Annotated in this window: 46 protein-coding genes, 4 pseudogenes and 1 riboswitch; of the genes and pseudogenes, 32 read left to right on the top strand and 18 right to left on the bottom strand. The window is 69.7% G+C overall.

Annotation, left to right across the window (positions count from 1 at the left end):
- The first annotated feature begins 95 nt into the window (after positions 1–95).
- The 3 genes from BLU84_RS21105 to plsB all read left to right on the top strand — a co-directional run bounded on the left by BLU84_RS21105 (position 96) and on the right by plsB (position 4,596).
- Complete coding sequence (locus BLU84_RS21105; RefSeq protein ID WP_074871792.1) at positions 96–1,271, top strand: hypothetical protein; 1,176 nt, start codon at positions 96–98, stop codon at positions 1,269–1,271.
- Between the two features lie 33 nt (positions 1,272–1,304).
- Positions 1,305–1,517: a DUF6053 domain-containing protein gene (locus tag BLU84_RS29035; RefSeq protein WP_484502535.1), complete on the top strand. Its 213-nt coding sequence runs from the start codon at positions 1,305–1,307 to the stop codon at positions 1,515–1,517.
- Positions 1,518–2,028: 511 nt separating this feature from the next.
- Positions 2,029–4,596, top strand: a complete 2,568-nt coding sequence (plsB, locus tag BLU84_RS21100; RefSeq protein ID WP_083383004.1) for a glycerol-3-phosphate 1-O-acyltransferase PlsB — start codon at positions 2,029–2,031, stop codon at positions 4,594–4,596.
- Between the two features lie 147 nt (positions 4,597–4,743).
- On the opposite strand, the gene BLU84_RS26745 is transcribed toward plsB, so the two are convergent.
- A complete protein-coding gene (locus BLU84_RS26745; RefSeq protein WP_139175162.1) occupies positions 4,744–5,199 on the bottom strand; it encodes a hypothetical protein in 456 nt (151 codons plus the stop codon).
- A 726-nt stretch (positions 5,200–5,925) separates the two neighbouring features.
- Between BLU84_RS26745 and BLU84_RS21095 the strand changes: the two genes are divergently transcribed.
- Positions 5,926–6,768 (top strand): hypothetical protein, encoded by an 843-nt coding sequence (locus tag BLU84_RS21095; RefSeq protein ID WP_139175161.1) that lies wholly within the window; start codon positions 5,926–5,928, stop codon positions 6,766–6,768.
- 362 nt (positions 6,769–7,130) lie between these two features.
- Here the strand turns inward: BLU84_RS21095 and BLU84_RS21090 are convergent, their stop codons facing one another.
- From BLU84_RS21090 to BLU84_RS21075, 4 genes are all read right to left on the bottom strand, one after another.
- Complete coding sequence (locus BLU84_RS21090; protein ID WP_139175160.1) at positions 7,131–7,751, bottom strand: hypothetical protein; 621 nt, start codon at positions 7,749–7,751, stop codon at positions 7,131–7,133.
- Between the two features lie 11 nt (positions 7,752–7,762).
- On the bottom strand, positions 7,763–8,395 hold the full coding sequence (locus BLU84_RS21085; protein ID WP_074871786.1) for a hypothetical protein: 633 nt from the start codon (positions 8,393–8,395) through the stop codon (positions 7,763–7,765).
- Positions 8,392–9,006: a hypothetical protein gene (locus BLU84_RS21080; RefSeq protein ID WP_074871783.1), complete on the bottom strand. Its 615-nt coding sequence runs from the start codon at positions 9,004–9,006 to the stop codon at positions 8,392–8,394. The genes BLU84_RS21085 and BLU84_RS21080 overlap by 4 nt, the downstream gene beginning before the upstream one ends.
- Positions 9,007–9,148: 142 nt before the next feature.
- Positions 9,149–9,358, bottom strand: a complete 210-nt coding sequence (locus BLU84_RS21075) for a YdcH family protein (RefSeq protein ID WP_074871781.1) — start codon at positions 9,356–9,358, stop codon at positions 9,149–9,151.
- A 143-nt stretch (positions 9,359–9,501) separates the two neighbouring features.
- Here BLU84_RS21075 and ttcA point away from each other — a divergent pair, with 143 nt between their 5' ends.
- The 3 genes from ttcA to BLU84_RS21060 all read left to right on the top strand — a co-directional run bounded on the left by ttcA (position 9,502) and on the right by BLU84_RS21060 (position 12,589).
- Positions 9,502–10,413, top strand: coding sequence for a tRNA 2-thiocytidine(32) synthetase TtcA (ttcA, locus tag BLU84_RS21070; protein ID WP_074871780.1), 912 nt, complete (start codon positions 9,502–9,504; stop codon positions 10,411–10,413).
- Between the two features lie 162 nt (positions 10,414–10,575).
- On the top strand, positions 10,576–11,487 hold the full coding sequence (locus BLU84_RS21065; RefSeq protein WP_074871778.1) for a recombination-associated protein RdgC: 912 nt from the start codon (positions 10,576–10,578) through the stop codon (positions 11,485–11,487).
- A gap of 307 nt (positions 11,488–11,794) precedes the next feature.
- Positions 11,795–12,589 carry a M48 family metallopeptidase gene (locus BLU84_RS21060; RefSeq protein ID WP_074871775.1) on the top strand — a complete coding sequence of 265 codons (795 nt, stop codon included), beginning with the start codon at positions 11,795–11,797 and terminating at the stop codon, positions 12,587–12,589.
- 25 nt (positions 12,590–12,614) lie between these two features.
- Here BLU84_RS21060 and BLU84_RS21055 read toward each other — a convergent pair whose 3' ends face one another.
- From BLU84_RS21055 to BLU84_RS21045, 3 genes are all read right to left on the bottom strand, one after another.
- Complete coding sequence (locus BLU84_RS21055) at positions 12,615–13,472, bottom strand: alpha/beta fold hydrolase (RefSeq protein WP_074871773.1); 858 nt, start codon at positions 13,470–13,472, stop codon at positions 12,615–12,617.
- 229 nt (positions 13,473–13,701) lie between these two features.
- Positions 13,702–14,712 carry a ferrochelatase gene (gene hemH / locus BLU84_RS21050; protein ID WP_074872098.1) on the bottom strand — a complete coding sequence of 337 codons (1,011 nt, stop codon included), beginning with the start codon at positions 14,710–14,712 and terminating at the stop codon, positions 13,702–13,704.
- Between the two features lie 133 nt (positions 14,713–14,845).
- Complete coding sequence (locus BLU84_RS21045; protein ID WP_074871770.1) at positions 14,846–15,229, bottom strand: hypothetical protein; 384 nt, start codon at positions 15,227–15,229, stop codon at positions 14,846–14,848.
- Positions 15,230–15,456: 227 nt separating this feature from the next.
- On the opposite strand from BLU84_RS21045, the gene BLU84_RS21040 reads away from it, so the two are divergent.
- The 5 genes from BLU84_RS21040 (at position 15,457) to BLU84_RS21020 (ending at position 18,914) form a co-directional block, all read left to right on the top strand.
- Positions 15,457–16,389: a lipid-binding SYLF domain-containing protein gene (locus BLU84_RS21040; protein WP_074871767.1), complete on the top strand. Its 933-nt coding sequence runs from the start codon at positions 15,457–15,459 to the stop codon at positions 16,387–16,389.
- A 243-nt stretch (positions 16,390–16,632) separates the two neighbouring features.
- On the top strand, positions 16,633–16,854 hold the full coding sequence (gene tatA / locus BLU84_RS21035) for a Sec-independent protein translocase subunit TatA (protein WP_074871763.1): 222 nt from the start codon (positions 16,633–16,635) through the stop codon (positions 16,852–16,854).
- Positions 16,855–16,910: 56 nt separating this feature from the next.
- On the top strand, positions 16,911–17,444 hold the full coding sequence (gene tatB / locus BLU84_RS25865) for a Sec-independent protein translocase protein TatB (RefSeq protein WP_083382976.1): 534 nt from the start codon (positions 16,911–16,913) through the stop codon (positions 17,442–17,444).
- Positions 17,431–18,216, top strand: a complete 786-nt coding sequence (gene tatC / locus BLU84_RS21025; protein WP_074871761.1) for a twin-arginine translocase subunit TatC — start codon at positions 17,431–17,433, stop codon at positions 18,214–18,216. Before tatB ends, tatC begins: the two co-directional genes overlap by 14 nt.
- Positions 18,213–18,914, top strand: a complete 702-nt coding sequence (locus tag BLU84_RS21020; protein WP_074871759.1) for an RDD family protein — start codon at positions 18,213–18,215, stop codon at positions 18,912–18,914. The genes tatC and BLU84_RS21020 overlap by 4 nt, the downstream gene beginning before the upstream one ends.
- 12 nt (positions 18,915–18,926) lie before the next feature.
- Here the strand turns inward: BLU84_RS21020 and BLU84_RS21015 are convergent, their stop codons facing one another.
- Positions 18,927–19,844 (bottom strand): hypothetical protein, encoded by a 918-nt coding sequence (locus tag BLU84_RS21015; RefSeq protein ID WP_074871757.1) that lies wholly within the window; start codon positions 19,842–19,844, stop codon positions 18,927–18,929.
- A gap of 87 nt (positions 19,845–19,931) precedes the next feature.
- Positions 19,932–20,657 carry a glutamine amidotransferase gene (locus BLU84_RS21010; protein ID WP_074871754.1) on the bottom strand — a complete coding sequence of 242 codons (726 nt, stop codon included), beginning with the start codon at positions 20,655–20,657 and terminating at the stop codon, positions 19,932–19,934.
- 119 nt (positions 20,658–20,776) lie between these two features.
- On the opposite strand from BLU84_RS21010, the gene glyQ reads away from it, so the two are divergent.
- Complete coding sequence (glyQ, locus tag BLU84_RS21005; protein ID WP_074871752.1) at positions 20,777–21,712, top strand: glycine--tRNA ligase subunit alpha; 936 nt, start codon at positions 20,777–20,779, stop codon at positions 21,710–21,712.
- A 117-nt stretch (positions 21,713–21,829) separates the two neighbouring features.
- Complete coding sequence (gene glyS, locus BLU84_RS21000; protein WP_074871750.1) at positions 21,830–23,917, top strand: glycine--tRNA ligase subunit beta; 2,088 nt, start codon at positions 21,830–21,832, stop codon at positions 23,915–23,917.
- 182 nt (positions 23,918–24,099) lie between these two features.
- On the opposite strand, the gene BLU84_RS20995 is transcribed toward glyS, so the two are convergent.
- Positions 24,100–26,997 (bottom strand): TonB-dependent receptor, encoded by a 2,898-nt coding sequence (locus BLU84_RS20995; protein WP_170849218.1) that lies wholly within the window; start codon positions 26,995–26,997, stop codon positions 24,100–24,102.
- 535 nt (positions 26,998–27,532) lie between these two features.
- Here BLU84_RS20995 and BLU84_RS28850 point away from each other — a divergent pair.
- The 5 genes and pseudogenes from BLU84_RS28850 to BLU84_RS20975 all read left to right on the top strand — a co-directional run.
- A pseudogene (locus BLU84_RS28850) lies at positions 27,533–27,823 on the top strand (POTRA domain-containing protein); the annotation flags it as partial.
- Positions 27,824–27,949: 126 nt separating this feature from the next.
- Positions 27,950–29,452 (top strand): annotated as a pseudogene (locus BLU84_RS20990) (autotransporter assembly complex protein TamA); the annotation flags it as partial.
- Positions 29,453–29,479: 27 nt separating this feature from the next.
- Entirely contained in the window at positions 29,480–33,376 is a 3,897-nt protein-coding gene (locus BLU84_RS20985) for a translocation/assembly module TamB domain-containing protein (RefSeq protein WP_074871741.1), read from the top strand.
- A gap of 32 nt (positions 33,377–33,408) precedes the next feature.
- Positions 33,409–33,963 carry a DinB family protein gene (locus BLU84_RS20980; RefSeq protein ID WP_074871739.1) on the top strand — a complete coding sequence of 185 codons (555 nt, stop codon included), beginning with the start codon at positions 33,409–33,411 and terminating at the stop codon, positions 33,961–33,963.
- Positions 33,964–33,974: 11 nt separating this feature from the next.
- Positions 33,975–34,451: a hypothetical protein gene (locus BLU84_RS20975; RefSeq protein WP_074871736.1), complete on the top strand. Its 477-nt coding sequence runs from the start codon at positions 33,975–33,977 to the stop codon at positions 34,449–34,451.
- Between the two features lie 15 nt (positions 34,452–34,466).
- Here the strand turns inward: BLU84_RS20975 and BLU84_RS20970 are convergent, their stop codons facing one another.
- From BLU84_RS20970 to mutM, 3 genes are all read right to left on the bottom strand, one after another.
- Positions 34,467–37,166 (bottom strand): serine/threonine-protein kinase, encoded by a 2,700-nt coding sequence (locus BLU84_RS20970; RefSeq protein WP_170849217.1) that lies wholly within the window; start codon positions 37,164–37,166, stop codon positions 34,467–34,469.
- Positions 37,167–37,413: 247 nt separating this feature from the next.
- On the bottom strand, positions 37,414–37,986 hold the full coding sequence (locus BLU84_RS20965) for an ECF-type sigma factor (RefSeq protein WP_074871731.1): 573 nt from the start codon (positions 37,984–37,986) through the stop codon (positions 37,414–37,416).
- Between the two features lie 250 nt (positions 37,987–38,236).
- Entirely contained in the window at positions 38,237–39,049 is an 813-nt protein-coding gene (gene mutM / locus BLU84_RS20960; RefSeq protein ID WP_074871730.1) for a bifunctional DNA-formamidopyrimidine glycosylase/DNA-(apurinic or apyrimidinic site) lyase, read from the bottom strand.
- A 266-nt stretch (positions 39,050–39,315) separates the two neighbouring features.
- Between mutM and BLU84_RS27320 the strand changes: the two genes are divergently transcribed.
- From BLU84_RS27320 to BLU84_RS20925, 8 genes are all read left to right on the top strand, one after another.
- Positions 39,316–40,092, top strand: coding sequence for a CHAD domain-containing protein (locus tag BLU84_RS27320; RefSeq protein WP_170849216.1), 777 nt, complete (start codon positions 39,316–39,318; stop codon positions 40,090–40,092).
- A 344-nt stretch (positions 40,093–40,436) separates the two neighbouring features.
- Entirely contained in the window at positions 40,437–41,642 is a 1,206-nt protein-coding gene (locus tag BLU84_RS20950) for a DesA family fatty acid desaturase (protein ID WP_074871726.1), read from the top strand.
- A gap of 381 nt (positions 41,643–42,023) precedes the next feature.
- Entirely contained in the window at positions 42,024–42,197 is a 174-nt protein-coding gene (locus BLU84_RS27315; RefSeq protein WP_170849215.1) for a hypothetical protein, read from the top strand.
- Between the two features lie 96 nt (positions 42,198–42,293).
- Positions 42,294–42,644, top strand: coding sequence for an EF-hand domain-containing protein (locus BLU84_RS20945; protein ID WP_074871724.1), 351 nt, complete (start codon positions 42,294–42,296; stop codon positions 42,642–42,644).
- A gap of 232 nt (positions 42,645–42,876) precedes the next feature.
- Positions 42,877–43,695 carry a kanamycin nucleotidyltransferase C-terminal domain-containing protein gene (locus BLU84_RS20940; protein WP_074871722.1) on the top strand — a complete coding sequence of 273 codons (819 nt, stop codon included), beginning with the start codon at positions 42,877–42,879 and terminating at the stop codon, positions 43,693–43,695.
- Between the two features lie 226 nt (positions 43,696–43,921).
- Entirely contained in the window at positions 43,922–44,908 is a 987-nt protein-coding gene (locus BLU84_RS20935; RefSeq protein ID WP_074871720.1) for a hypothetical protein, read from the top strand.
- Positions 44,905–45,636 carry an ABC transporter ATP-binding protein gene (locus BLU84_RS20930; RefSeq protein ID WP_074871718.1) on the top strand — a complete coding sequence of 244 codons (732 nt, stop codon included), beginning with the start codon at positions 44,905–44,907 and terminating at the stop codon, positions 45,634–45,636. Before BLU84_RS20935 ends, BLU84_RS20930 begins: the two co-directional genes overlap by 4 nt.
- A gap of 308 nt (positions 45,637–45,944) precedes the next feature.
- A riboswitch (glycine riboswitch) is annotated at positions 45,945–46,049 on the top strand.
- Between the two features lie 160 nt (positions 46,050–46,209).
- Positions 46,210–46,815, top strand: a complete 606-nt coding sequence (locus BLU84_RS20925) for a trimeric intracellular cation channel family protein (RefSeq protein WP_074871715.1) — start codon at positions 46,210–46,212, stop codon at positions 46,813–46,815.
- A 1-nt stretch (position 46,816) separates the two neighbouring features.
- Here the strand turns inward: BLU84_RS20925 and BLU84_RS20920 are convergent, their stop codons facing one another.
- From BLU84_RS20920 to BLU84_RS20905, 3 genes are all read right to left on the bottom strand, one after another.
- On the bottom strand, positions 46,817–47,395 hold the full coding sequence (locus BLU84_RS20920; RefSeq protein WP_074871714.1) for a uracil-DNA glycosylase family protein: 579 nt from the start codon (positions 47,393–47,395) through the stop codon (positions 46,817–46,819).
- Positions 47,396–47,824: 429 nt separating this feature from the next.
- Positions 47,825–49,489, bottom strand: a complete 1,665-nt coding sequence (locus BLU84_RS20910; RefSeq protein ID WP_074871710.1) for an MFS transporter — start codon at positions 49,487–49,489, stop codon at positions 47,825–47,827.
- Positions 49,490–49,735: 246 nt separating this feature from the next.
- Positions 49,736–51,175: a DcaP family trimeric outer membrane transporter gene (locus tag BLU84_RS20905; protein ID WP_233431195.1), complete on the bottom strand. Its 1,440-nt coding sequence runs from the start codon at positions 51,173–51,175 to the stop codon at positions 49,736–49,738.
- 282 nt (positions 51,176–51,457) lie between these two features.
- Here BLU84_RS20905 and acs point away from each other — a divergent pair, with 282 nt between their 5' ends.
- Both acs and BLU84_RS20895 read left to right on the top strand, forming a co-directional pair.
- Positions 51,458–53,410, top strand: coding sequence for an acetate--CoA ligase (acs, locus tag BLU84_RS20900; RefSeq protein WP_074871708.1), 1,953 nt, complete (start codon positions 51,458–51,460; stop codon positions 53,408–53,410).
- 821 nt (positions 53,411–54,231) lie between these two features.
- Entirely contained in the window at positions 54,232–54,657 is a 426-nt protein-coding gene (locus BLU84_RS20895) for a YciI family protein (protein ID WP_074871705.1), read from the top strand.
- A 24-nt stretch (positions 54,658–54,681) separates the two neighbouring features.
- Here the strand turns inward: BLU84_RS20895 and BLU84_RS28845 are convergent.
- Positions 54,682–54,744 (bottom strand): annotated as a pseudogene (locus tag BLU84_RS28845) (DUF6053 domain-containing protein); the annotation flags it as partial.
- Here BLU84_RS28845 and BLU84_RS28840 point away from each other — a divergent pair.
- The 3 genes and pseudogenes from BLU84_RS28840 to BLU84_RS20885 all read left to right on the top strand — a co-directional run.
- Positions 54,725–54,772: pseudogene (locus BLU84_RS28840) on the top strand (DUF6053 domain-containing protein); the annotation flags it as partial. The pseudogenes BLU84_RS28845 and BLU84_RS28840 sit on opposite strands and share 20 nt — an antisense overlap.
- Before the next feature lie 128 nt (positions 54,773–54,900).
- Positions 54,901–55,353, top strand: coding sequence for a VOC family protein (locus BLU84_RS20890; protein ID WP_074871704.1), 453 nt, complete (start codon positions 54,901–54,903; stop codon positions 55,351–55,353).
- Between the two features lie 345 nt (positions 55,354–55,698).
- A complete protein-coding gene (locus BLU84_RS20885) occupies positions 55,699–56,958 on the top strand; it encodes an RNA polymerase sigma factor (RefSeq protein ID WP_074871701.1) in 1,260 nt (419 codons plus the stop codon).
- Positions 56,959–57,020: the final 62 nt, after the last annotated feature.

Raw genomic sequence — 57,020 nt, 5'->3', positions numbered from 1 at the left:
CCGCGCCGGGGGCGAGGCCAAGATGCCGGTCCGCGGATGCGCTCCGCGCCAGAGCCTTCGTCCGCATGTCTCTTGTTCGACGCGCCAGCGCTGCCGTGCTGACGACCGCCGTGCTGTTGGCGGCGGCCGGCTGCGGCCCGGAACCGGCTCCGCCCGATGCGGTGCCGACCCTGCCGGCGCAGGCGGTGACCCAACTGGTCTCCGACCTGCGCCACAACGACCTGGCCGCCTACGCCCGCCACGCGGTGCCGCCGGAACTGCACCGGCGCCTGGAAACGGCCTGGGCGCAGGGCCGCACGGTGTGGCCGCTGACCGAGCTGCCGCTCGACGATCGCTTTCCTTCCTTCATCGCCGCGCTGGCCGAGCAGGACGCCGAACGCAAGCTGGTGGCGACCTACCGCCGCCAGTTCGCCGGCGCCGACGCCGAACTTCAATCGGCGGCCAAGACTTTGGGCCTGTTCGCCAGCCAGTACGTGCGCAGCGAGCCGGGCTACAGCGACACCGAGCGCGACCACCACGCGCAGCTGATCGAGGCGCTCAGCGGCTGGGCGCAGGCGGCGCCGCTCGGCGATTCGCGGCGCGCGCGCGAGGCGATTCCGCAGTTGGTCTCGGCCGCGCGCGCCACCGGCCTGGCCGCGCCGGACGCGTTCGCCAAGACCGGCATGGAGCGCAGCCTGCGCCGGCTCGGCCCGTTCGTGGAGCGGCTCAAGCAGGTGCTCGGCGATTACGGCCTGAACCTGGACGCAGCGCTGGACAGCGTCGACGCGACCCTGGACGTGCAGACCGGCGACACCGCCAAGGTGCGCATCCGCTATCAGGTCGGCGGCCAGCCGGTCGACGCGTATGTGCTGGTCGAACGCATCGACGGCCGCTGGTACCTCAGCGACGTGCTGCGCCACGCCCGCGCCGAGGCCGACGCGCCGGCCCAGGCGGCGCCGTCGGACACGATGGCGCAGCGGTTGGCGGCATTGGCCAAGGTGCAGGCGCGCGCGCCGGCGGCGGTGGCCAAGCCGGTGGCTGCGGCGCCCGTGGCGGCCCCGGCTGCGGCGAGCGCGGCGCCGACGACTCCGGCTGCGCCGGCAACTGCGGTCGAGCCGGCGCCCGATCTGGGTCCGCGCGGCGCGAACCCGCCCGGCCCGGACCAGAACGAACGCAAGCCGGCGCAGGCCGCGCCGAAGCCGGGCGCAGCCAAGCCCGTGGAGCCCAGGTCGGGTGCAGCCGCCCGGCCGTCGGCTCCGGCGCCGGCCACGGATACGCCCAAGCCGCGCTGAGCCGAACCCGGGGGCGAGCGGGCGAGCCCGCAGGTGGACGGCCGCCCTGACCCGATTGTGGGAGGGCCTTCAGGCCCGAGGCTTTCGTTTCCGGATCCAGTCGCGCCCGGCCGGAAAGCATCTCAAGCCAAGGCGATCGGGCAGGAAAGTGTCGGGCCTGAAGGCCCTCCCACAACAAAAGCCCTCCCACACCAAAGGCCCCGCCACCGCCAGCGCGCCGCGGCGGTCGCGGGCGTGTCGCGGTGACGCCCGCGTCACCGTCCGAGCCAGCCGGCGGTCCCGTCGCCGGCGAGCGGCATCGCGGTGCGCGGTCCCAGGCCCGGTCCCAGGCCGAATAGGCATAATGCCGGCAATGCCGAAACAGACGCCCCTGCCTTTCCCCGACGCCGCTCCGGCCGATGCCGCGCAGACGCCGGGCGACGCCGCGCCGGCTGCGACGGATCCCCGCGATCCCGCCGCCGCCACGGACCCTGGCAGGGCCGACGCAACTTCAGTCACATCGAACATGCCTCAAGCGTCCGTTCCCAATACTCCCGATCACCCCGGCCAGGGGCCTGCCCAAGGCGGCGACGCCGCTCATGAGCAAGCCGCAGGCGGCGATGCCATTGGCGCGCAGGCCGAAAGCGGCGATGCCGCTGCGAGCCAGGCCGAAGGCAGCGACCCCGCGCGCGCCGCGTCCGAGCCCGGCCCCGCCGATCGGCCGCCGACCGCCGCCGACCCGGCCGCCGAATACGACCCCGAGCAGGCCGAACTGCCGATGCCGGCGCCCGTCGCCGCGTCGGTGAGCGCCCCGGCCGCCGCGTCCGCCGCCGCGCCGCGGCCGTGGTGGGCGCGCCTGCTCGGCAAGCTGATGGCGCCGTGGGTGAGCGTGACCATCGAGCCCAAGAACCCCGAACAGCACGTCGCCGCCCCGCAGTGGCACGGCCGCCCGGTGTGCTACGTGCTAGAGGACTACGGCCTGTCCAACGCGCTGATCCTGGAGCGCGCCTGCCTGGAAAGCGGCCTGCCGTCGCCGCTGCAGCCGCTGCCGGGCGATCCGCTCGGGCGCAAGCGCGCCTACGTCGCGCTGTCGCGGCGCAACGCCGGCACCCTGGCGCCGGCCGGCCCGCCGTCGGCCAAGACCCACTCGGGCTCGCTGGCGCGCCTGCTCGACGCGCATCGCGTCGATCCGGGCCTGGACGTGCAACTGGTGCCGGTGTCGATCTTCGTCGGCCGCGCGCCGGACCGCACCAGCGGCTGGTTCTCGGTGCTGTTCTCGGAAAACTGGACCCTGGTCGGCCGCTTCCGCCGGCTGCTGGCGATCGCGCTCAACGGCCGCCACACCACGGTGCGGTTCTCCCCGCCCGTGTCGCTGCGCGGCATCGTCGACGAAGGGCTGGAACCCGAGCGCACCGTGCGCAAGCTCTCGCGCGTGCTGCGCACCCACTTCCGCCGCATCCGCGCGGCGGTGATCGGGCCCGACCTGTCGACCCGGCGCATGCTGATCGACCGCGTGCTCGCCAGCGACCCGGTCAAGGAAGCCATCGCCGACCAGGCCCGCCGCGACAGCAGCGACGTCGCCGAGGCGTGGAAGAAAGCGCATGCGATGGCCTACGAAATCGCCGCCGACTATTCCCACCCGGTGGTGCGTTCGGCCAGCTTCCTGCTCACCCCAGTGTGGAACCGCATCTACCGCGGCGTGCTGGTCCATCATCTGGACAAGCTCAAGCTCGAAGCGCCCGGCTTCGAAGTGGTCTACGTGCCCTGCCACCGCAGCCACCTCGATTACTTGCTGCTGAGCTATCTGCTCTACACCAAGGGCATCGTGCCGCCGCACATCGCCGCCGGCGTGAACCTCAATCTGCCGGTGGTCGGCACCATCCTGCGCAAGGGCGGCGCGTTCTTCCTGCGCCGCAGCATCCGCGGCAGCGCGCTGTATTCGGCGGTGTTCTCCGAGTACGTGGCGCAGCTGGTCGCCGGCGGCTATTCGATCGAATACTTCATCGAAGGCGGGCGCTCGCGCACCGGCCGGCTGCTGCCGCCCAAGGGCGGCATGATAGTGATGACCGTGCGCGGCTTCCTGCGCCAGCCGACCCGGCCGGTGCTGTTCCAGCCGGTGTACATCGGCTACGAAAAGCTGATGGAGGGCAACAGCTACCTCGACGAACTCTCCGGCAAGCCCAAGGAGAAGGAATCGATCTGGTCGCTGCTGTGGGGCATCCCCAAGGTGCTGCGCTCCAACTACGGCCAGGTGGTGGTGAACTTCGGCGAGCCGATCAAGCTCGGCGACATGCTCGCCGAGCACGCGCCGCAGTGGGACGGCCGGCCGCTGGAAGAGGACGACAAGCCGCAGTGGCTGTCCGACACGGTCGATGCGCTGGCGCAGCAGATCCAGGTCAACGTCAACCGCGCCGCCGACGTCAACCCGATCAACCTGCTGGCGCTGGCGCTGCTGTCCACGCCCAAGCACGCGATGGGCGAAGCCGACCTGCTCGCGCAGATCGCGCTGAGCAAGACCTTGCTGGCCGAACTGCCGTACTCCGACCGCGTCACCGTCACCCCGCACACGCCGCAGGAAATCGTCGCCCACGGCGAAGAGATCAACGTGCTCGAGCGCATCGCCCACCCGCTCGGCGACGTGCTCGGCGTGGACGAAGACAAGGCGGTGTTGCTGAGCTACTTCCGCAACAACGTGCTGCACCTGTTCACCGCCGCCTCGTGGATCGCCTGCTGCTTCCAGCACAACCGGCGCATGAGCCTGGCCGGCGTGCTGCGCCTGGGCCGCAGCGTGTACCCGTTCCTGCAGGCCGAGCTGTTCCTGCCGTGGGGCGAGGAGGAATTCGCCCAGCGCCTGTCGCGCACGGTCGATGTGTTCATCCGCGAAGGCCTGCTGGAAAAGGTCAGCGACGACGACGGCGGCATCCTCGCCCGCAACGCCGGCCAGACCGACGAAGTGTTCCGTCTGCGTGCCATCGGCCACTCGCTGCAACAGGCGTTCGAGCGTTACTACATCGCCATTTCGGTGCTGGTGAAGAACGGCCCGGGCACCTTGTCGGCATCGGAACTGGAAAGCCTGTGCCAGCTCGCCGCGCAGCGTCTGTCGTTGCTGTACGCGCCGGCCGCGCCGGAGTTCTTCGACAAGACCCTGTTCCGCGGCTTCATCCAGAAACTGCGCGAACTCAAGCTGGTGTGGCCGGACAGCGAGAACAAACTGGCCTTCGATCAGCGCCTGGATACGTGGGCGAAGGATGCGAAGGTCATCCTCGGACGCGAGCTGCGGCATACGATCGAGAAGATCAGTCCGGAGATGGCGGCCAAGCCGGCGGCGCCGGAGACGGCTGGCTGAGGCGTGTGCTGCGTTCGCAAAACGAGTGGCTGTGAAGTCTGTAAGTCGATTACATCAAGTCAGAAGACGGGTAATCATTGACTGAGAGAAGTCGCGAGAGAGAAAAGCTAAGGAGGCCGTAATGCGGCCTCCTCAGTTTGTTGCGGCTTACCACCCCTGGGCCGGCGGAGGATCTTTGGGTGGTCCGAAGGACAAGTATTCATCCAGTTTCTTTATGGCCGTCTGCACTTGCGTCTTACTCGCTTGGTCCCAGTAAGATTGGCCGGCGGAATAAAGTCGCGTCAGTTCATCTTTTCTGGCCTGGATGGCAACGAAATTGCATGAAACTCCAGGGGAAGTGCAGTAGTACTCGTAATCCCAATAATCCGAAGAGGCCCCGCCTCCGCCCTCGGTCAGGTCGGGTTGCTCACCGGGTCCCCAGATTTTTCTCTGAGGAGTCCATTCCGGGTTTGAGCTATCCCATTGCATGATGCCAATCCCGCCGCCTGAGGCCTGGACGACAATGGGGTCGAGTGTGGGCGGCGGCGCAGTGTATTCCTGCGCCCGAAGGTTGGCACAGAGTCCGAAAAATCCTATGAAAAGCAGGGTCGTCTGGCGAATCATCGATTATAACGCTCCATATGGGATAGCGGTGCGCACGAGGGCGTCAATTCCCTTTTCGCCTCGTTATTTTATTGCTGACGCGCGTGCTATGTATATGCGGATATTTTGTGATTTCTTTTCAGGTGGGGTGCTTGGTATTTGTTGATTTGTAATGTCCCGGCGGGAGTCTTCAGCCTGTTGGCGGTCGCTGCAGAGATGGCCTGTTCCTCGGCTCATCTACCGAACTGATTGTTGTCACTGCTTCGTAGGCAGTCGACACTGCTATCATTTCCTGCGCTCAGGCCGGATCAATCGATGCTCGCTTCTTCCCCCGCTTCCGCGATACGTGCCGCTTCGCCGACGCATGATCACGAAGGACGAGAATGGCTGAAGACCCTTTCTCTGGCGGGGCGGCTTTTGTTTAGACACTGGCCTGCGCTTGTATTTTGGTTTTTCGCGCAGAGGTTGTGTTATAGCCTTTTGGTGGATGTAGCTGTAGTCCTCGGCGAGCGCACCGTGTTGCTGGCGTTCGCGGCGCTGTCGGTGTTGGTCGTTACTCAGTTGGTCGGCACGATATTTATGTTCCAGTCGTTGCTGCCTTCGCTTTCCCGTTATGCCAGCGCCCCAGTGGTTTCACTGGCAGGCTCTGCGCGTGATCGGTGGATTGCGCCACTGGCAGTCGCACTTCTCCCGTTCTTCGCTTATTACGCTGGCTGGGGCGCATTAGAGAATCTGCGTCGATACTTCGTGACGGAATACGTGCTCAGCGTGGTAGAGCCGGAGAGCCTTAAGCACGTGCTCAAGCTCAAGGGCCTGTGGATCGCGCTGGCGGTCGCGTGGGCGGTGCGCTGGTTCAGCAAGCGTCGCGCGACGGCGACCGGGCATGCGTCGTGGACCGCGCTGGCGACGGTGTGCGAGGCGTATTGGGTGTTCGTCGGCGTGGCCGCGATCGCCCAGGCGATCAAGGCCGGCCAGGAGTGGTGGCACGAGCGCGCGGTGTACGTGGCGGTGGGCGATTGGTGGGAGAGCCCGACCGCGCTGTTCAAGACGCTGGCGCCGACCAAGCGCGCGCTGGCGCCGGTCTGGGACTTCGTCACCACGGCTGCTGGTGCGGTCGCGCTGCCGCTGATCTGGCTGGCGATCACCGCGATCGTCTACGGCATCGACCTGCGCAAGGCCCAGCGCATCGACGCCGCCGACGCGCCGCTGGAGCGCGCGGTGGCGCGCTTCAAGGCCATGCACTTCACCTTGCGCATGCTCGCCGACAAGGCCAGCGCCGGCTGGACCAGCAAGGGCGTGCCGGTGGTCAACAGCCTGCGCCTGGTGCTGCGCGCCGGGTTGCCGGCGCTGCTGACGCTGTGCGTGTGCTGGCAGTTGCTGGCCTTCCTGGATTCGTGGTCGTGGCGCTGGATGCAGCAGGTGGTCGGGCCGAAGGATCCGGCCTGGCAGCAGGTCGAGGGGCAGATTTACGCCGCGTTCCTCAACACGCCGCTGTCGTTCCGGCCGTCGTTGTTCACCGATGTGCTGCGGGTGGCGTTGCTGGCGGCGACGTTCGACCGGGCGATCGCGCGGTTGCCGCGTTCGGCGTGAGCTTGGGTCAGGCGGCTGGCGTTGAAGCCGCGTCGCGGTGAAGCCCTGGATCCCCGCGTTCGCGGGGATGACGGCTGGAAGCGGCTCGGCAGGCGTGTATTTCGCCGTTTACGCCATTCGTAGAATCTGCGCCGTCTGCGCCGTCTGCGCCATTTGCATCATCTGCGCCATTTACGTCATCCGCGATGCCTGCGCCATGACGCACGGAAGGCGGCGCGACGAACCCACCCTTCGTCATGCCCGCGAAGGCGGGCATCCAGGGCTTTATCCAGGCGTGAGCTTGAAGCCGCCGCACCGCCGTCTTCGCGAGGAGGGCGGATACGGGTATCGCGCTCGTTTCGACTACGGCGCAGCTTCGCGAACTACAACGCGAATTCGAGATAACGCCCGTCGGCCTTACCCGAATAGCGGAACTCGATGCGCGCGCGCAGCTCGCTCAGGCGTTGCCCGCGCGGCAGCACGAAGGCGTGCTGGAACGCGAACGGCCGTCCCGGCACCGCCACCACCTGCTTGAACGCATCGTCGTAGCCGCTGCCGCAGCGATCGGGCAGGCGCGGTCCGGACAGGCGCGGCAGGCCGACCGGAGCGGATTCCCAGCGCCGCCCGCCGGCGTCGACGATGGCGCCGACGCAAGTGTCCAGGTCGCGGGTCTTGGCGCCCGAATCGAGGATCACCTCGTAACGCAGCAGCACCACCTCGGCGTCCTTGCGCAGCGGCCCGCGCAGGCGCGGATCGCGCGCGAGCAGCGATTCGGCCGCGACCAGTTTCCAGCGCGCGCCGTTGAAGGCGGTCCAGTCGTTCTTGGCCGCGGCGACCGCGACGCTGGGATTGCGCTCGCGATAGCGCTGCAAGGCGTCGCGGTACGGCAGCCACAGCGCCAGCGTGGCGACCACGGCGGTGCCGGCGAGCCAGCCGGCGTTGCGCCGCCACCAGCCGCCGGGCGGTGCGGTCGTGGAAGCGGCGGCGGTGTCGGTCGTTGTCATCGTCTCGGCGCTCACATCCGCAGGTCCAGGACCGGTTTGGCGTCGGCCACGAGCTTGCGCGCGGCGGCCTTGTCCAGGCCCAGGTCGATGTCGACCAGGCTGTCGCCGCCGACCGGCAGCCCGTTGCCCCAATACACTTGCAGATGCGCGCCTTCGATCTTGTCCGCCGGCAGTTCGAAGAACCAGGCGCCGTTCTCCGCGAGCCCCGCGGCCAGCGCGCGCTCGCTGAGGTTGACGCCCGGCAGCTTGGGCCGGTTCGGGTTCGAGGCGACGTAGACCAAGCCGTCGCGGGTGCGGATCTGCGCGGTGACGTAGCCCGGTCGCTGCAGCGCTTCGACCTTGGCCAGCACCGACAGCCACACGCCGGGGCTGCGCAGCGTGCGGTCCTCGGGATGGGAGAAATCGCCCTTGAGCAGATAGGCCTGGGCGACCTTGAGCCGGCCGACCTCGACCGCGAAATTGCGCCCGACCGCGCGCGCCGCCGGCGCGGTCTGCAGCAGCGGCGCATCGCGCTCCTCATAGCTGGACTCGCCTTTGCGCAGCGCCACCACGGCGACCAGCGCCAGCACGATCCACAGCGCATCGCGCCAACGCCAGCGCGGCAGGCGCGGGCGCGGCGCGGCGGCGGGCGAGGGCGCGCTCATGGCGCCAGCGCCTGGGCGCGCAGGTCCTGCACGGCGAGCTCGAATTTGGCCGCCGGCTTGCCCTGCAGCCACGCGCCCTCGTCGTTGAGATAGGCCTTGGCCTTGTAGTCGCGGGCGAACAGGCCGAAGGTCTGCGACGGCGCGTAGACATAGCCCGGCGGCAGTTTCCAGACCAGGTCCACGCGCTGCTTGAGCCGCGGGTGCAGATCGCCGAGCGGGCTGTGGTCGTCCGCCGACAGCGGCGTGTCGGCCTTGATCGGCTCGCGTTTGGGGCTGACCAGGATCAGATCCTCGAGCAGGTAGCCGAAGCTGTTGAAGCTGCGCGCAGTACGGTTCTCGACATCGGCCTGCAGCACCAGATACAGCTGATTCGGCTCGATCCGTCCGCCCGGACGATAGCGCGCGACCCAGGCGCGCAGCGGGGTCACCGCCATCGCCCCGGTCTGCACGCGCTTGCCGGCGGCGTATTGCGGCAGCGGCTTGGCCTTGCTCTTGGCCGGCTTGAATCCGCCCAGGGCGAACACCGCGACCAGCGCGATCGCGGCGACGGCCGCGGCGGCCTGCCACCACGGGTTGCGCGCTGCGCCGATCAGTTCGTCCTTGTTCGCCATGCCGGGGCCCGTTGCGAGTGCGCGCAACGTAGCACAGGCGATGCGCGTCGCTGCACCCGGGGATATCACCAGGGGTGGGTGACAGATGCCATGCCCGCGCCGTCGCGGGCGCCGGCGTGCGCGTCGGCGGATGCGCCGGTTTTTAGGCCGGTTCGTCGGGGATCAGCGCGCTTTCGAGCCGGGCGATGCAGTCCTTGAGCCACAGCTTGCGTTTCTTCAGCCGCTTGAGCGCGAGCTCGTCGGACTGTGGGTCCAGATTCAGGCGTTCGATGGCGGCATCGAGGTCGCGGTGCTCCAGTCGCAGGTCGGCGAGCTGGCGGGCGATTTCGGCGGCATCGAGGCTGACGGTCATGGGGTCGAGCTTAAACCGCCGCCGTGTCCGCCGTCATCGGTCTTCGCGCGGGGGCGCAAACCCTTGCGGCAGCGGGCTTCGGGCCCGCGGCGGCCGCCGTCCGGGCCGTGTTCACCGACCCTTGGCGTAGAATCGTCGGTCTGATGAGTACCGTCCTGCCCCTCGCCGAACCCGTCCGCCGCGCCCGCGCCGACGCCGCTCCCGCCGATCTCGAGCGCCTGGGCGCGCGCCTGCGCCACCAGGTCGGCCGCGCCATCGCCGACTTCGGCATGATCGAAGACGGCGACAAGGTCATGGTCTGCCTGTCCGGCGGCAAGGACAGCTACACCCTGCTCGACATCCTGCTGCAGCTGCAGAGGAAGGCGCCGGTGAAGTTCGAGCTGGTCGCGGTCAACCTCGACCAGAAGCAGCCGGACTTTCCCGAGCACGTGCTGCCGCAGTACCTCGAATCGGTCGGCGTGCCCTACAAGATCCTCGAGCAGGACACCTACTCGGTGGTCACCCGGGTCGTGCCCGAGGGCAAGACCATGTGCTCGCTGTGTTCGCGCCTGCGCCGCGGCGCGCTGTACACCTACGCGGCCGAGCAGGGCTTCACCAAGATCGCGCTCGGCCACCACCGCGACGATCTGGTCGCCACCTTCTTCCTGAACCTGTTCTTCCACGCCAAGCTCAGCGGCATGCCGCCCAAGCTGCTGTCCGACGACGGCCGCCACGTGGTGATCCGGCCGCTGGCCTACGTGCGCGAGGACGACATCGTCGACTACGCGGCGGCGCGGCAGTTCCCGATCATCCCGTGCAACCTGTGCGGCTCGCAGGAGAACCTGCAGCGCAAGCAGGTCAAGCGGATGATGGACGCGTGGGAACGCGAGACGCCCGGGCGGCTGGAGATCATCTCGCGCGCGCTCGGCGACATCCGGCCGTCGCAGTTGAGCGATCCCAAGCTGTTCGATTTCCTCGGCCTGGGCCACGGCGGCGCGCGCACCGCCGCGCGCACCGCCGCGCCGGTCTGGCTCGACGACGCCGCGTCCGACGATCCGGCCGCGCAGGCCGGATGATCCATTCCCCTTCGTTCCCGCGAAAGCGCGAACCCAGAGCCTTTCGTGCGAGAGCGCTTGAGGTCTGTGGATTCCCGCCTTCGCGGGAATGACGAAGCAAGGCAGGCGCGACGTCCGCGACGCCGATTCCCCACCCCCTGATTCTCTATTCCCGGTCCCCGAATGTTCTTTCGCAACCTCACGTTCTTCCGCTTCCCCACCACCCACGACCTCAGCGAACTCGATAAGGGCCTGGAGGAATGCCGGCTCAAGCCGGTCGGCCCGCTGGAGCTGTCCTCGCGCGGCTTCATCTCGCCGTTCGGCCGCGCCGATGAAGAGGCGGCGATCAGCAACCGCATCGGCAGCGCGATCTGGCTGACCGTCGGCGGCGAAGACCGCCTGCTGCCGGGCGCGGTGGTCAACGACATGCTGGCCAAGAAGCTGGCCGAGATCGAACAGAAGGAAGGGCGCAAGCCCGGCGGCCGCACCCGCAAGCGGCTCAAGGACGAACTGATCACCGACCTGATGCCGCGCGCCTTCATCAAGCCCAGCCGCACCGACGCGATCATCGACCTGGAACACGGGCTGGTGATCGTCGACAGCTCCAGCCGCAAGAGCGCGGAGAACGTGATCAGCGAGATCCGCCGCGCGGTCGGCAGCTTCCCGGCGCTGCCGCTCAACGCCGAAATCGCGCCGCGCTCGATCCTGACCGGCTGGGTCGCGGGCGAACCGCTGCCGGACGGGATCATGCTCGGCGACGAATGCGAACTGCGCGACCCGGTCGACCAGGGCGCGGTGGTCAAGTGCCAGCGCCAGGAACTGGAGAGCGACGAGATCGCCAAGCACCTGGAGACCGGCAAGCAGGTCACCCGCCTGGCGCTGAGCCTGGACGACCACGTGTCGTTCGTGATCGGCGAAGACCTGATCGTGCGCAAGTTCAAGCTGCTCGACGGCGCCGTCGACCAGCTCGAGCACAGCGACGGCGACGGCCTGCGCGCCGAGCTCGATGCGCGTTTCGCGCTGATGAGCGCGGAGGTGAAGCGCTTGTTCGTGGTGATGGAGAAGGCGTTGAAGCTGTCGAAGGTCGAGGCCTGATTTTTCGCGCGGGTCGCGTTTCGGCGCGACCGGCGAGGACGCGGCCGCGGCTCGCGCCGCTCCTGCAGGGAGCGGCCGACGCCTGCGTCTCGCCCTGTAGGAGCGGCGCAAGCCGCGACCGCGACACCGCGCCAACGGCGCAACTCGCCGTCGCCCGCGGCGCTGGACTGCGATACGGCCTGCCATCGCCTGCGTCGCTGCGCCATAGCCCGCGCCGCTGCGCCGGCCCGCCATCGCTTCCCGCCTGCGCCGTCGCAAAAACGCCGCCGCACCGCGCTATGCTTCGCCCCATGGCGGTCCCCCACCCATGACGAGCCTTCTGCGCCTGCTGACCGGCCAGCCGCAGGCCGCGCCGCGCGCGGTCTCGCGCGAGACCGTCGCCATCGCCCTGGCCGACGGCCGCAGCGTCGAGGTGTTGCGCGTGCGCGACCCGCGCGCGCGCCGGATCAAGCTCAGCGTCGATGAGCGCGGCCCGCGCCTGACCCTGCCGCTGCGCGCCAGCGACATCGCCGGCACCCGTTTCGTGATCGAGCACGGCGACTGGCTGCTGGCGCAGATCGCTCGCGCCGGCACCGACGCGCCGGGCCTGGAACCGCATCGCAGCGCATCCCTGCCGCTGCGCGGCGCCGAGGTGCCGCTGCGCTGGCAGGCCGCGCGCTACCTGCGCATCCAGCCGGGCGAGGACGGCATCGACATCGCCGCGCCCGAGGCCGTGGCGCTGAAGTCGCTGCAGCGCGCGCTGCGCGATTTCTACGAAGGCCAGGCCCGCGCCGACGTCGGCCGCTGGCTGCCCAAATACTTGCCCGAGCTGCCGCGCGCGCCCTCGCGCCTGCGCTACCGGGTGATGTCCTCGCAATGGGGTTCGCTGGCGCCCGACGGCGCGCTGTCGCTGGACCTGTCGCTGGTGCTGGCGCCGCCGGCGGCGTTCGAATACGTGCTGGTGCACGAGCTGTGTCATTTGATCCATGCCGACCATTCGCGCGCGTTCTGGCGCGAGGTCGAGCGCCGCTGCCCGGACTGGCGCGATCAGCGCGAATACTTCCGCCACTCCGGGCGCGCGCTCAAGGCGCGGCTGCGCAAACTGATCGCGGCCGACGAATAGGCCGCGGCGCTCCGACGCGCCGCGCTCAGCGCAACAGGAACTCACGGAACAACTCGCCCACCAACTGCGGCTGCTCCATATGCAGATGGTGCGTGCCCGCGTGGATGTGCAGCTCGCCGTCGCGCAGCAGCGCCGCGCGTTCGCGCCGCACCGCGTCGGGCATGTAGCTCTGCGCCGGATCGGCCCAGACCATGCAGGTCGGGCTGTCGATGGCGCGGATCAGCGCGCGCATCTGCGCCTCGTTCATGCGCAGCGCCGAGGTCAGGGTCAGGCGCGGATCGCTGCGCCAGACGAAGCCGGCGGCGCCGCCGTCGCCGCGCACCGGCGCGACGCCGCGTTCGACCAGCAGCCGCGCCGCCGGTTCGCTGAGGTCGTTGGCGATCACCCGCGCCTTGATCGCGGTGGCGATGTCGGAAAACACCCGCAGTTGCTTGCCGTCGATCGCCGCCATTCCGGCGAAGGCTTCGCGCAGGCGCGCGCCGACGCGTTCCTCCGACTCGGACAGCGAGCCCAGCGCTTCGATCAGCAGCAGCTTGTCGACCCGCTGCGGCGTCGCCGCGGCGACGAAGCTGGCGGTGGCGCCGCCGAGCGAATGGCCGAGCAGGTGGAAGTGTTGCCAGCCCAGCGCGTCGGCCACCGCCAGCGCGGCGCGCGCGGCGGCGATCAGGGTGTATTCGGCGGCGGCCGGCAGATGCGCGCTGGCGCCGTGGCCGGGCAGGTCCGGCGCGACCAGGTCGAAACCGTCCAGCCACGGCGCCAGCGGCACGAAGCTGGCGGCGTTGTCGAGCCAGCCGTGCAGCGCCAGCAGCTTCGGCGCCTGGGTGCGGCCGTTGCGCAGGCCGGCGAGGCGGCCGAAGGCGGTGTCGACGACGAATTCCTGCATTGCGGCCATACGGCATCCTGTAGCGAAAGCGGCGCCCGCTCGCGGGCGCGTGGACGAAGCGCCGCAGCGCCGGTTGCGCGGCGCCTGCGTCGCGGCGCGCGGATCCCGGGCGGGATCGACAACCGGGATCATCGGCGCGCGCCCATCAAAGCATGCCGGTCTAGAGCATGCGCGTTACAACCAGCGCAGGCCGCTGCGGCGCGCGCGTCTCAACGCAAGGCGCGTGCGCTCAGCTCGGTTCGGCCGCCCGCCACTGCGCCAGTTCGCGCTGCACGATTCCGGCCAGCGCCTGTGCGTGCGCCGGCGATTCGTTGAGGCAGGGGATGTAGCGCAGCCGGCCGCCGCGCGCGGCGAAGTCCTCGGCCAGCATCATCGCCACTTCCTCCAGCGTTTCCAGACAGTCCACGGCGAAACCCGGGGCGATCACGTCGACCTGGCGCACGCCGCGCGCGGCCAGGGCGGTCAAGGTGTCGGCGGTGGACGGCTCCAGCCAGCGCTCGCGGCCGAAGCGCGATTGGTAGCTCAGGCTCCAGGCCTGCTCGGGCAGGTCCAGCGCCTGGGCGATGGCGCGCGCGCTGGCTTCGCAGTGCTGCGGATACGGATCGCCGGCGGCGGCGAAGCGCTGCGGCAGGCCGTGGAAGGACATCAGCAGGTGTTCGCCGGCGCCGTTGGCGAAGCGGTGGCGGCGCACCGATTCGGCGACCGCGGCGACCCACTCGGGATCGGTGTGATAGTCGTTGACCAGGCGCTTGTCCAGGCCCTGCGCCGCGTCGAGCACGTCGCCGACCGAGGCGGTGGTGGAGGTCGAATACTGCGGATACAGCGGCAGCGCCAGCACCCGCTTGACGCCTTGCTCGCGCAGGCGCGGCAGCAACTGCTTCCACGACGGCTGGCCGTAGCGCATCGCGTGCAGCACGCGCAGCTGCGGCAGTTCGCGCTGCAGCGCTTCGGCCAGGCGGCGGGTGTGCACCGCCAGCGGCGAGCCTTCCGGCAGCCACACGCTGGCGTACTTGTGCGCGACCTTGCTGCTGCGCAGCGGCAGGATCGCGAAATGCAGCAGCGGGCACCAGAGCCAGCGGCTCATGTCGACCACGCGGCGGTCGTGCAGGAATTCGGACAGGTAGCGGCGCACGGCCGCGGTGTTGGCGGCCTCGGGCGTGCCGAGGTTGACCAGCACCACGGCGGTGTCGGCGCCGGCCGGCGCGGCGGCGGAATCGTCGTAGCTTGCATTGGCGGGCATGCGCATAGGATGACATCCGCGCGCCGCGACGGGGCATCGTTTGTTCGGATCGGCCGGATCGACGGCGTCGATGGGCGGCGTCGATGGATGGAGCCGGTGGATCGGGATAATCGGCGCGGCCGGTCGCCGTCGCTCAGTTCACCGCGAAACCCTGGCAGCGCTCGCAAAATTCGCAGAATCGCTCCAGCCACGGCCGGGTCGCACTGTAGTTGAGCGACAGATCGTCGCGGTGGAAACCCACCCGATCGGGCTCGTCGGTGAAGCCGCCGTCGGCGGTCAGGCGGGTGTCCGCGCCCATGCGCGGCAGGTAGCGCTCGCGGATCGCGCGGGCGATGGCGCGCGCTTCGTCGCGATCGAATTCGACGGTCACGCCGCTGTAGTGCATCAAGATCGCGCGGGTCTCGTCGCCGAAGCCCAGCGATTGGATGATCTCCAGGGTCGGCCGCCAATGCCAGGCGTTGACGTCGAGCGCGCCGGCGCCGCCGGCGGGGTCCAGGTCCCGGATCGTGAAGCCCATGCCGCGTCCTCGCTGCGAACGGCGCGAGGATGCGGCGGTGCCGCGCGCGCGTCAACGCGGCCTACAATGCCGCCGATCGCGCGCATCGGCGCGGCCGCCCCGTACAGTCCCCGTTCGCCGGTGATTCATCGCCGCCGCACTAGCCTGAACCGACCGTCGCCGTTGCGGTCTGTACGTCCGGTCGCCCACGCAGGCGCCCCTCACCCGCACAACCGCCGGAGCCGTCCATGTCCCGTCCGCAGTCCCGCGTCCTGAGTCTTTGCCTGGCCCTGAGCCTGGGTTTCGCCGCCACCGCCGCCGTGGCCGGTCCCGACGAGGACCAGCGCGCTCGCGATGCGATACGCGTGCTCGGCGACATCCAGCAGATTCCCGAGTCGGCGATTCCCGACAAACTGTTCGACGAGGCCCGCGCCATCGTCGTCGTCCCCGACACGCTCAAGGTCGGCCTGGTGTTCGGCGGCCGCCGCGGCCACGGCCTGGTGTCGGTGAAGAATCCCGACGGCACCTGGTCCAACCCCAGCTTCATCAAGCTCACCGGCGGCAGCGTCGGCTTCCAGGCCGGCGTGCAGTCCTCCGACATCGTGCTGGTGTTCCGCGGCGCGCGCGGGCTGGATTCGATCGTCAACGGCAAGCTGACCCTCGGCGGCGACGCCAGCGTCGCCGCCGGCCCGGTCGGGCGCACCGCCGCGGCCGCCACCGACGGCCAGCTCAAGGCCGAGATCTGGTCGTGGTCGCGCGCGCGCGGCCTGTTCGCCGGCATCGCCCTCGACGGCGCGGTGCTGTCGATCGACGATGCCGCCAACCAGGCCGTGTACGGTTCGGGCAGCACGCCGCGGGCGATTTTCGAAGGCCGCGCCGGCGGCCAGCCGTCCAACGCCGTGGTCGATTTCCGCGACCGCCTGGAAGAGGCCAGCGCCGCCGCGCGCGCCAAGCGCACCGCCGAGGAACAGCGCCCCGAACTGGGCACCACGGTCTATCCGGCGCCCGGCGTGACCGTCGACCCGGCGGCCGGCAACCCGCCCGCCGCGGCGCGCGCGCCGGCCTACCAGCGCCTGGCCCCGGCCCAGCCGGCGCAGCCGCAGCCGGTGCAGGGCCAGCCGGCGCCGTCGGAGCACCTGCCGGCGCCGTCCAACCCGGCCAAGGTCGAACCGCTGCCCTGAACGGCCGTACCGCGCGGGCGCGGCGGACGCAGCGTCCGTCGCGGTGCGTGACCGATGGCCTATGCCGCGGTTTTTCCCGCGTTTGCGCGGCTGCGCGCAACACCGGCCCAACGCGGTTGCGGTATCCTCGCGATCCCGGTCCCGCGCGCCCTTGGTGTGCCGGGCCGCGGGCCCGCTGATCGGACCAGCCGGCGACGCATTTCCACCCGCAGGTTCATCAACAGGTTTCTACAGGACACCGCCATGGGCAGCATGAGTTGGATTCACTGGGTCGTCGTCCTGCTGATCGTCGTGCTGGTGTTCGGCACCAAGCGTTTGGGCAACATCGGCAAAGACGTCGGCGAGGCGGTCAAGGGCTTCAAGAAGGGCATGGCCGACGAGGACAAGCCCGAGCAGCTCAACGACCAGTCGCGCAACAGCGACAGCAACGCTTCCACGCGCAACGACGAACGCAGCCAGCGCTGACCGGCCTTGACCGGCGCCGCCCGCGTTTCCCCGTCTCTTCGCACGGCCGCTCAGCCATGTTCGACATAGGCTTCTCGGAAGTCTTCGTGATCGCGATCGTGGCCCTGATCGTGCTCGGGCCCGAGCGCCTGCCCAAGGCCGCGCGCTTCGCCGGGCTGTGGGTGCGGCGCGCGCGCGCGCAGTGGTATTCGGTCAAGTCCGAGCTCGAGCGCGAACTCGCCGACGAAGACCTCAAGCGCAGCCTGCGCCAGGCCCAGGACGAGCTGCGCTCGGCGCAGCAGCAACTGCGCGACAGCGGCCAGATCCTGCGCGAGGGCGCCGAGGATCTGAACCAGCGCGTCGCCGCTGCCGGCACCACTGCCGCGGCGGCGGATGCGCAGGCCGCCGGCGCGCAGGACGAACACGCCGCGCCGGCCGACGCGCCGCAGGCCGAGCCGGCGCACGCCGCTTCGCCCGAGCCGACCGCCCTCGACCATGCCGCGCCGCCGCAAGCGTCGGCCGCCGAGCCCGCGCACCCGGATTACCACGGCGCTTCGCAACCCGATTACCGCCCCTCCACCGCGCAGACGCCGAACGATGAGCGACGCTGATTCCCGCTCCGGCGATCCCAACGATTACTCGCCCGAGCCGCGCCTGCTCGATCACCTGATCGAACTGCGCGCGCGCCTGCTGCGCGGCGTCGCCGGGCTGATGGTGGTGCTGGTCTGCCTGCTGCCGTTCGCCAATAAGCTCTACCACTTCCTGGCCACGCCGCTGCTGGCCAAGCTGCCGGCCGGCAGTCAGCTGATCGCGGTGGAAGTGGCTTCGCCGTTCGCCGCGCCGTTGAAGCTGGCGTTCTTCGCCGCGCTGATGATTTCGATGCCGTGGCTGCTGTACCAGGCCTGGGCCTTCGTCGCGCCGGGCCTGTACAAGCGCGAGAAGCGCCTGGCCCTGCCGCTGCTGGTGTCGGCGCTGGTGCTGTTCTACGCAGGCTGCGCGTTCGCGTTCTTCCTGGTGTTGCCGTCGGTGTTCGGCTTCCTGGTCAAGGTCACGCCGGTCGGCGTGTCGATGATGACCGACATCAACGCCTACCTCGACTTCGTCCTGGTCCTGTTCCTGGCCTTCGGCATCAGCTTCGAAGTGCCGGTGGCGCTGGTGATCCTGGCCCTGCTCGGCTGGGTGACGCCGGCCCAGCTCAAGGAAGCGCGCGGTTACGCCATCGTCGGCATCTTCATCATCGCCGCGGTCATCACTCCGCCCGACGTGGTCTCGCAGCTGATGCTGGCGATTCCGATGTGCGTGCTCTACGAGCTGGGCATCATCGCCGCCAAGTGGGTCGCCAGCGAGCGAGCGCGTCCGGCCGACGACGCGCACGGATCGTGAGCGCGCCCGGCGCGGCGTCGCCGCCGGCCGGGTTCTGGCCGCGTTATGCGGCGTGGTCGCTGGATGCGGCGATCGTCGCCGCGCTGGTCACCGCGCTTGGCATCGGCGTGTGGCGCGAACGCCTCGCGGCGCTCGATCAGGCCTACGCCGAATTCAACGCGCGCATGGCCGAGGCGATGTCGGCCGCGGCGCTGGACGATCTGGATTTCGGCAGCCTGGCCGGCCGCTTCGGCGCCGACCCGCAGACCCATGCCGCCGCGGTCGCGCTGCTGTCGGCGCTGACCGCGCTGACGCTGGGTTGGCTGCTGGCCTATGCCGCGTTCGGCCTGGTCTTTGAGACCGCCTTCGTCGCCTTCACGCCGTGGCGCGCCACGCCCGGCAAGCGCGCGCTGGGCCTGTACGTGATCGCGCGCGACGGCGGCGCGCTCGGCCCCGCACGTACGGTGCTGCGTTATCTCGCCGGCACGCTGTCGTGGCTGACCCTCAACATCGGCCATCTGCTGGCCGCAGCGCGGCCCGAGCACCAGGCCCTGCACGACCGCGTCGCCGGCGCCAGCGTGCGCGGCCCGGCGCGCATGCCGCTGTGGGCCTGGGCGTGGTTGGTCTTGCAGATGGCCGCGGCGCTGGCCGCGTGCGTGTGGCTGATGTGGACGCTGCAGGCGGGGCTGGAGAACGCGCTGTACGGCGGCGCGCTGTAGCGCCGCGCGGGGTCAGGCTTCGAACCGGTCGTGCTGCGCCGGCGCCGGCGTCGCCGCGGCATCGCCGTCCTCGGCGAACACATCGCTCCAGGCGTAGTAGCAGGTGCCGCACATCACCACCAGGAACACGGTGCCGTAGGCGGCGAACAGCAGCCACGCCAGCAGGTGGCCGAGCATCGGCGTCACCGCCGCGCCGAGCATCGCCACCACCAGCGCGGCGATGCTGACCATCAGCCCGGCGATCATCGCCCCGAGCATGAACAGCATGGTCGCGAACAGGTACGCGCCCAGGTTCCACAGCGACGCGCCGAAGCTGCGCTTGACCGCATCCGACAGGCCCAGCCCGGAGAACATGATCTGCGGCACCGACACCAGCACCACCGCGGTGCTGAAGTAATAGAACAGCAGCTGCGCCAGCGCGACCAGCGCCGGCTGCTCGGCGGTGGGCACGGTGGTGATGCGGCCGGTGATCGCGCCGCGCACCATCTCCTGGTACTGCGGCCAGTAGTCCGCGCCGGTGGCCCACACCAGCAGCGAGCCGCAGATCAGCGCCAAAGCGATCTGGATCATGCCCAGCAGCGCCAACGGCAGCGCCTTGTGCAGGCGCAGCGGCGCGAACAGGTCGCGCGCGCGGGTCGGCCGGCCGTTCTCGGCCTCGCGGATCACGTGCATCAGCCCGCCCAGCAGCACCGGCAGGATCAGCACCGCGGCCAACGCGGCCAGGGCTACGGTGGTGACCGCGGTTTCGAAGTCGGGCGCCTCGCCGAACTGCAGCGGCAGGGTGAACACGACCATCAGCAGGTACAGCACCGCGATCAGCAGCAGCGCCGCGCCGAAGATCGCGCGCGGGTTGCGCCGGCCCAGGTTGATCGCGCGCATCAGCCATTGCGCGCCGTGGGTCAGCGGCACTTTGCGGATCGGCAGGCTCATCGGTTCGGGCTCATCGGATCGGTGCCGGGCAGGGCGTCCCGGGCGGAAAAATGCCATGCCGGCGCGGACGCGCCGGGATCGGCGCGCTCAACGGCCGTGCAATGCGCGCGCATGGCCAACGAACCGGCGCAGCACCCGGCGCGCGTGCGGCGCGGCGCTGACCTCGCGCGCGACCGTGCGCGGGCACAGGCCCTCGCTGCGCAGCGCGTCCTGGCGCGCGCGCACGTAGCCGCGCATGTGGCCGGCGCTGAATTCGGGGTGGAACTGCACGCCCCAGGCGCGCTCGCCCCAGCGAAAGGCGTGGCAGGCGTCGTGATGCGAGCGCGCCAGCACGGTCGCGCCCTCGGGCGCGCGCAGCACCGTCTGCAAATGGGTGGCCTGGGCCGGAAAGCTGGCCGGCAGCCCGGCGAACAGCGGGTCGGCCGCGGCGGTGGGATGCAGTTCGAGATGCACGGTGCCCATCTCGCGCCCGCCCGGATGGTTGCCGACCTCGCCGCCGAGCGCATGCGCCAGCAATTGGTGGCCGTAGCAGATGCCGAACAGCGGCAGCCCGGCGTGGGCGGCGTCGCGCAGCCACTGCGCGCTGCGTTCGCTCCACTGGGCGCGGTCGGTGACCATCGCGCCGGAACCGGTGACGATGGCCCCGGCGAAACCGTCGCGGCCCGGCAGTTCGTCGCCGGCTTCGACATTGACCACCACCGCCTCGTCCCGGCCCAAGCCGGCGGCGACGCGGATCCAATGCGGAAAACCGCGGTGGCGGCGCATGGAGGGGACCGGCTGGCCGGTCTCGAGGATCAGGAAGGGCGGCTTCACGGGGCGTTGGCGGGCACGGCGGGGGGAGCGCCAATAATGGACCGACAATGGGGGCAAAGTCCTGAAATTACAGGGCTCGCCGCTATACTAACCCGCTTTGCCGCAGCGCAGACCAGACCATGAGCGCGACCGACGCACCGCCCACCGCGATCACCTTCCAGAGCATGATCCAGCGCCTGAACGCCTACTGGGCGGAGCAGGGCTGCGTGCTGATCCAGCCGCTGGACCTGGAGGTCGGCGCCGGCACCTTCCACCCGGCCACCTTCCTGCGCGCGCTCGGCCCGGAGCCGTGGAACGCCGCCTACGTCCAGCCCAGCCGCCGTCCCACCGACGGCCGCTACGGCGAGAACCCCAACCGCCTGCAGCGCTATTACCAGTACCAGGTGGCGATGAAGCCCAGCCCCGACAACATCGTCGAGCTGTACTTCGACTCGCTCAAGGCGCTGGGCGTGGACCCGCGCGTGCACGACCTGCGCCTGGTCGAGGACAACTGGGAATCGCCGACGCTCGGCGCCTGGGGCCTGGGCTGGGAAGTCTGGCTCAACGGCATGGAAGTGACCCAGTTCACCTACTTCCAGCAGGCCGGCGGCATGGAGTGCAAGCCGGTGCTCGGCGAGATCACCTACGGCCTCGAGCGCCTGTGCATGTACCTGCAGAACGTCGACAACGTCTACGACCTGATCTGGACCTACGGCCCGGACGGCACGCCGGTGACCTACGGCGACGTCTACCACCAGAACGAAGTCGAGCAGAGCAAGTACAACTTCGAACACGCCAACGTCGACGAGCTGTTCCACCGCTTCGACGCCTGCGAAGACGAGGCCAAGAAGCTGATCGAGCTCGGCCTGCCGCTGCCCGCTTACGAGCAGGTGTGCAAGGCCAGCCACAGCTTCAACCTGCTCGACGCGCGCCGCGCGATCAGCGTGACCGAGCGCCAGCGCTACATCCTGCGCGTGCGCCGCATCGCCCAGGGCGTGGCCGAGGCCTACTTCGCGCAGCGCGAGAAGCTCGGTTTCCCCGGCCTCAAGCAGGCGCGCAAAGCCGAAGCCGCCTGACGCTCCGAAGCCCCTCGCCCGCCTGCGGGAGAGGGGTTGGGGTGAGGGCAACAAGCACACCAAGAAACTCCACGGCGCCGTCCGCAGGACGCGCGGCGACACCGCAAAGGCCACCGCATGAGCACGACCCAACCCCTCCTGATCGAACTGGGCACCGAAGAACTGCCGGTCAAGGCGCTGCCGGGCCTGGCCCAGGCCTTCTTCGACGGCGTGCTCGACGGCCTGCACAAGCGCGGCATCGGTTTCGACCGCAACGGCGCCAAGCCGCTGTACACGCCGCGCCGCCTGGCCGTGCTGCTGAGCGCGGTCGACACCCAGCAGCCCGAACAGCGCAGCGAAGTGCTCGGCCCCTACCTCAACATCGCGCTCGACGCCGACGGCCAGCCGACCAAGGCGCTGCAGGGCTTCGCGGCCAAGGCCGGGGTCGAGTGGACGCAGTTGGACAAGACCAGCGACGCCAAGGGCGAGCGCTTCGTCCACCGCGCGGTCAAGCCCGGCGCCGACACCGCCAGCCTGCTGGCCGAGGTCGTGCGCGAGGCGCTGGCGGCGATGCCGATTCCCAAGCCGATGCGTTGGGGCGACCACGATTACGGCTTCGCCCGTCCGGTGCATTGGCTGGTGCTGCTGCTGGGCAAGGACGTGGTGCCGGCCGACGTGCTGGGCGTGAGCAGCGACCGCATGAGCCGCGGCCACCGCTTCATGCACGACAAGCCGGTGTGGTTCTCGGTGCCGCAGGACTATGTCGAATCGCTGCGCGGCGCCTGCGTGCTGGTCGATCCGGACGAGCGCCGCGAGCGCATCGTGCGCGAAGTCGAAGCCGCGGCGAGCGCCGACGGCGGCCGCGCGCGCATCGACGAAGGCATCCTGGAAGAGGTCAACGGCCTGACCGAATGGCCGGTCGCGGTGGCCTGCAGCTTCGAGCGCGAATTCCTCGCGGTGCCGCAGGAAGCGCTGATCGCGACGATGGAAGCCAACCAGAAATTCTTCCCGGTGCTCGACGCCGCGGGGCAGCTGACCGAGCGCTTCGTCGGCGTGGCCAACATCGAAAGCCGCGACCCGCGTGAGGTGCGCAAGGGCTACGAGCGGGTGATCCGCCCGCGCTTCGCCGACGCCAAGTTCTTCTTCGACGAAGACCTCAAGCAGGGCCTGACGTCGATGGGCGAGGGGCTCAAGACGGTCAAGTACCAGGACAAGCTCGGCAGCGTGGCCGACAAGGTCGCGCGGGTGACGGCGCTGGCGCAGTCCATCGCCGCGCAGACCGGCGCTGACCCGCAGCAGGCCGAGCGTGCCGCGGCGCTGTCGAAGAACGACCTGCAATCGCGCATGGTCAACGAATTCCCGGAACTGCAGGGCATCGCCGGGCGGTATTACGCCAAGGCGGCGGGCGAGAGCGTGGAAGTCGCCGATGCGATCGACGAGGCCTACATGCCGCGCTTCGCCGGCGACGCGATCGCGCCGTCGACGCTGGGCCGCGTGGTCGCCATCGCCGAGCGCTTGGATACGCTCGCGGGCGGCTTCGCTGCGGGCTTGAAGCCGACTGGCAACAAGGATCCTTTCAGCTTGCGGCGCAATGCGTTGGGTCTGGCGCGTACTTTGCTGGAAGGCGGGCTCGACCTGTCGCTGCGCGCGCTGCTGGACGAGGCGATCAAGTCGCAGCCGTTGCGCAAGCCGGGCAGCGACGACGCGGACGCCTTGAACGAGCTGAGCGAATTCGTCTACGACCGCCTGCGCAACTACTACGGCGAGCGCGGCATCGCGATGGCGCAGTTGGAAGCGGTCAGCGCCGTGGCCCACGGCTCGCTGCTCGACTTCGACCGCCGCCTCACCGCCATCGCCGAATTCGCCAAGCTCCCCGAAGCCGAAGCCCTCGCCGCCGCCAACAAACGCAGCCGCAACATCCTCAAGAAGGTCGAAGGCGAAGTGCCCGACGCCATCGACCCGGCGCTGTTCGCCGAACCGGCCGAGCGCGAACTGGCCGAAGCGGTCGACGCCGCCATCGCCGATACCGACCCGCTGCTGGCCGGGCGCGACTACGTCGCCGTGCTCGGCCGCCTGGCGCGGCTGCGGCCGCAGGTGGACGCGTTCTTCGACAAGGTCATGGTCAACGTCGACGACGCGGCGGTGCGCAACAACCGCCTGGCCCTGCTCAAGCGCCTGTCCGACCGGTTGGGCAGCGTCGCGGCGATCGAGCATTTGTCGATCTGATCGCGGCGATCGCGCCGCAAGCAAAAAGGCCGGCATTCGCCGGCCTTTTTTTCGCGCCTGCAAAATCATCCCCCGCCTCTCGCGCCGCCTGCCCGGCCGGCGACGGATAAAAAAAGAGGGCCGGCTTGCGCCGGCCCTCCTTTCATCAGCTTCGGCGAAAAACCCTCGCCGTTACCTACGCATCAACGGAACTTGTAGTTGACGCCCAGGTAGTAAGCGCGGCCGATGGTGTCGTACACGCCGGAGCCGAAGGTGTTGCCGTACATCGCCAGCGGCGGATCGGAGTCGAACAGGTTGGTGATGCCGCCGTAGACGTTCCAGCCGGTGTCGGCGAAGTCGTAGCTCACGCGCACGTCGTGCACGGTGCCCGAGCCGGCCTTGGCCGGAGCCAGGAACAGCGGGTCGGCCTTGTAGGTGTCCCAGTCGGTCTGACGGGCGACGCCCGAGACGAAGCGGGTGCTCCACGAAGCGTCCCAGTTGTCGCGTTTATAGTTCACGCTGGCGACGGCCTTCCACTTCGGATAGCCCAGCGCGCCCAGGTACTCCACCTTCTCGTCCGGCGAGGTCTGGAACGGATAGTCGGTGTAGTTCAGGGTGCGGGTGGCGTCCAGCTGCCAGGACATCTTGCCGCCGTAGAAGTCGTGCGAGTAGCTGGCGCCGATGTCGATGCCGTCGGTCTCGCGCGCCGCGATGTTCTGCAGGGTCGCGGTCACGAACGAGATCTGGCCGTCGGCGCGGCGCTGCACGTTGGCGCAGTACGTGTTGTTGATGCCGCCGACGTTATCGACGCAGCGCTGGGCCATCTGCTCGAAGTCGAGCGAGGAAATGGCGTTGCGCAGCTTGATCTTCCAGTAGTCGACGTTGAGGCTGAAGCCTTCCAGGAAGGTCGGGGTGAACACGAAACCGTAGGTCCAGGTCTTGCCGGTTTCCGGTTCCAGGTCCGGGTTGCTGCCCGACAGGCCTTCGTTGCTGCCGGTCACCTGATCGGTGAAGTTGGCCGGCAGGCCCAGCGCGGCGCAGTTGGCGCGGCGCACGGCCGGATCCTTGCCGCGGCCGATCTGCTGCGCGTCGCAGGGATCGTCGAGGATCAGGAAGTTCTGGCTCTGGCCGCCGAACAGTTCGCCGATGTTCGGCGCGCGCACCGCGGAGGAGGCGTTACCGCGCAGACGCAGGCTGTCGTTGATCGCCCAGTCCAGGTTGTAGCGCCAGGCGCGGGTGTTGCCGATTGTGTCGTAGTCCGAGAAACGGACCGCGCCGCCGAGGGTCATGTTCTTGATCAGCGGCAGATCGTGCAGCAGCGGCACCGCGGTTTCGATCCACAGCTCGCGCACGTTGTAGCTGCCGCGCGAATCGGGGATGGCGTTGAGGAAGGTCAGGCCTGCCTTGTCCAGCGGATCGTTGATCTGTTCGCTGGTCTCGCGGCGGTATTCCAGGCCGGTGGCCAGGCTGACCGGGCCGGCGGGCAGCTCGAACAGGTTGTTGTTGACCAGCGAGCCGCCGGCCACGAACTGGCTCAGACGGGTCTTGGACTTGGTGGTGACGTTGAACCAGTCGCGCGCGGCCTGGCTGATGGCGCCGTCGCCGAAGATCTTGAACGGAATACAGCTGGCGGCGGTCTCGGCGGAGATCGTGGTGCCGAGGTTGGAGTTGACCGAGGTCGGATCGACCTGCGAGCGGCAGACGATCTTGCCCGAACCGTTGTCGACCGCGTCCAGGCCCGCGTAGAAGCGTTCCATGTAGCGGTTGTTGAAGTTCTCGCGGGTCTCGTGGGTGCGGCCGTAGTTGACCGAGGCGTCGTACTGCCAGTCGCCCTTGCTGCCCAGCACGCCTTCGGCGCCGAGGACCAGGCGCATGGTCTTGCGCTTGGTGTCTTCGCCGCGACGGCCCGAATCGAAGTCGTCGCGCGAAACGACGAAGCCCTGGCCGCCGGTCAGCGCGTTCAGCGCCGGCGAGACGTAGGCGTTGTCCGGATCGATGAAGTGGCCGCCGTAGGTGCCGAAGGTGTTGAACGCCGCGGTGCCCAGCGACTTGGAGTTGGCCTGGTTGTACAGACCTTCCATGTACAGGCGGTGGTTCTCGTTGATGTCGAAGCTGCCGGCCGTGTTGAACGTGGTGCGGTCGTACTTGGGCTGCAGCTGGTTGGCGCGGTTGCTGTCGTTGTGGTCGCAATCGGTGCAGCGGCGGCGGCCGGTGTCGCGCAGGCCGTCGATGCGCAGCGGACGGTAGGTGCCGTCCGGATTGAACACGTACAGGTTGGCCGGGTTGCTGAAGCTGCCGGTGCGCGAGAACACGCCACCGGTGGTGAACTCGTAGGAGCCGCCGTTCTTGAAGTACGAACGCGCGTACTTGCCGCCCGGGGTGTTGATCGTGACCAGGTCTTCGTTGCCGAAGCGGTCGCGGAATTCCAGCGCATCCTGGCGCGCGTGCTCAAGCGAGGCGGCGATGTTGCCGCGGTCGTCGGCGAAGTTGGTGCCGGCGGTGACCGCGAACAGCGACTTGCCGAAGCTGCCGTGCTGGCTGCTGCCGTACTGGGCGTGCAGGTTCACGCCTTCGTACTTCTTCTTCAGGATGAAGTTGATCACGCCGGAGACCGCGTCGGCGCCGTACACCGCCGACGCGCCGCCGGTGATGATTTCCACGCGCTCGATCCAGTCGGCCGGGATCAGGTTGGTGTCGACCGCGGTGTCGCCGGCCATGGCGCCGACCATGCGGCGGCCGTTGACCAGCACCAGCGTGCGCTGGGTGCCGAGGTTGCGCAGATCCTGCATGGAGATGCCGGCGGTGCCGATGAAGCGGCCGGAGTTGCCCATGGTGAAGGAGGTCGCCAGCGCCGGCATCGTGGTCAGCACGTCGCCGATGTTGACCGCGCCGGTGGCCTTGATGTCCTCGGCGGTCAGCACGCTGACCGGCTGCGCGGAGACCACGTTCGGGTTGGAGATGCGCGAACCGGTTACGGTGACCGTTTCGATCTTGGTGATGGCTTCGCCCGAATTCGAGGCGGCCTGCTCTTGCGCGTACGCAGGCGCGGCCATGCCGACCAACGCGGTGCACACCGCGACGGTGAGATGCTTTCTGTTCACGAAGTGGACTCCTGGAATGTGCAGTGACATTGCTTCCCTACCTAAAAACTTCCTTGCTGGAAGAGGGTGGGTGATCGTTATTTAGGAGAGACCCCGAGAGATCGGTCCGCAGCCCCCTGCACGACCGATCAGTTTCCCCTGACACCGAAATTACGTCTTCTTAACGCTGAGTGCAATTAACCTGAAACCTGTCAATTGAATTTTTGTAAGCAAGACAAGCCGTTAGTGCGAACTGTGCGGGCTATCTCATTGATTCATTTAGGCCTGCCTCCAGGGCTTGTGTAACCGGCCCGGGGCGGCTGTGCGATGCGGCCAGAAACGGCAAAGCCGGGGCTGAGCGCGGGGAAAGCGGTGGGCCGGGATCGGCAAGCGGCCGGGCAGCGCCGGCCGATCGGGGCGACCTGAGGCCGGCGCTGGCCCGGTCAGTGCGCGCCGCCGCCGCACTTGCGCGGCGTTGACTGCGCTGCCGTTAATCTGAACGCGCACCCCGAATTTTCGTAAGCAATACAAGCCGTTACCGGTTATTCTGCGAGCTATGCCATTGATTCCCCGTCTCTTTCTCGCCGGCGCCTTGAGCCTCGGGGCCGCCGGCGCGGCTCAGGCGGCCAAAGTCGACAAAGTCGAAATCCACGGCCTGGACGAGGCGATGACCCACAACGTGCGGGTGTCGCTGTCGCTGGTGGACAGCATCGGTAAGGAGGTCTCCGGGCGCCGCCTGGGCTACCTGCTGCGCGAGGCCGAGAACGAGACCCGCGAGGCGTTGGAGCCGTTCGGCTACTACGCGCCGACGATCACCGTAGTGGACTCGCGCGGCGACCGGGTGACGTCCCCGGCCGCCGGCGCCGATGCCCCCAACGCGCCCGGCGAGCGCGACGACGCGGCCGGCGACGCCTCCGCCGCCGACTCGGCCGCCGCCGCCGCCCCGGCGCGGGCGGCCTCGCCGCCGATCTCGGTGACGATCAGCGTCGACAAGGGCGAGCCGGTCAAGGTGCGGCGCTCGGACATCGCCGTGGTCGGCGCCGGTAGCGACGATCGCTATCTCAAGCAGGACCTGGCCGCGTTCCGGCCCGGGCCGGACCAGGTGTTCGATCACGCGGCTTACGAGGCCAGCAAGACCAAGATCAGCCGCAGGCTCGCGGAACGTGGCTACTTCGACGCTGATTTCTCTTCGCGGCGGGTGGAAGTGACGCGCGCGCAACACGCGGCCGACATTGACTTGGTCTGGACCAGCGGCCAGCGCTACGACATGGGCCCGATCGCGTTTGAGCAGACGCCCAAGCGCATCATCCGCGACAGCCTGCTGCAGAAGCTGGTGTATTGGGAGCAGGGCAGCTACTACCACCAGGGCAAGCTCGACCGCTTCCGCGAATCGCTGGCGCGGCTGGACTACTTCTCCACCATCGACATCGAACCGCTGCCGGACCAGGCGGTGGACGGGCAGGTGCCGGTCAAGGTCAACCTGACCCCGGCCAAGCGCAGCATCTACACCGCCGGCGTCAGCTACGGCACCGACAGCGGCGCCGGTGTGCGCCTGGGCGTGGAGCGGCGCTACGTCAACGACCGCGGCCACAAGGCGCTGGCCCAGGTCGACTTCGCCCAGCGGCGCAAGACCGCGACCTTGCAGTACCGCATCCCCGCTTTCGCCTGGCTCGATGGCTGGTACACCTTCAGCCTGCAGGGCAGCGACGAGCAGACCGACTACATCGATTCGCGCCGGATCGAACTGGTCGCCAGCCGCAGCGGCAAGATCAACCAGCACTGGACCGCGACCGCCTCGCTGCACGGCTTGAGCGAGCGCTGGGCGTATTACGACGAAAACGACAACGACCCGGACACGCCGAAGTTCTACCGCACCGCGACGTTCTTCTATCCGTCGCTGCGCGCCGAATACGTCGACGTCGACGACAAGCTCTATCCGCGCAGCGGCATCAGCGCCACCGGCATGCTGCGCGGCGGCCTGGAAAGCCTGGGCTCGGACGCCAACTTCATCCAGGCCCACGTCACCGGCCGCTGGTTCAAGGGCCTGGGCGAGCGCAGCCGCTTGATCGCGCGCGGCGAAGTCGGCCACACCTTCACCAATTCGCTGACCGACATGCCGCCGTCGCTGCGCTTCTACGCCGGCGGCGACCGCAGCATCCGCGGTTACGAATGGCGCGAAGTCGGCCCGCGCATCCCGCCGGCGGAAGGCCGCAAGGCCTACGCGCTGGGCGCCAAGAACGTGATTACCAGCAGCGTCGAGTACGAGCAGTACTTCAACGACAGCTGGGGCGGCGCGGTGTTCGTCGACAGCGGCAGCGCGTTCGACGCGCCGGGCGAGCTGAAGATGCGCACCGGCGTAGGCGTCGGCGTGCGCTGGCGCTCGCCGGTGGGGCCGCTGCGCGTGGACATCGCGCGCGGCCTCGACGATCCGGATTCGGGTTTCCAGATCTACCTCAACATCGGCGCCGACCTGTAAGGCGCGCACAGGACTCCTACGCCGCAAATGAGCGACACGCCCCCGCCGCCGCCGCCCCCCACCGCGCAGGAGTTGCTGCTCGAACGCCGCCGCCGGCGCCGCGCCGCCGCCAAGCGCTGGGCCTGGCGCAGCAGCATCGCCGCGGCGGTGCTGACCTTGCTGATCGCGTTCGCGGCGTATTGGCTGATCGCCACCATCGCCGGCCGCGATGTGCTGCTGGCGCAGATCGTCGCGCGCCTGCCGGCCGACTCGAGCTTCACCTGGAAGTCCGCCGAAGGCCCGTTGTCGGGTCCGCTGACCCTGCGCGGGGTGCGCTTCGCCTACAAGAAGACCGTGTTCACCGCGCAGCGCATCTATCTGGAGCCGGCGCTGCGCCCGCTGCTGGGCCGCAAGCTGCGCCTGGACGCGATCCAGGTCGAGGGCGCGACGCTCGATATCGAAAAGAGCGATGAGCCGTTCGAACTGCCGCGCTGGCCCGACGTGCTGCCGCAGATCGAGCCGCCGCTGGCGCTGCAGGCCGACGACGTGCGCATCGACGGCTTCAAGATCGCTCAGGCCGGCGAACACCTGATCGACATCCGCCAACTGCGCGCCGGGCTCGACGCGCAGTCGGGCAAGCTGCACGTGGAAAAGCTCGTCGCCGACACCGACCGCGGCCGCTTCACCGCGCACGGCGACTACCAGCCGAGCAAGGATTTCAAATCCGACCTCACCGTCACCGCGGTGCTGCCGAGCGCGCCCGGGCGCACGCCGCCGCGGCTGGGCCTGATCGCGCGCGGCGACCTGTCGCGCATGGACGTGGCCCTGGCCGGCGCGGCGCCGGGACCGGTGCGCATCACCCTGACCCTGCGCGGCAAAGAGCAAGCGCCGGACTGGGGCCTGCACGCCAAGGCCGACGCGCTCGACATCGGCCTGCTGACCTCGCCGCAGGCCAAGCCCAGCGACGCGCCGATGGCGCTGCGTTTCGACGCGCAAGGCACCGGCGGCATCGCCGCGCTGGAAGGTGAGTTCCGCCAGGGCGATCTGGCGGTGACGGTGCTGCCGTCGAAGCTGTCGCTGAAGGAACAAGTGCTGGACGTGCAGCCGCTGGCGCTGCGCCTGTTCGACGGCACCGCCACGCTGCGCGGCCACGCCGATTTCACCGATGCCGACAACGGCCAGTTCAAGTTCTCGATCAACGCGCGCGGCCTGAGCTGGGGCGGCAAGGCGCCGCCGACCACGCTCAAGTCGGTGGCCAAACCCTCGCAGGCGGCGCAGACGCCGGCCACGCCGGCGGTGACCCTGGAAACCGCAGACCTCGGCTTCGCCGGCACGGTCAAGCAATGGGCGGCGATCGGCACGGCCAAGCTGGTGCGCGACAAGCAAGCGGCGACGGTCGAATTCGACGGCCGCGGCAACGACCAGCGCATGACCCTGCAGTCGCTCAAGGCCAAGATGCCGACCGGCCTGCTCGACGCCAGCGGCGAAGTCGCCTGGGCGCCGAAGCTGGCTTGGGATCTCAAGGCCGCGCTGTCGGGCTTCGATCCGGGTTACTTCGCGCCGCAGTTCAAGGGCGCCATCGACGGCAAGCTGGCCAGCACCGGCAGCACCCGCGACGACGGCGGCCTGGAGATCCAGGCCAGCGCCGAACAACTCGGCGGGCGCCTGCGCGAGCGCGCGCTCGGCGGCCGCGGCCGCTTCGTCATGCACGGCGCCGCCACCGGCGCCAGCGGCGATGCGTTCGAAGGCGAGGTCGCGCTGAGCCTGGGCGGCAGCAAGCTCGAGGCCAAGGGCAAGTACGCGCAGAGCATCGACGTCGATGCGAAGTTCGCGCCGCTGCAATTGAACGACCTGTTGCCCAGCGCCACCGGCAGCCTCAACGGCACGCTCAAGCTCACCGGCGCGGCGGACGCGCCGAGCCTGGACGCCGACCTCACCGGCAGCGGCATCCAGTACGGCGACTACCGCGCCGCCAGTTTCAGCGCCAAGGGCAAGCTGCCGTGGCGCGGCCGCGGCGGCCAGCTGGCGGTGCGCGCCAGCGACCTCAACGCCGGCATCGCCTTGTCGGCGCTGAGCCTGGACGCGCAAGGCGCGGTGGAAGCGCTGCAACTGCAGGCGCAGGCGCGCAGCGACGTGGCCAACCTGGATCTGTCCGGCCACGCCGACAAGCGCGGCAACGTCTGGTCGGGCGCGCTGGCGTCGCTGCAGCTGGCGCCGAGCAAGGGCGCCAGCTGGCGCTTGCAGCAGGCCGCGCCGTTCCGCTGGGACGGCAACAGCGGCGGCTTCAACGACGCCTGCCTGGTTTCCAGCAGCGGCGGTTCGTTGTGCGCGACGGCCGACTGGCCGCGCCGCGGCGTCGAGCTCAAGGGTCATGGCTTGCCGCTGCTGCTGGCGCAGCCGTATTTGCCCGAGCGCAGCGACAAGCGGCCGTGGATCCTGCGCGGCGAGATCGCGCTCGACGGCGAGCTGCGTCCGGCCGGCAAGGGCTGGCGCGGCACCTTCAACCTCGCCTCGGCCGGCGGCGGTTTGAAATTCAGCGAACGCGCGCGACGCGAGTTGGTGCGCTACAACGCGCTCTCGCTCAAGGCCAGCTTCGACACCCAGAAGCTCAACGCCGAACTGCGTTCGGGCTTCAACGACGACGGCCGCATCGAGGCCACGCTCAACACCGGTTGGGACGCCTATGCGCCGCTGTCGGGCAACATCGCGGTGGACACCGACGAGCTGACCTGGATCGAGCTGTTCTCGCCCGACATCGTCGAGCCCAAGGGCAAGCTGGAAGGCCGCATCGGCCTGGCCGGCACGCGCAGCAAGCCGCTGTTGAGCGGCCAGGCGCGGCTGTCGCAGTTCACCACCGAGGTGCCGTCGCTGGGCATCGTGCTGCAGCAGGGCGACGTGCGCCTGGACGCGCAGCCCGACGGCAGCGCGCGCATCGCCGGAAGCGTGCGCTCGGGCGAGGGCACGCTCAACGTCGACGGCAGCCTGGGCTGGCAGGGCGACGACACGCCGCTGGTGCTCAACATCCGCGGCACCAACGTGCTGGCGTCCGACACGCGCGACCTGCGCGCGGTCGCCAATCCCGAGCTCACCGTGCGCTACGCGGCCAAGCAGCCGCTCAACGTCAGCGGCAAGGTCACCATTCCGTCGGCGCGCATCGACCTGGAGCGCCTGGACCAGGGCGTGTCGGTGTCCGAGGACGTGGTCGTGCTCGATCCGGCGAACCCGGAAGACACCGGCGCCTCGCCGCTGGAACTCGATCTCACTCTGGCCGTCGGCGACGACGTCAAGCTCAAGGGCTTCGGCCTGGACGGCAAGCTCGGCGGACAGATGCGGGTGCGCTCGCGGCCCGGCCGCGAGATGACCGCGAGCGGCGCGCTGAGCGTGGAAGGGCGTTACGAGGCGTACGGGCAGAAGCTGCAGATCAGCCGCGGCAATCTGGCCTGGAACAACGGCCCGGTGTCCGACCCGATCCTGGATGTGCGCGCCGAGCGCGAAGTCGGCGCGGTCAAGGCCGGCGTCGACATCAGCGGCCGGGTCAGCGCGCCGCAGGTCAACGTGTGGACGGATCCGGCCAGCTCGCAATCCGAAGCGCTGGCCTATCTGGCCCTGGGCCGTCCGCTGTCGTCGGTGACCGGCGACGAGAGCAAGCAGCTCAACGCCGCCAGCGCCGCGCTGTCGGCCGGCGGCGGCCTGCTGGCCTCGCAGCTCGGCGCCAAGATCGGCCTGGACGATGCGGGCGTGATGGAAAGCCGTGCGCTCGGCGGTTCGGTGCTGGGCGTGGGCAAGTACCTCTCGCCGCGGTTATATGTCGGCTACGGCGTCTCGCTGCTCGGCACCGGCCAGGTGCTGACGCTGAAGTACCTGCTGCGCAAGGGCTTCGACATCGAAATCGAGTCGAGCACGCTGGAGAATCGCGCGTCGGTGAACTGGCGCAAGGAAAAATAAGGCGCGCAAGCGGCATCGATGGAGAGCCCGGCATGAACCTGCTCGAACACACCCGCCTGATGGCCGACTACAACCGCTGGATGAACCAGCGCGTCTACGCTGCCGCAGCGCGGCTGCCGGCGGATGCGGTGACGCAGGATCGCGGCGCGTTCTTCGGCTCGATCCTGGGCACGCTCAATCACTTGATGGTGGCCGACCGGATCTGGCTGCGCCGCTTCGCCGAGCATCCCGCGCGTTTCGCCGCGTTGGAACCGTTGCGCGGACAACCCGCGCCGACCGACCTGCGCGCGGTCCAGCACGACACGCTGCCGGCGCTGCGCGCCGCGCGCGAACGGCTCGACGCGACGATCGCGGACTGGGCCGGCGAGGTGAGCGAGACCGACCTCGATCACGTGCTGGCCTACACCAACACCAAGGGCGCGCTGTGGCGGCAGCCGTTCGGCCTGCTGCTGATGCACTTCTTCAACCACCAGACCCATCACCGCGGTCAGGTCACCACGCTGCTGACCCAGGCGGGCGAGGATGTGGGCGGGACCGATCTGCTGGAATTGATCCTGGCGCGGCAGACCGTCGATCCGAGTCGATAATTGAGGACGACATGCCTGGAATCTTCGAACGCCTCGAGCCGAAAATCCTCGAAGGCATCAAGTACGCGCTGGTCGCGGCGATGTTCGCCATCGGGATCGCGACGTGGTGGCGCGGGGACTACCTCGACGAGAGTTCGCCCAAGTGGACGGTGGTCGCATTGCGCGCGCAGTTCGACGGTCTCGCAGTTCCCGACGGCGCTCGCGCCGTGGGCCCGACCAGCGGTCTCGATAAGGAGATCCTGACCGGTTTGGATCAAACCTATTCAATCCCGCGATCGCGGGCGGAGCTGTTCGAAGACTATTCGCGGACGCTCGCCGCGCAAGGTTGGCGGCAAATGGAGAGTCGCGCCGTCGCCATCGTGTTCTGCCGTCAGCGCGTGCACCTGAGCGTGGAGGTGTTGCAGGAGGAGAAGGCCGAGACGATCTATCAGCTTTCGTTGTACTGGAGTAACCAAAAGCACAGCGACTATTACTGCGCGGGCCCTTGAGCGCTTGCGGAACGCTCACCCCGCACACCCCTCCCGAATCGCCTGCACCTCGCGCAACACCTCGCTCCCGTCCGGGCGCGCCTCGCCGATGCTGCGCAGCAGGCCGTCCAGGCGCGCGCGCGCCTGGCCGCGCTGGTTGCCGGCGCAGCGCAGTTGCGCGGCGTAGGCCTGGGCGCGCCAGCCGAGTTTGCGCAGGGCTTCGTCGTTGATCGGCAGTTCCGCCAGCGAGTCCAGGTGCGACAGCGCGGCGGCGTCGCCGCCGGCGGCTTGCAGACGCGAGAGCGAGAGTTCGGCCGCGCGCGTGCGCGGGTCGCGTTCGCCGTAGGCCTTGCGGGTCAGCGCGAGCGCGCGCTGCAGGCGTTGCGCGGCGCTGTCGCGCGCGCCCAGGGCGAGTTCGGTGTCGCCGAGCAGGCGCTCGGTTTCGCCGACCGGGCCGGAATCGGCGCCGTCCTGGCGGATGCGCAGGCGCCGCGCCTGCTCCAGCTGTTCGCGCGCCTGCGCGCCGCGGCCGGCTTCGCGCAGCACCAGCGACTGGTCGCTCATCAGCGCGGCCAGCGCGGCGGGGCGGCGTTCGCGGTGGGCGGTCTGCAGTGCGCGTTCGAATTCGCTCAGCGAGCGATCCAGATCGCCGCGTTCCCAGGCGACCACGCCGAGCGCGTGGTGCACGTCGGTCAGTTCCGCATCGTCCGGGCCGTGGCGCTGGACGAGCAAGCCTCCGATCAGTTGCAGTTCCTTCTGCGCCAGCGCGTACTGGCCCTGGTCGATATGCAGCGCGACCAGTTGCCGGCGCACGTCCAGGGTGGCCGGGTGCTGGGCGCCGTTGACCTCCAGCGCGATCGCCAGCGCGTCGCTGGCGTCGCGCTCGGCGTCGCCGAGCTGGCCCAGGCCGCGCCGCAGTTGGGCCAGGTTGCGGCCGATCTCGACCTGCAGCGGATGGCGGTCGCCGACGCTCTGTTGCAGCTTGCGCCGCGCTTGTTCGAAGCCGAGCAGCGCCTCGCGGCTCTGGCCGGCGTCGGCTTGCAGGCCGGCGAGGTCCATGAGGTTTTCCACTTCGCCCACGTCGGTGTTCTCGCGCATCTCGCGGCGCACCGCCAGCGAGCGTTCGAACAACTGACGCGCGCCCTGGCGTTCGCCGTTGGCGCGGCGGCAGCGGCCGAGTTCGGAATAGAACTCGCTGGTCTGCAGCGGCAGCTGCGCCTGTTCGCGCCGGGCCAGGTCGAGCGCGGGCTGCATCAGCGCGGCGCAGTCGCGCGGCTGGTTCAGCAGCCGCAGCACCTTGCCGCGCTGGTTCAGCGATTCCAGGCGCAGGCTGTCGGGGATGTCGTCGGTGGAAGCGATCACCTGGGCCTGGCGTTCGAGCAGGCCGCGCGCTTCGTGGTAATCGCCAAGCCCGGTGCGCATGCGTGCGATCACGCCGAACAGTTCGGCGCGCGCGCGCGGTTGCCGCGCCAGTTCGCGATTGCCGCGCGCCACCGAGGCGTCGAGCAGCCCGCGCAGGTCCAGCGCTTCGCCTTCCGGCGTGCCGCGCGCGCTTTCGAACAGGCCGACCATGAAGTCCTGCATCGCCTGCGCGCGCGCCGCCTCGGCCACCGCTTCGCGCGCCTGCCACGCGACCACGCCGAGCGAGGCGCTCAGCACCACCGCCACCAGGCCGGCGGTGGCCAGCGCCCAGCGATGGCGCGCCATGTATTTGTTGACCCGGTAGCGCACGCTCTGCGCGCGCGCCAGCACCGGGCGCCCGGCTTCGAAGCGCTGCAGGTCCAGCGACAGCGCTTCCACCGAGGGATAGCGCTGCTCCGGGCGCTTGGCCAGGGTCTTGAGCACGATGTTGTCGAGGTCGCCGGCGAGCTGCTTGCCGAGCCGGCGCAGCGAGCCGGGATCGAGCTCGGGGTCGTTGGCGTCGGCGTAGCGCAGCACCGCTTGCGAAGGTTTGAGCGGATCGGCGGCGAGGATCGCCTCTTCCCATTCCGCGTCGGTCTGGCGCTTGAGCTTGTAGGGCTTGGAATCGGTGAGCAGTTCGTACAGCACCACGCCGAGCGAATACACGTCGGTCATGGTGGTGACCGGCTCGCCGCGCACCTGTTCGGGTGCCGCGTAGTGGAGGGTGAAGGCGCGCGCGCCGGTGCGGGTCTGGTCGGGCAGCGGCACGTCGTTGCTGTCGAGCAGCTTGGCGATGCCGAAATCGAGCAGGCGCACGTCGCCGGCCGGCGTCACCAGGATGTTGGACGGCTTGAGGTCGCGGTGGACGATCAGGTTGGCGTGGGCGTGGCTGACCGCATCGCAGATCTGCTGGAACATGCGCAGGCGCTTGTCCAGCGGCGTGCGTTGGTTGCGGCAGTAGTCGGTGATCGGCTCGCCTTCGACGTATTCCAGCGCCAGGTAGGGCAGGCCGTCGCGGGTCACGCCGGCGTCGAGCAGGCGGGCGATGTAGGGATGCGCCAGGCGCGCGAGGATCTGCCGCTCGCGGGTGAAGCGGGTGCGCAGGTTGGTGTCGGTCAGGCCCGGGCGCAGCAGCTTCAGCGCGACCCGGCGCTGGTACAGGCCGTCGGCGCGCGAGGCCAGCCACACCTGGCCCATGCCGCCTTCGCCGAGCAGGCTCTCCAGCCGGTAAGTGCCCACTTCCACGCCGGGGCGCATGCCCGATTGCTGCGGCGTCACCAAGGGTTCGGACAGGAAGTCTTCGTGGCCGTCTTCCAGGCCAATAAGCTCAGTCAACTCCGCCGCCAGCGACGGATCGTCCGCGCCTAACTCGCGAAGACGCTCGGCGCGAGCGTCAGGCTCCAACTCGAGCAGCGCATCGAGCAGCGGCGAAAGTCGCAGCCAGCGTTCGGCGTCCATCGCCTCAGCCGCCCGCCCGCGCGCGGACGGCGGCGAAGAACGGCGATGCAGCGACGGCGATGACGATCATGGCGTTGCGCATTCCCTGCGTGCGCGCGCCGCGCGGGGCGCGGCGCAGGCGCGCTCAGCGGCTGGGTTCGTCCTGCAGCGAGGCCAGCAGGAACAGCCGCGCCTTCTGCCAGTCGCGGCGGATGCTGCGCTCGGAACGTTGCAGGAGCGCGGCGATTTCCAGTTCCGACAGGCCGGCGAAGTAGCGCAGTTCCACCACCTGGGCCAGGCGCTGGTCGACCGCGGCGAGCTTGGTCAGGGCCGAATCCAGGCCGAGGGTGTCCTCGTCCAGGCGCAGGCCGCCTTCGACGTCGTCGGGCAGTTCGGTCACCCGGTGCAGGTCGCCGCCGCGTTTTTGCGCCAGGCGCTGACGCGCGTAATCGACCACCACGCTGCGCATGGCGGAGGCGGCATAGGCGAAGAAATGCGCGCGATCGTCGAACTGCGCTTCGCGCCGGCCGACCAGTTTCAGATAGGCCTCGTGCACCAGCGCGGTGGCGTCCAGAGTCTGGCCGTGCTGGCCGGCGAGCTGGCGCCGCGCCATCGTGTGCAGCTCCTGGTACAGCGTGGCGAGCACGCGGTCGAGGGCGCCGCGATCGCCTTCGCGAGCGGCGTCCAACAGGATCGTGATGTCAGCGCTTTCGGCCATGTCGCCCCCGGTTCGGACCAGACTATAGCGCGTTCAGCTTGGCTTGGAAGCGACACAGGTGGCAGCAAACCTGCGTCGGAATGCAGCAATGGCCTGCTTTCCGAGGCAGCTTCGATGCACACGAAACTCCCCGCCGCGCTAACGCGCGAGGCGCCGTCGCGATGACACGGCGGCGCCCCGCTGCGATGAACGGCAAGCACGTGCAGATCCGGACAGGCGCGCAGACGGCGCGATCGCGCCAAAGCCGCATTCAGCGTTGGCAGTGGCCGCACCAGACTGTGGTGCGCTGGCCGATGCTGGCCTGCTTGAGCGGCCGCCCGCAGCGCGGGCAGGGCTCGCCGCCGCGGCCGTAGGCGGCCAGTTCCTGCTCGAAATAGCCCGGCGCGCCGTCGGGGCTGATGAAGTCGCGCAAGGTGGTGCCGCCGCGCTGGATCGCGTAGCCCAGGATCGCCTTGATCGCGCCGGCCAGCTCGGCGTAGCGCTCGCGCGAGACCTTGCCGGCCGCGCGCAGCGGCGACACGCCGGCGGCGAACAGCGCTTCGGCGGCGTAGATGTTGCCGACGCCGACGACGACTTTCTGATCCATCAAAAACGTTTTCACCGGCGCCTTGCGGCCGCGGCTGAGCTGGAACAGGTAGTCGCCGTCGAACGCGTCCGACAGCGGTTCCGGGCCCAGTTCGCGCAGCAATTCGTGGGTTTCGCCGGGCGCTTGCCACAGCAGGCAGCCGAACCGGCGCGGGTCGTTGAAGCGCAGCACGCGGTCGTCGTCGAGCAGCAGGTCGACGTGGTCGTGGTCGCGCACCGGCGTGTCGGCCGGCAGCACGCGCAGGCTGCCGGACATGCCCAGATGCAGCACGGCGCTGCCGGCGGCGGTGTCGATCAGCAAGTACTTGGCGCGCCGGCGCACCGCGTCGATGCGCTGGCCGGGCAGGGTCTCCTCGATCGCCGCCGGAATCGGCCAGCGCAGGTCCGGCCGGCGCAGGATCGCAGTGACGACGTGACGGCCTTCCAGGTGCGGCGCCAGGCCGCGCCGGGTGGTTTCGACTTCAGGTAATTCAGGCATGCGCCCAGCGTACTATCCCGTTCGGGCCGGCGCTCGCAGCGCTGGCGCGAATCCAGGAGTGCGTCATGCCGCAGTCCGCCGAAGCCGTTGCCGAAGCCGTCGAGTCCGCCGCGCCCGCGCCCGCGGGGCGTACGGCCGGCGCGAGGCGCCGCGCGCGAAGTCGCGACGACGGCGAACCGCTCGCGCCGCCGCCGTCGTCTTCATCCCTGCGCGCCCACCCTGCCGATGCGGCCACGGAACCGGCGCCGCGGCCGCCCGGCCAACGCTTGCGCGCCTACGCCAGCGGCGAGATCGACCAGGCCCTGGACGCGCTGGGCTGGGGCGGCAACCGCCTGCACGCCGGCGTGCACCTGGCGCGCAAATGCCTGCGCCGCGCCCGCGCCACCCTGGCGTTGGGCGCGCACGGCCTGGGGCCGGGCACGCAGCTGATCGACCGCGCGCTGCGCGACCTCAACCGCGACCTGTCGCCGCTGCGCGACGCCCATGCCTTGGTGGAAACCCTCGACCGGGTGCTGCGCGGCGCCGCGCTGACGCCGGACTCTCGAACCCTGCTGACGCGCGCGCGTCGCGCCGCCGCCGCCGCGCGCGCCCAGGCCGCGCACGCCGCGCGCGCCGACGACCCGGGCCTGGGCCGCCGCCGCGCCCTGCTGCGGGTGCTGCGCGCTGCGCTGCGCGCGCTGCCGTGGGCGGAACTGCAGCCGCAACACTGGCGCGGCGCGGTCGCCGCGAGCCTGGAGCGGATGCAGCGCGCCGGCGATCGCGCCCGCGCCAGCGGCGACGACGAGCATTGGCACGAATGGCGCCGGCGCGCGCGGCGGCTGTCGCAGCAGCAGCGCGCGCTCAAGAGCGCGCGGCTGGGCGCGGACGCGCCGAAGTTCGACAAGCACCAGATCGAACGCCTGGGCGAGGCGCAGGACCTGACCCTGCTGCTGGAGCATTGCGGCAAGGGCTCGCCGTTCGCCAAGGCCGACCGCGGCGCGCTGAAGGCGTTCGCGCGGGCGCAGCTGGCGCAGGCGCGGGAGCGGATCGAGGCGCCGGAGTAGGCGGTGGCGCCGTAGTCGGAGTGGCGCGGTCGCGGCTTGCGCCGCTCCTACAGTCGGAATCGAAGCCACGACCACCACCTGTAGGAGCGGCGCAAGCCGCGACCGCGAACCCACCCGCCGCGCCGCCATCCCCGAATCCTGAACACGCCCGCCGCGCCTGAACCGGCCCGTCCTGCCCGCTTCGCGCGGGCTTGCCCGTTCGAACTCAAAACCCCATCACAACCTCAGGCCGGCCATACCGGCGCGAACGGTGGAGCCGAAGTGGCATCATCGGCTATACAAGTGTCCTTTAATTGCCCGCCACCCCCAGGCGTCCCCTGCCGGCGCCGCTCCCGGAGTTCGCAATGCCCGCGTCCCTGATCGATTTCCTCGCCGGAGGCCTGGCCCAGGCCAGCTTCTGGGAATTGGTCGTCTACTTGCTGGTGGTGACCCAGCTCACCATCTTGTCGGTGACGTTGTACCTGCACCGCTCGATGGCGCACCGCTCGGTCGACTTCCATCCGGTGCTCGCGCATTTCTTCCGCTTCTGGACTTGGCTGACCACCTCGATGATCACCAAGGAGTGGGCGGCGATCCATCGCAAGCACCACGCCAAGTGCGAGACCGAGGACGACCCGCACAGCCCGCAGTTCAAGGGCATCGACACGGTGATGTGGCGCGGCGTCGAGCTCTACCGCCAGGCCCGCAGCGAGCGCGAGGACATCGAGAAGTACGGCAAGGGCTGCCCGGACGACTGGATCGAACGCAAGCTCTATACCCCGTGGGCGACGATGGGCCCGGTGGTGCTGCTGTTCGCGAGCTTCGCCTTGTTCGGCTTCGCCGGCGTGGCGATCTGGGCGCTGCAGATGGCGTGGATCCCGTTCTGGGCCGCCGGCGTGGTCAACGGCCTGGGCCATTGGTGGGGCTACCGCAATTTCGAAACCACCGACACCGCCACCAACCTCACCCCGTGGGGCTTCTGGATCGGCGGCGAAGAGCTGCACAACAACCACCACGCGTTCCCCAGCTCGGCCAAGTTCGCCCTGCGCAAGTGGGAGTTCGACATCGGCTGGACCGCGATCCGCGGCCTGGCCGCGCTGCGCCTGGCCAAGGTGCTGCGGGTCGCGCCGACGCTCGACGTGCGCCCGAACATCGCCATGCCCGACGGCGAAACGCTCAAGGCGCTGCTGGCGATCCGCTTCCAGGCGATGACCGATTTCTACCGCAACGTCACCCTGCCGACCCTGCGCGAAGAGGCCGCCCACGCCGGCGACCGCATGCGCGCGCTGCCGCGGCGCCTGCGCAAGGGCCTGGCCGACGGCGGCCGCTGGCTCGACGACGGCGCCCGCGCGCGCTTGCAGCACTGGGTCGAGGAGCGTCCGCGCATGGCCCAGCTGGCCGATTTCCGCCAGCGCCTGGCGCAGGTGCTGGACGATCGTTCGCACGACGCCCAGGCCACGCTGCAGCGCCTGCACGCCTGGTGCGTGGAGGCCGAAGCCAGCGGCATCCAGTCGCTGCAGGCGTTCTCCGCGCGGCTCAAGGGCTATGCGCTGGCGCCGGCGCGCTACTGAGTCGCGCTATCGATCCGCGCGCCTGCGCCGCACCCAAAAAACCCGCGCTCCGGCGCGGGTTTTCTTTTGTACGACGCGCGCCGATGCGGGAATGAGACGGCGGTGGCTTCGCCGCTCGCGCCGCCCGTTGCGCGGCCCGCGGCGCCGGCGTAGCGTCGCCGGGCATGGAATCCGGCGCCGCCGTCCGGCCGCGCCGCACACGGAGGTGGCGCGTGCTCGAGCCTATCGCCTGCCCGAACCCCGCCGCCCGCGCTGTCGCGCAGGCGCGCCCGTGCGCTTTCCGCCCGCTCGGTTCGCGTTCAAGGACGAATCGCCCATCCGCGACCGCGACTGCGCGCCACGGAGCGGCGCCGGCGAGCGCATGCGTAAGGAGAGAGCACGATGAAGACGTTCCGCAGCAAGCGCTTCAAGGCCCTGGCGCTGGTGGCGCTGTTCGCCGCCGGCATCGGTTTCGGCGCCGCCCAGGCCGACACCAAGTACGCCGAGGGCTGCGCGCCCAAGTCCGGCTGCCAGTTCGGCGGCAACCGCTTCGCCTGTTGCCAGGACGACAGCTGAGGCGCCCCGCGCGGCCGGCGCCTGCGCGCCGGCCGCGCACTTGCCCGCCGCGCCCGCGCGCGGCAGGCTGCGCGCATCCCCCGCCGCGGAGCGCGCATGCGCCGTTCGTTTCCGTTCGCCCTTCTCGTGTCGCTATGTTGCGGCCTGCCGGCCGCGGCGCAGGAGGTGACCTCCACCGGCGACTATCTCGCGCGCATGGACGCCGACCGCGACGGCCGGGTCTCGCTGAGCGAGTACCAGGACTGGCTCAGCTACGCCTTCGACGCGATGGACGCCAACCACGACGGCGTGCTCGACGCCTCCGAACAGCCCGCCAGCGGCCGCGGCGCGCGCGCGTCGCTGACCCGCGAGCAGCACCGCAAGACCCTGGCCGAGCGCTTCGCCCGGCAGGACCGCAACCACGACGGCTTCCTCGACGCGCGCGAACTGGCGTCGCCGCCGCAGTGATAACGCAGCCGCGGATGCCTCCTGTAGGAGCGGCGCGAGCCGCGACTGCGGGGTAGCCGGTCGCGTCGCAAGCGCGATGTCGCGGTCGCGGCTCGCGCCGCTCCTACAGGGAGAAACCGAACGCTGCGCAGCGAGCCGGATGCGCCCGACATCCCACCGCAAGCGCCAGCCGCGTCGCAACGCCCGCATTGCGCAATTGCCGCGGCGGCGAGCGCCGTGGTACCTAGTCGCGATGGATTACGCACTGCCGCAGGGCGAACTGGACACCTTGTTCGCCGGACCGCAATCGGTCACCTCCGAACAACGCCGCGACCTGGTCGCCCTCATTCTCGAACGTCTGCGCCAGCGCTTCGGCGAACGCCTGCTGGCGGTGGCGCTGTACGGCTCCACCGCGCGCGACAGCGACGGCCCGTATTCGGACGTGGAGCTGTGGGCGGTGCTGGAAGACGCCGCGTTCGGCGCGGACTTCGACGAATCGCTGGAATGGGTGCACGGCCGCGGCAAGGCCGAGGTCAACCTGATGTCGCGCAGCGCGGTGGAAGCGTTCGCGCGCGAAGTCGACGAGGCCTGGCCGATCAGCCACGGCCAGTTCGTGCACGCGCGCGCGCTGTGGATCGCGCCCGATCACGGCGCGCTGTTCGAAACCCTGCGTTCGCTGGCTGCGCATCCCGACGATGCGGAAGTGGAGCGGGCGATGGCCGAGATCGTGGTCGGCGAGCTGTACGAACTGATCGGCAAGCTGCGCAACCGCTACGCGCGCAAGCCGCTGGCGCTGCTGGCCGGCGAGTTCGCCGTGCACGTGGCCTGCCTGTCCGCATTGGCCGAGCGCCACCTCTACGCCAGCGCCGGCACCTTGTTCGACGAGGCCGCCGACCTGCCGGGCCCGGACGGCGCGGTCGAGCTGTACCGCCTGGTGGCCCAGGGCGAACTCGGCGACGAGGCGCTGGTGGTGACCACCGTGGAGCGGGTGTGGGCCGGCCTGGAGGCGTGGGTGCATGAGGTGGCGCTGACCGAAGCGGTGCGGCGACGCTGCGTGGCGGGCGAGCGCTGAGGCATCGGGTCGACTTGGCGCAAGCGTTCGCCGAGGCCGACAGGAAAGCATCGGGCCTGAAGGCCCTCCCACAACGGCCCGGGCTTCGGTTGTTGTGGGAGGGCCTTCAGGCCCGAACGCTTTTGGATCGGGTCGTCACCCTCATCCGAAGGCATCGGACCCACCTGCGCGCGCCGCTCACTGTAGCGTCGACCTTGCGCCCACCTATCCGCGCTACCCTCGTCCCATGCCGCCCCTGTTCCATCCCTGGCTGCGCGAAGCCCGCCTCGCCGCTGTGCGCGGCGGCGGCTGGCGGCGCGGGCGCGGGGCTGTCGCGGCGCTGGCCGCGGCGGTGGTCGTCAGCCTCGCGCTGCGCGCGTTCGGCGGCGAGGCGGCGGCGTTGCCGGCCGCGTTGCCGCGCCTGATCGCGCAATTGCCGCTACCGTTCGTGCTGCTGGCGTTGGCGACGTCCTACGCCAGCGCCCGCGCGCGCCTGGCCGGGCTCGACGAAAACCTGCGCCACGGCTGGTGGGCGGCGGCGCCGCTGGAGCCGGCGCGGATCACCCGCACGCTCGCACTGCTCGCGATACTCGGTGCGGCGGCCGCGCTGCTGGCCAGCGCGGGCCTGCTGGCCGCGCTCGGCGGCGACGGCGCGCGGCTGCGCAGCGCCTTCTTCGTTCTTGCCGCCGGCGTGGTGCCGGGAACTGCGCTCGGGCTGATCGCCGCGCTGCGCCAGCGCCGCCGTCCCGCCCAACGCCTGCGCGAAGGCGCGCGCGCGCCGCTGTTCGGCCTGCGCTGGCTCGACGACGCGCGCCTGCCGCACCTGAGCGACTGGCAGCGCCGCGAAGCGCTGCTGCGTTGGCGCCGCGGCGGCCACGCCTGGATGATCGGCGCGGTGCTGATGGGCTTGCCGGGATCGACCGCGCTCGCGGCCGGCGCCGGCGTGCTGCTGATCGCCACCGCGCTGGCCTGGTTCAGCCTGCTCGCCCAGGCCTGTGCGGCCGCCACGGTCGCCGCCGGCAGCGCGCTGGCGGCGACGCCGTTGCCGCGGCGCGATCTGGCTCGCGCGGCCTGGCGTTATCCCGCGTTCGCGTTCGTGTGCGCCGGCGCGATGGCCGGCGCGGGTGCGGCCTTGCTCGGTCTTGGCTGGCGCGCCGCGCCGGCCTTGCTCGCCGCGGGCGCGCTGTTGTGCCTGCCCGCGCTGGCGGCGCTGCGTCCGGGACGGCGGCCATGAACGCGGCGCTGGAACTGCAAGGCCTGCAGCACCGCTACGACGAGCACGCCGTGCTGCACGGCATCGACCTGCGCCTGATGCCGGGCGACTTCGCCGCCTTGATCGGCCCCAACGGCTCGGGCAAGACCACCTTGCTGCACTGTCTGGCCGGGCTGCTGCGCCCGAGCGCGGGACGGGTGCTGATCGGCGGCCACGACCTCGCCCGCGAACCGCTCGCGGCGCGGCGCGCGCTCGGCTTCGCGGTCGATCCGGCGCGCCTGCCGCCGCTGCTGAGCGGGCGCGAATGCCTGCGCCTGTTCGCCGGCGCGCGCGGCCTGGACGCGATTCCCGAGCCGACCCTGGCGCTGTGCGCGACGTTGTCGCTGCAGCCGATGCTCGACCGCCGCATCGGCCAGTACTCGCTCGGCACCCGGCAGAAACTGGCGATCGCGCTGGGCCTGCTCGGCGAGCCGCCGCTGCTGGTGCTGGACGAACCGCTCAACGGCCTGGACCCGCTCAGCGCCTATGCGCTCAAGCGCTATCTGCAGCAGCTGGCGCGCGAACGCGGAGTGGCGGTGTTGCTGGCGACGCATTCGTTGGACGTCGCCGAGCGTTTCATTACTCGCGCGGCGCTGCTGGTCGAGGGGCGCTTGCGGCGGCAGTGGGATGCGCATGAACTGGATGCGATCCGCGCCGATCCGCAGCGGTCGCTGGAGCAATCGATGGTCGGGGCCTTGGCCGGCGATTGATGCGTGAGCGACCTGGGGCCCCTGTAGGAGCGGCGCGAGCCGCGACTGCGGGGTAGCCGGTCGCGTCGTAAGCGCGGTGTCGCAGTCGCGGCTCGCGCCGCTCCTACAGGTAGATCGCATGGATCGTGGGCCGCGGGATTGGGGCAGGCCGCGCCGGTCGCGGCCTGTTACCATGCCGCCCGTTCGCAGAAGAGAGGCGCCGGCCGATCGCCGCCGCCCGCCGAAGGCGCAGGCTCCCATAATCGCTCAGGCCCGGTTCGCCGAATCAGAAGTTCCTTCGGATTCGCCGCACCAGAACACTGCAACGACATCGCCGATCTGGAGAGAGGCCGCATCGACGGCCCACCGAAGGGGCAAGCGGCCCGGCCTCGCCGGCGCCGCGCAAACTCTCAGGTAAAAGGACAGCGGGAGCGGCGCCGCGGCTCAGGCCGCGGAAACCGATGCGCATCGCTGCGCGCGCCCTGGCGTGCGCGGCCCCGCCGTCCGCCTGCGTCCGCTTCGCGACGCAGCGCCTGCGCGCGCATCGGTTCCCGCGCCGCCGCGGTCTTCCCGACCGTTGCCGGAGACGTTGCCGTGTTGCTGCAGATCATCTACCTCATCGCCATCAGCGCCGAAGCCATGACCGGCGCGCTAGCCGCCGGGCGGCGGCGCATGGACCTGTTCGGCGTGGTCATCATCGCCTGCGTCACCGCGCTCGGCGGCGGTTCGTTGCGCGACATCGTGCTCGGCCACTATCCGCTGGGCTGGGTGCGCCATCCCGAGTACCTGGGCTACACCGTCGGCGCCGCGTTCGCGGCGACCATCGTGGCCAAGAAGCTGCACTACCTGCGCCGCACCTTCCTGTGGCTGGACGCGCTGGGGCTGGTCGCCTTCACCCTGATCGGCTGCGCGGTGGCGCGCGAAGGCGGGCACCAGCCGGCGATCGTGGTCGTGGCCGGCATGCTCACCGGTGCGTTCGGCGGCGTGCTGCGCGACGTGCTGTGCAACGAGATTCCGCTGGTGTTCCAGCGCGAGCTGTATGCGGTGGTGTCGTTGCTGACCGGCGTGGCTTATCTGCTGTTGCTGCGCCTGGGCGTGAGCGAGGACGTGGCGGTGCTGGCCTGTCTTGGTGGCGGCTTCGCGTTCCGCCTGCTGGCGATCCGCTACGAATGGGAAATGCCGAAGTTCGTGTACCAGTGACTCACTCGGCCAGCGCCTGTGCGACGCGTTCGCGCAGCGCCGGCACCAGTTCGCGTTCGAACCACGGATTGCGCTTGAGCCACAGATTGTTGCGCGGGCTGGGATGCGGCAGCGCGAGCAGCCGCGGCCAATGCGCGCGCCACGCGGCCACCGCCTCGGTCAGCGAGCGCGCCTCGGGCAGGTGCCAGGCTTGCGCGTACTGGCCGACGGCGAGGGTCAGCCTTATTCCGCGCAGATGCGGCGCCAGCTTCGCCTGCCACGCCGGTGCGCATTCGGGCCGCGGCGGCAGATCGCCCGACTTGCCCTTGCCTGGGTAGCAGAAGCCCATCGGCACGATCGCCACGCGCGCGGCGTCGTAGAAGGTGTCGCGGTCCAGTCCGAGCCAGTCGCGCAGGCGTTCGCCGCTGGCGTCGTCGAAGGGGATTCCCGATTCGTGCACCTTGCGCCCCGGCGCCTGCCCGGCGATCAGCAGCCGCGCGGTTTCGCTCGCCTGCAGCACCGGGCGCGGGCCGTGCGGCAGGTGCGCGGCGCACAGGGTGCAGGCGCGGATCTCGCGCAGCAGCGTGGGGAGGGAGGCCATGGGGCTATGGTAAGTCCGGAGGCTGGGGGGAGGTTGGCGACTGGAGATAGGAGATAGGAGATGGGAGATGGGAGATGGGAGATGGGAGATGGGAGATGGGAGATGGGAGATGGGAGATGGGAGATGGGAGATGGGGGATCGGGGATGTGGCGAACGCGCGGCCTGCTTTTGCTCGTCATCCCCGCGAAGGCGGGGATCCAGGGCTTCATCGCGACATGACTCTGAAGTCTCTGGATCCCCGCCTTCGCGGGGATGACGGTAGGCAGGAGGCGTAGCGGCTCGTAGCCTTTCCCGAATCCCGAATCCCGAATCCCGAATCCCGAATCCCGAATCCCGAATCCCGAATCCCGTCCCCAATTCCCGAATCCCGATTCTCCAAAAAACTACGCCGGCCAAAAGGCCGGCGCAGTCATCCGAAGCGACCACCCCTCACTCGGTGATATCGCGATCCTTAGTCTCAGGCAGGAACAACGCACCGATCACCACGGTGAACGCCGCCACCACCACCGGGTACCACAGGCCGCTGTAGATGTTGCCCGTCGCCGCCACGATCGCGAACGCGGTGAACGGCAGGAAGCCGCCGAACCAGCCGTTGCCGATGTGGTACGGCAGCGACATCGAGGTGTAGCGGATGCGGGTCGGGAACAGTTCCACCAGCCAGGCGGCGATCGGGCCGTAGACCATCGTCACCAGCAGCACCAGGAAGGTCAGCAGCGCGATCACCTTGGGCTTGTTGATCTGCGCCGGATCGGCCTTGGCCGGGTAGCCGGCGGCGGCCAACGCGTCGGTCAGTTGCTTGCCGAAGGCTTCGGACTGGGCCTTGAACGCCGCGCTGTCGAGCGCTTCGCCTTCGAAGCTGTTCAACGTGGTACCGCCGATGCTGACCGTGGCCAGGCTGCCGGCCGCGCCGGGCGCGTTCTGGTACGGAATGCCCTTCTTCGCCAACGCCGACTTGATCACGTCGCAGGACTGCTTGAACGCGGCCTTGCCGACCGGATCGAACTGGAACGCGCAGCGCGCCGGATCGGCGGTGACGGTGACCGGCGAGGCGGCGACCGCGGCTTCCAGCGCCGGGTTGACGTTGTGGGTGATCGCCTTGAACACCGGGAAGTAGGTCAGCACCGCGAGCAGACAACCGCCGAGCACGATCACCTTGCGCCCGATCTTGTCCGACAGCCAGCCGAAGAAGACGAAGCCGCCGGTGGCCAGGGCCAGGGCGATGGCGATGAAGATGTCGGCTTGGTTGGGATCCATGCCGAGCGTCTTGGTCAGGAAGAACAGCGAGTAGAACTGGCCGCCGTACCAGACCACGGCCTGGCCGGCGGTCGCGCCGAGCAGGGCCAGCAGCGCGATCTTGCCGTTCTTGGAGAAGAAGCTCTCGGTGATCGGCGCCTTGGAGGTCTTGCCCTCGGCCTTCATCTGCTGGAACAGCGGCGATTCGGCCAACTGCATGCGGATCCACACCGACACGCCGAGCAGGATCACCGAGACCCAGAACGGAATGCGCCAGCCCCAGGCTTCGAATTCTTCCTTGCCCAGGTAGTTGCGGCAGCCCCAGATCACCAGCAGCGACAGGAACAGGCCGATGGTCGCGGTGGTCTGGATGAAGCTGGTGTACAGGCCGCGCTTGCCGTTGGGCGCGTGCTCGGCCACGTAGGTCGCCGCGCCGCCGTACTCGCCGCCCAGCGCCAGGCCTTGCAGCAGGCGCAACACGATCAGGATGATCGGGGCGAGGATGCCCAAGGTCGCGTAGCTGGGCAGGATGCCGACCAGGAACGTCGACAGGCCCATCAGCACGATGGTGACCAGGAAGGTGTACTTGCGCCCGATCATGTCGCCGAGCCGGCCGAACACCAGCGCGCCGAACGGCCGCACCGCGAAGCCGGCGGCGAAGGCGAGCAGGGCGAAGATGAACTGGCTGGTCTCGTTGAGGCCGCCGAAGAACTGCTTGCCGATGATGACGGCGAGCGAGCCGTACAGATAGAAGTCGTACCACTCGAAGACGGTGCCGAGGCTGGAGGCGAAGATCACCTTGCGGTGGTCTTTCGTCAGCGGCGCCGCGTGCGGAGACGGGCTGGCGGTGGTGCTGGACATGGGCTGTTCCCCCGAACAGTGGATGGAAGCGGGCCGTGGCCCGCCGGGGTTTTTTCTTTTCGTCGTTGCTGCGCTTGCAGGTGGTGTCGCGAGCCTTCATGCCCGCATCGAAACCTTCGGTCCGTCATCCCCGCGAAGGCGGGGATCCAGAGACTTCAGCGCCATGCCTGGATGAAGCCCCGGGTTCCCGCTTTCGCGGCAACGACGGGTGGGAGGCGGCGCAGTCGCCGCCCGATATCGCATCGATCAGAAGCTGTACTTCACATGCGTCTGCAAGCGATTGAGCTCGCCCTTCTCGCCAGTCTCGATCTCGCGCTGGCCCCAGATGTACTCCGCGCCGATGTCGAGCTTCGGGATCGGCGTGTAGATCAGGTTGACGTGCGCGGACTGCGCCGACTTGGTGATGCCCAATCCGGTCAGCGCGGTGTCGTTGTCGTACTGCGCGCGCGAATAGAACAGGTTGCCGCGCAGCTTCGGACTGAACACATGGCGCCAGCCGACGAAGCCGGAGATCAGGTCGATGTTCTCCAGCCCGCCGTTGGCGTCGAGCACCGCGTCGTTGTTGAGCGCCAGACCGACATAACGGCCGATGCCGCTGCCGGCGGTCACCATGTAGCGCAGATCGTCGCTGGCGCCGAGGTTCCACTTGCCCGACACGCTGATGCCGTAGCCGCTGGCGCTGTCGTTGGCGCGGCCGTTCTGGTATTTGAGCTGCCGCGCCAGCGCGCCGACGCTGAAATGGCCCCAGTCGCCCTTGGCGGTGTAGCGCGCGGTCACGTCCGGCACCGCGCCGTCGTCGCCGGCGACCTGGGCCATGTTGCCGCGGAACGGCGTGTACACCGTTTCCGGATTCTCCACCGAGAACGACCACGGCCCGCTGGTGTAGCGCAGCTGGGCCTGGCGCACGAACACCGTGCCTTCGGTCGGGCCGAGGAAGTCGACCGTGTCCGGCAGCGCGTTGGCGTCCTGGAAGTTCGACCAGGTCTGGCCGGCCAGCCACTTGTTCCAGGTCACGTAGGCGTGGCGCACGGTCAGCGCATAGGTGTTGGTGGCGATCTCGTTGCCGGTGAAGGCGGTGGAGCCGCCGCCGAACAGATCGAATTCCAGATAGCCCTTGAGCTTGTCGCCGCTGTCCAGGTCGGTATCGGCGGCGAACCAGAAGCGCGAGAAGTTCGCGCCCATGTCGGTGTCCGCGCCGCCTTCGCGGTTGGCCTTGCCGCCCACCGGGATCGCCTTGGGCACGTAGAACAGCCGGCCGACCGAACCGTCGGCGATGTCGCCGGCGTCGGTCGAGGTGACCGAGGCATCGAGCTTGATGAAGCCGCCGTAGCTGAAGCGCGTGCCCGGATTGGCCGAGGGGCTGATGGTGCTGGACTGGATCGGATTCTTGGCCGCCGGCGCCGGCGCCGCCGCCACCGCGGGCGCGGCGGCCTGCGCGGTCTTGACCTCGGCGACCTGGGTCTGGACTTGCTGCTGTTGCGAGACCAGTTGCTGGACCATGCGCTCCAGTTCGGCCACGCGCGCTTCCAGTTCTTTTTCCTTGGCGGTCTGGGCCAGGGCATGGCCGGGCAGCAGCAGCGCAAGCAACACCGAAGCGGCCAGCAGCGAACGGCCGCGCGTGCGCGCCGGTTCTGCATGGGCCCTGGCGTGCGCCCCCGCGCCGCGTGTGAGCAGGCTAGACAACATCGTGATTCCCTCCCGAGGAACGCCGCCCGGAACGTGCGGCCGCGGCCAGCCTGCGCGCCGCCGCGCCGGCGCCACCATTCGCCATTGGTCGAAAAACGACGCCTGTCTGCGCGGCTTACGACCATCGTCTAACGCCGCGGGGGCGCCGGCGTTGTTGCGCTGCGGCACACTGCGTGGACCGCGAGCGGACGTGCGCGGAGGGCGAAACGGCGTCGGCCGTCCGTTATCCTCGCAGGTCCGCGTCCGACCCCACGCAGCCACGGCACATCGCACGGAGCCCCCATGAGCAACCCCGCCAGCGTCCATCCCGTCGACCCGGCGTTCGCCGCCCAGTCGCGCTACACGCGCGAGGAATACGAGCGCCAGTACGCCGAGTCGGTGCGCGATCCGGACGGCTTCTGGGGCCGCATCGCCCAGCGTCTGGACTGGTTCAAGCCGCCGAGCAAGATCAGCAACGTCAGCTACGACCTGGGCGACTTCCGCATCAAGTGGTACGAGGACGGCGAGCTCAACGTCAGCGTCAACTGCCTGGACCGCCACCTCGCCGAGCGCGGCGACAAGACCGCGCTGTTGTTCGAGCGCGACGATCCCAGCCAGCCGGCCGAACCCATCACCTATCGCGAGCTGCACGCGCGCGTATGCCGCCTGGCCAATGCGCTGCGCAACCTCGGCGTGGCCAAGGGCGACCGCGTCACCATCTACCTGCCGATGATTCCCGAGGCGGTGGTGGCGATGCTGGCCTGCGCGCGCATCGGCGCGATCCACTCGGTGGTGTTCGGCGGTTTCGCGCCCAATTCCATCGCCGACCGCATCGCCGATTGCGCCAGCAAGCTGGTCATCACCTCCGACGAAGGCCTGCGCGGCGGCAAGAAGATCGCGCTCAAGGCCAACGTCGACGCCGCGCTGAAGCTGCCGGGCACCCACTCGGTCGAGACCGTGATCGTGGTGCGCCACACCGGCGCCGCGGTCGACATGCAGATGCCGCGCGACCGCTGGTACGACGTCGTCGTCGAAGGCCAGAGCGAGCAGTGCGAGCCCGAGCGCATGAACGCGGAAGACCCGTTGTTCATCCTCTACACCTCCGGCAGCACCGGCAAGCCCAAGGGCGTGCTGCACACCACCGGCGGTTATCTGGTCTACGCCAGCTTCACCCACGAGGCGGTGTTCGATCTGCGCGAGGACGACGTCTACTGGTGCACCGCCGACGTCGGCTGGGTCACCGGCCACAGCTACATCGTCTACGGCCCGCTGGCCAACGGCGCCACCGCGCTGGTGTTCGAGGGCGTGCCGAACTATCCGGACGTGTCGCGCTTTTGGAACGTGATCGACAAGCACAACGTCACCATCTTCTACACCGCGCCGACCGCGATCCGCGCGCTGATGCGCGACGGCGACGAGCCGGTCAAGAAGACCTCGCGCAAGTCGCTGCGCCTGCTCGGCACGGTCGGCGAGCCGATCAATCCCGAAGCCTGGCGCTGGTACTACGACGTGGTCGGCGACGGCCGCTGCCCGATCGTCGACACCTGGTGGCAGACCGAGACCGGCGGCATCCTGATCACGCCGCTGGCCGGCGCGATCGACCTCAAGCCGGGTTCGGCGACCAAGCCGTTCTTCGGCGTGCAGCCGGCGCTGGTGGACGCGAACGGCAAGCTGCTGGAAGGCGAGGCCGAGGGCAATCTGGTGCTGACCGCGTCGTGGCCGGGGCAGATGCGCACCGTCTACGGCGACCATGCGCGTTTCATCGAAACCTATTTCAAGACCTACCCGGGCAACTACTTCACCGGCGATGGCTGCCGCCGCGACGCCGACGGCTATTACTGGATCACCGGCCGCGTCGACGACGTCATCAACGTCAGCGGCCATCGCATCGGCACGGCCGAAGTCGAGAGCGCGCTGGTGCTGCATCCCAAGGTCGCCGAAGCGGCGGTGGTCGGCTTCCCGCACGACCTCAAGGGCCAGGGCATCTACGCCTACGTGACCCTGATCGCCGGCGAGGCGCCGAGCGAGGAGCTGCGCAAGGAACTGGTGGCCTGGGTGCGCAAGGAAATCGGCCCGATCGCCACGCCCGACCACCTGCAATGGGCGCCGGGCCTGCCGAAGACGCGCTCGGGCAAGATCATGCGCCGGATTCTGCGCAAGATCGCCGAGAACGCGCCGGACCAGTTGGGCGACACCTCGACGCTGGCCGATCCGTCGGTGGTGGAGAGCTTGGTGAACGAGCGCTTGGGCAAGTAAGCGCAGCCGCGTCGGAAGGCGGGCAAAAGGCAAAACGGCGGATCGGGGCGACCCGGTCCGCTTTTTTTTGGGGCCGGCGTAGGTCGGTTTACCCCCTGTAGGAGCGGCGCGAGCCGCGACCAACCGAAGCCACGTACGAAAGCGCAACCTCCCGAAGCCGAAACCCCCCAAAGCTTCCCCAAAAACAACCCGCGCTCCCCCAAGCCCCCATCCCGCGAAAGCAGGGATCCAGGCAGCGCCCCCAAGCCGTCATTCCCCGAAAGCAGGGATCTGCGCAGCACCCCAAGCCGTCATCCCCGCGAAAGCAGGGATCCGGGTAGCGCCCCAAGCCGTCATCCCGCGAAAGCAGGGATCCGGGCAGCGCCCCCAAGCCGTCATTCCCCGAAAGCAGGGTTCTGTGAGCGCCCCCAAGCCGTCATCCCCGCGAAAGCAGGGATCCGGGCAGCGCCCCAAGCCGTCATCCCGCGAAAGCAGGGATTCGGGCAGCCCCCAAGCCGTCATCCCCGCGAAGGCGGGGATCCAGGGCTCCATCGCGACAGGGCTCTGAAGTCTCTGGATCCCCGCCTTCGCGGGGATGACGGGCTGGAAGAAGCGCGAGCTGTGGGTAGAGCGTTGTTGTCGGGACGGCGTTTGGGGGAGGGCCGGGCTTCGGTGGGCTGCGCTTTCGTACGCGGCTTCGGTTGATCGCAGCTCGCGCCGCTCCTACAGGACGGCCTCCGGCTCCCTCGCCTCCGGCCGCCCAAGCGTGTCGATTCCACCAAACCCAATTCGTCGTCCTCTCAGAAGCCGGCCTCCCGCCGGCCCAGACGAGGACCACGACCATGAAATTCATGCTGATCGTCAAAGCCACCGCCGACAGCGAAGCCGGCGTCATGCCCAGCACCGAGCTGCTGACCGCGATGGGCGCCTACAACGAGGAACTGGTCCGCGCCGGCGTGCTGCTCGGCGGCGAAGGCCTGCACCCCAGCTCGCGCGGCGCGCGCGTGCACTTCGACGGCCGCGCGCGCCGGGTCGCCGACGGGCCGTTCGCGGCGCCGGGCGAGCTCATCGCCGGGTTCTGGCTGATCCAGGCGCGCTCGCTGGAGGAAGCGGTGGAGTGGGTCAAGCGGGTGCCGAACCCGGACGGCTCGCAGTCGCAGATCGAAATTCGCCAGGTGTTCGACGCCGCCGATTTCGGCGAGGCGCTGACGCCCGAGCTGCAGGCCGCGGAAGAACAGCTGCGCGAGCAAGTGGCCGGCCGTCACTGAGCTGCGGGGCCGGGCTGTGGGAGGGCCTTCAGGCCCGGGGCGCTTGATTCGGATCGCCGCGACCTGAGCCAAGAGCATCGGGCCTGAAGGCCCTCCCACAAGGGCATCGGGCTAGAAGCCCCTCGCACAAAAATCTCGGCGCGTTTTGTCGATTCGCCCGCGCCGCATTCGTCGTCTTATCGAAGCCGCACCGATCCCGCGGTGCCGCGCTTCCCCCTTTCATCCGAACCAGGAGCCGCCACCATGCAACTCAACACCTACCTGTCCTTCAACGGCGATTGCAAGCAGGCCTTCGAGACCTACCAGAAGATCCTCGGCGGCAAGATCCACGCGCTGATGCCCTTCGCCGACAATCCGGGCTGCGAGCACCTCAGCGACGCCGAGCGCGGCAAGATCATGCACGGCTGCTACGAGCTCGACGGCTTCATGCTGATGGGCACCGATGCCACTCAGGCCTGTCCCTACGAGGCCATCAAGGGCGCGCACGTGACCTTGAGCCTCAACGACCCGGAGGAGGCCGCGCGCATCTTCAAGGCGCTGGCCGAGGGCGGCAAGATCGAGATGCCGCTGCAGGAAACCTTCTGGGCGCTGGCCTACGGCATCCTCACCGACCGTTTCGGCGTGCCGTGGATGCTCAACTGCGTGCAGGCGATGGGCTGCGTGGAAGGCCAGGAGCACGGCCAGGCCGCGGCCTGATCTGCGTTCGCGGCCGGACTTGCGATCGCATCGGCGCCCGCCGCCGCCGCGATCGCGCCCGGCCGGCGCCAGCCGCGGCATCTTCATCCACCGTCATTCCGGCGAAAGCCGGACTCCATTTCGATTTTTTGCGCTTCGCGCGAAAGCTACAGCAAAGTGGGTTCCGGCTTTCGCCGGAACGACGGGGTGGGAACGCAGCAGGATGCGGCACGCGTCCGGCCCGATTCCACCGCACGCCGTTCATCCCGCCTGCCCGCGCCGTGCTCCGGCTCCAGCGCGGCGGTTGCGGATAGACGCCCCGTTGGCTCTTGCGACCCGGCCCGCGAGGTGGTGTCATCCGTCGCCATGACGGCCACCGACACCCACCGCGCCATCGACGCCGTCTGGCGCATCGAATCGGCCAAGCTCATCGCCGGTCTCACCCGCATGGTCCGCGACGTCGGCCTGGCCGAGGAACTGGCCCAGGACGCGCTGGTCGTGGCGCTGGAGAAATGGCCCGAGACCGGCGTGCCCGACAATCCCGGCGCGTGGCTGATGCAGACCGCCAAGAACCGCGCCATCGACCGGCTGCGGCGGCGCAAGCTGCTCGACCGCAAGCACGAGGAGATCGGCTACGAGCTCGAATCCGACCAGGACAGCGCCGAAGACCGGTTCTTCGACAAGCTCGACGACGACATCGGCGACGACTTGCTGCGGTTGGTGTTCATCTCCTGCCACCCGGTGCTGTCGACCGAGGCGCGCGTCGCCCTGACCCTGCGCCTGCTCGGCGGCCTGACCACCGACGAGATCGCCCGCGCCTTCCTCGCCGCGGAGCCGACCATCGCCCAGCGCATCGTCCGCGCCAAGCGCACCCTGGCCGATGCGCAGGTGCCGTTCGAGGTGCCGCGCGGCGAAGAACTCGCGCAGCGTGTGGCCTCGGTGCTGGAAGTGATCTACCTGGTGTTCAACGAAGGCTATTCGGCCACCGCCGGCGACGACTGGATGCGGCCGAACCTGTGCGAGGACGCGCTGCGCCTGGGCCGGATCCTGGCCGGGCTGATGCCGAAGGAGCCGGAAGTGTTCGGCCTGGTCGCGCTGATGGAAGTCCAGGCCTCGCGTTCGAAAGCGCGCACCGGCCCGGACGGCCAACCGATCTTGCTGCTCGATCAGGACCGCTCGCGCTGGGACCGGCTGCAGATCCAGCGCGGCCTGGCCGCGCTGGAGCGCGCGGTGCAACTGGGCGGGTCCGACGGCCCCTATGTGCTGCAGGCCGCCATCGCCGCCTGCCACGCGCGCGCGGCGACCGCGCAGGACACGCCGTGGGCGCGCATCGCCACGCTGTACCAGCGTCTGGCGCAGCGCACGCCCTCGCCGGTGGTCGAGCTCAACCGCGCGGTCGCGGTGTCGATGGCGTTCGGCCCCGAAGCGGCGCTGCCGCTGGTCGAGGCGCTGATGCAGGAACCGTCGATGAAGCAGTACCACCTGCTGCCGAGCGTGCGCGGCGACCTGCTGTTCAAGCTCGGCCGTCGCGCCGAAGCGCGCGCCGAGTTCGAACGCGCCGCCGCGTTGACCCGCAACGCGCGCGAACGCGAGTTCCTGCTCGGCCGCGCGGCGCAGTGCGATTGAGGCGATGCGCCGATTCCCCCTGTAGGAGCGGCGCAAGCCGCGACCGAGACACCGCAGATACG

Origin of the sequence: Lysobacter enzymogenes (assembly GCF_900106525.1) — a bacterium.
GTDB lineage: Bacteria > Pseudomonadota > Gammaproteobacteria > Xanthomonadales > Xanthomonadaceae > Lysobacter > Lysobacter enzymogenes.
Note: the sequence above shows the minus strand (reverse complement) of the source record. Positions and strands in the feature narration are given on the sequence as shown.

Coding starts and splice junctions, on each gene's coding strand:
- glyQ (WP_074871752.1), top strand. CDS start 20,777: ATGAGCGCGACCGACGCACCGCCCACCGCGATCACCTTCCAGAGCATG.
- BLU84_RS21060 (WP_074871775.1), top strand. CDS start 11,795: ATGACGAGCCTTCTGCGCCTGCTGACCGGCCAGCCGCAGGCCGCGCCG.
- BLU84_RS20905 (WP_233431195.1), bottom strand. CDS start 51,175: ATGTTGTCTAGCCTGCTCACACGCGGCGCGGGGGCGCACGCCAGGGCC.
- BLU84_RS20895 (WP_074871705.1), top strand. CDS start 54,232: ATGAAATTCATGCTGATCGTCAAAGCCACCGCCGACAGCGAAGCCGGC.
- tatB (WP_083382976.1), top strand. CDS start 16,911: ATGTTCGACATAGGCTTCTCGGAAGTCTTCGTGATCGCGATCGTGGCC.
- BLU84_RS20920 (WP_074871714.1), bottom strand. CDS start 47,395: ATGGCCTCCCTCCCCACGCTGCTGCGCGAGATCCGCGCCTGCACCCTG.
- BLU84_RS21065 (WP_074871778.1), top strand. CDS start 10,576: ATGTTCTTTCGCAACCTCACGTTCTTCCGCTTCCCCACCACCCACGAC.
- BLU84_RS20890 (WP_074871704.1), top strand. CDS start 54,901: ATGCAACTCAACACCTACCTGTCCTTCAACGGCGATTGCAAGCAGGCC.
- BLU84_RS20930 (WP_074871718.1), top strand. CDS start 44,905: ATGAACGCGGCGCTGGAACTGCAAGGCCTGCAGCACCGCTACGACGAG.
- BLU84_RS20980 (WP_074871739.1), top strand. CDS start 33,409: ATGAACCTGCTCGAACACACCCGCCTGATGGCCGACTACAACCGCTGG.
- BLU84_RS20935 (WP_074871720.1), top strand. CDS start 43,922: ATGCCGCCCCTGTTCCATCCCTGGCTGCGCGAAGCCCGCCTCGCCGCT.
- mutM (WP_074871730.1), bottom strand. CDS start 39,049: ATGCCTGAATTACCTGAAGTCGAAACCACCCGGCGCGGCCTGGCGCCG.
- BLU84_RS20910 (WP_074871710.1), bottom strand. CDS start 49,489: ATGTCCAGCACCACCGCCAGCCCGTCTCCGCACGCGGCGCCGCTGACG.
- BLU84_RS21085 (WP_074871786.1), bottom strand. CDS start 8,395: ATGAGCGCGCCCTCGCCCGCCGCCGCGCCGCGCCCGCGCCTGCCGCGC.
- BLU84_RS20985 (WP_074871741.1), top strand. CDS start 29,480: ATGAGCGACACGCCCCCGCCGCCGCCGCCCCCCACCGCGCAGGAGTTG.
- BLU84_RS20975 (WP_074871736.1), top strand. CDS start 33,975: ATGCCTGGAATCTTCGAACGCCTCGAGCCGAAAATCCTCGAAGGCATC.
- BLU84_RS27315 (WP_170849215.1), top strand. CDS start 42,024: ATGAAGACGTTCCGCAGCAAGCGCTTCAAGGCCCTGGCGCTGGTGGCG.
- BLU84_RS21055 (WP_074871773.1), bottom strand. CDS start 13,472: ATGCAGGAATTCGTCGTCGACACCGCCTTCGGCCGCCTCGCCGGCCTG.
- BLU84_RS20965 (WP_074871731.1), bottom strand. CDS start 37,986: ATGGCCGAAAGCGCTGACATCACGATCCTGTTGGACGCCGCTCGCGAA.
- tatA (WP_074871763.1), top strand. CDS start 16,633: ATGGGCAGCATGAGTTGGATTCACTGGGTCGTCGTCCTGCTGATCGTC.
- plsB (WP_083383004.1), top strand. CDS start 2,029: ATGCCGGCGCCCGTCGCCGCGTCGGTGAGCGCCCCGGCCGCCGCGTCC.
- BLU84_RS20940 (WP_074871722.1), top strand. CDS start 42,877: ATGGATTACGCACTGCCGCAGGGCGAACTGGACACCTTGTTCGCCGGA.
- tatC (WP_074871761.1), top strand. CDS start 17,431: ATGAGCGACGCTGATTCCCGCTCCGGCGATCCCAACGATTACTCGCCC.
- BLU84_RS21015 (WP_074871757.1), bottom strand. CDS start 19,844: ATGAGCCTGCCGATCCGCAAAGTGCCGCTGACCCACGGCGCGCAATGG.
- BLU84_RS21075 (WP_074871781.1), bottom strand. CDS start 9,358: ATGACCGTCAGCCTCGATGCCGCCGAAATCGCCCGCCAGCTCGCCGAC.
- ttcA (WP_074871780.1), top strand. CDS start 9,502: ATGAGTACCGTCCTGCCCCTCGCCGAACCCGTCCGCCGCGCCCGCGCC.
- BLU84_RS26745 (WP_139175162.1), bottom strand. CDS start 5,199: ATGATTCGCCAGACGACCCTGCTTTTCATAGGATTTTTCGGACTCTGT.
- glyS (WP_074871750.1), top strand. CDS start 21,830: ATGAGCACGACCCAACCCCTCCTGATCGAACTGGGCACCGAAGAACTG.
- hemH (WP_074872098.1), bottom strand. CDS start 14,712: ATGCCCGCCAATGCAAGCTACGACGATTCCGCCGCCGCGCCGGCCGGC.
- BLU84_RS20945 (WP_074871724.1), top strand. CDS start 42,294: ATGCGCCGTTCGTTTCCGTTCGCCCTTCTCGTGTCGCTATGTTGCGGC.
- BLU84_RS21080 (WP_074871783.1), bottom strand. CDS start 9,006: ATGGCGAACAAGGACGAACTGATCGGCGCAGCGCGCAACCCGTGGTGG.
- BLU84_RS21040 (WP_074871767.1), top strand. CDS start 15,457: ATGTCCCGTCCGCAGTCCCGCGTCCTGAGTCTTTGCCTGGCCCTGAGC.
- BLU84_RS21045 (WP_074871770.1), bottom strand. CDS start 15,229: ATGGGCTTCACGATCCGGGACCTGGACCCCGCCGGCGGCGCCGGCGCG.
- acs (WP_074871708.1), top strand. CDS start 51,458: ATGAGCAACCCCGCCAGCGTCCATCCCGTCGACCCGGCGTTCGCCGCC.
- BLU84_RS20950 (WP_074871726.1), top strand. CDS start 40,437: ATGCCCGCGTCCCTGATCGATTTCCTCGCCGGAGGCCTGGCCCAGGCC.
- BLU84_RS20885 (WP_074871701.1), top strand. CDS start 55,699: ATGACGGCCACCGACACCCACCGCGCCATCGACGCCGTCTGGCGCATC.
- BLU84_RS21090 (WP_139175160.1), bottom strand. CDS start 7,751: ATGACAACGACCGACACCGCCGCCGCTTCCACGACCGCACCGCCCGGC.